This window comes from Bradyrhizobium sp. LCT2 (genome assembly GCF_009931255.1).
Classification (GTDB): Bacteria; Pseudomonadota; Alphaproteobacteria; order Rhizobiales; family Xanthobacteraceae; genus Bradyrhizobium; species Bradyrhizobium diazoefficiens.
The window spans coordinates 6,600,188-6,657,858 of the sequence record NZ_CP034432.1; the positions used below are offsets into that span (position 1 = coordinate 6,600,188).

At 66.6% G+C, this 57,671-nt stretch carries 39 protein-coding genes and 3 riboswitches (2 of these 42 running past the window's edge); of the genes, 14 read left to right on the top strand and 25 right to left on the bottom strand.

Annotation, left to right across the window (positions count from 1 at the left end):
• The 3 genes in view from EI171_RS31560 to EI171_RS31570 are tightly spaced (at most 19 nt apart) and all read left to right on the top strand, a layout consistent with a single transcriptional unit that may run on beyond the window.
• Positions 1-851: the 3' portion of an ABC transporter substrate-binding protein gene (locus EI171_RS31560; protein ID WP_011086070.1), read on the top strand. Its footprint begins 196 nt before the window's first position; only the last 851 of its 1,047 coding nucleotides appear in the window; its start codon lies beyond the left edge, outside the window; the stop codon is at positions 849-851.
• Between the two features lie 19 nt (positions 852-870).
• Positions 871-1,734, top strand: coding sequence for an ABC transporter permease (locus EI171_RS31565; protein ID WP_011086069.1), 864 nt, complete (start codon positions 871-873; stop codon positions 1,732-1,734).
• Positions 1,734-2,549 (top strand): ABC transporter permease, encoded by an 816-nt coding sequence (locus EI171_RS31570; protein WP_028172112.1) that lies wholly within the window; start codon positions 1,734-1,736, stop codon positions 2,547-2,549. The genes EI171_RS31565 and EI171_RS31570 overlap by 1 nt, the downstream gene beginning before the upstream one ends.
• On the opposite strand, the gene EI171_RS31575 is transcribed toward EI171_RS31570, so the two are convergent.
• The gene (locus EI171_RS31575; RefSeq protein ID WP_161535644.1) at positions 2,550-2,885 is read right to left on the bottom strand and encodes a hydroxyisourate hydrolase; all 336 of its coding nucleotides are present in this window, start codon (positions 2,883-2,885) and stop codon (positions 2,550-2,552) included. It lies immediately after the preceding gene.
• Between the two features lie 26 nt (positions 2,886-2,911).
• Between EI171_RS31575 and EI171_RS31580 the strand changes: the two genes are divergently transcribed.
• On the top strand, positions 2,912-4,108 hold the full coding sequence (locus EI171_RS31580) for an MFS transporter (protein WP_060911300.1): 1,197 nt from the start codon (positions 2,912-2,914) through the stop codon (positions 4,106-4,108).
• A complete protein-coding gene (locus tag EI171_RS31585; protein ID WP_161535645.1) occupies positions 4,089-5,456 on the top strand; it encodes an amidase in 1,368 nt (455 codons plus the stop codon). The genes EI171_RS31580 and EI171_RS31585 overlap by 20 nt, the downstream gene beginning before the upstream one ends.
• A 155-nt stretch (positions 5,457-5,611) precedes the next feature.
• Here EI171_RS31585 and EI171_RS31590 read toward each other — a convergent pair whose 3' ends face one another.
• Together EI171_RS31590 and EI171_RS31595 are read right to left on the bottom strand one after the other, a co-directional pair.
• Positions 5,612-7,033: a PepSY domain-containing protein gene (locus EI171_RS31590; RefSeq protein WP_161535646.1), complete on the bottom strand. Its 1,422-nt coding sequence runs from the start codon at positions 7,031-7,033 to the stop codon at positions 5,612-5,614.
• A 12-nt stretch (positions 7,034-7,045) separates the two neighbouring features.
• Positions 7,046-9,394 carry a TonB-dependent siderophore receptor gene (locus EI171_RS31595; RefSeq protein WP_161535647.1) on the bottom strand — a complete coding sequence of 783 codons (2,349 nt, stop codon included), beginning with the start codon at positions 9,392-9,394 and terminating at the stop codon, positions 7,046-7,048.
• Between the two features lie 112 nt (positions 9,395-9,506).
• Positions 9,507-9,709: riboswitch (cobalamin riboswitch) on the bottom strand.
• Positions 9,710-9,781: 72 nt separating this feature from the next.
• Between EI171_RS31595 and EI171_RS31600 the strand changes: the two genes are divergently transcribed.
• Positions 9,782-10,354 (top strand): histidine phosphatase family protein, encoded by a 573-nt coding sequence (locus tag EI171_RS31600; protein WP_161535648.1) that lies wholly within the window; start codon positions 9,782-9,784, stop codon positions 10,352-10,354.
• A gap of 6 nt (positions 10,355-10,360) precedes the next feature.
• Here the strand turns inward: EI171_RS31600 and cobT are convergent, their stop codons facing one another.
• The 8 genes from cobT to cbiE all read right to left on the bottom strand — a co-directional run bounded on the left by cobT (position 10,361) and on the right by cbiE (position 17,563).
• On the bottom strand, positions 10,361-11,413 hold the full coding sequence (gene cobT / locus EI171_RS31605) for a nicotinate-nucleotide--dimethylbenzimidazole phosphoribosyltransferase (RefSeq protein WP_161535649.1): 1,053 nt from the start codon (positions 11,411-11,413) through the stop codon (positions 10,361-10,363).
• Between the two features lie 10 nt (positions 11,414-11,423).
• A complete protein-coding gene (gene cobF, locus EI171_RS31610; RefSeq protein WP_161535650.1) occupies positions 11,424-12,173 on the bottom strand; it encodes a precorrin-6A synthase (deacetylating) in 750 nt (249 codons plus the stop codon).
• Positions 12,174-12,219: 46 nt separating this feature from the next.
• On the bottom strand, positions 12,220-12,897 hold the full coding sequence (locus EI171_RS31615) for an energy-coupling factor ABC transporter permease (protein WP_161535651.1): 678 nt from the start codon (positions 12,895-12,897) through the stop codon (positions 12,220-12,222).
• A gap of 36 nt (positions 12,898-12,933) precedes the next feature.
• Positions 12,934-13,145, bottom strand: a riboswitch (cobalamin riboswitch).
• Positions 13,146-13,199: 54 nt separating this feature from the next.
• Entirely contained in the window at positions 13,200-13,931 is a 732-nt protein-coding gene (gene cobA / locus EI171_RS31620; RefSeq protein WP_011086057.1) for a uroporphyrinogen-III C-methyltransferase, read from the bottom strand.
• Complete coding sequence (locus tag EI171_RS31625; RefSeq protein ID WP_161535652.1) at positions 13,928-15,238, bottom strand: cobyrinate a,c-diamide synthase; 1,311 nt, start codon at positions 15,236-15,238, stop codon at positions 13,928-13,930. The genes cobA and EI171_RS31625 overlap by 4 nt, the downstream gene beginning before the upstream one ends.
• On the bottom strand, positions 15,238-16,020 hold the full coding sequence (gene cobM, locus EI171_RS31630; RefSeq protein WP_161535653.1) for a precorrin-4 C(11)-methyltransferase: 783 nt from the start codon (positions 16,018-16,020) through the stop codon (positions 15,238-15,240). Before cobM ends, EI171_RS31625 begins: the two co-directional genes overlap by 1 nt.
• Positions 16,017-16,385 carry a cobalamin biosynthesis protein gene (locus tag EI171_RS31635; RefSeq protein WP_161535654.1) on the bottom strand — a complete coding sequence of 123 codons (369 nt, stop codon included), beginning with the start codon at positions 16,383-16,385 and terminating at the stop codon, positions 16,017-16,019. Before EI171_RS31635 ends, cobM begins: the two co-directional genes overlap by 4 nt.
• Positions 16,382-17,563: a precorrin-6y C5,15-methyltransferase (decarboxylating) subunit CbiE gene (gene cbiE / locus EI171_RS31640; protein WP_161535655.1), complete on the bottom strand. Its 1,182-nt coding sequence runs from the start codon at positions 17,561-17,563 to the stop codon at positions 16,382-16,384. Before cbiE ends, EI171_RS31635 begins: the two co-directional genes overlap by 4 nt.
• Between cbiE and EI171_RS31645 the strand changes: the two genes are divergently transcribed.
• Positions 17,562-18,308, top strand: coding sequence for a cobalt-precorrin-6A reductase (locus EI171_RS31645; RefSeq protein ID WP_161535656.1), 747 nt, complete (start codon positions 17,562-17,564; stop codon positions 18,306-18,308). The two genes, cbiE and EI171_RS31645, sit on opposite strands and share 2 nt — an antisense overlap.
• Here the strand turns inward: EI171_RS31645 and cobJ are convergent.
• Genes cobJ through EI171_RS31680 form a run of 7 tightly spaced genes read right to left on the bottom strand, consistent with a single transcriptional unit; the run spans position 18,284 to position 26,206 of the window.
• Positions 18,284-19,018 carry a precorrin-3B C(17)-methyltransferase gene (cobJ, locus tag EI171_RS31650; protein WP_161535657.1) on the bottom strand — a complete coding sequence of 245 codons (735 nt, stop codon included), beginning with the start codon at positions 19,016-19,018 and terminating at the stop codon, positions 18,284-18,286. The genes EI171_RS31645 and cobJ overlap by 25 nt on opposite strands.
• Positions 19,015-19,746, bottom strand: a complete 732-nt coding sequence (locus EI171_RS31655; protein WP_011086050.1) for a precorrin-2 C(20)-methyltransferase — start codon at positions 19,744-19,746, stop codon at positions 19,015-19,017. Before EI171_RS31655 ends, cobJ begins: the two co-directional genes overlap by 4 nt.
• A gap of 2 nt (positions 19,747-19,748) precedes the next feature.
• Positions 19,749-20,378 (bottom strand): precorrin-8X methylmutase, encoded by a 630-nt coding sequence (locus tag EI171_RS31660; protein WP_028172127.1) that lies wholly within the window; start codon positions 20,376-20,378, stop codon positions 19,749-19,751.
• Positions 20,378-21,541 (bottom strand): precorrin-3B synthase, encoded by a 1,164-nt coding sequence (cobG, locus tag EI171_RS31665; protein WP_161535658.1) that lies wholly within the window; start codon positions 21,539-21,541, stop codon positions 20,378-20,380. The genes EI171_RS31660 and cobG overlap by 1 nt, the downstream gene beginning before the upstream one ends.
• Positions 21,538-24,786 (bottom strand): cobaltochelatase subunit CobN, encoded by a 3,249-nt coding sequence (gene cobN, locus EI171_RS31670; RefSeq protein ID WP_161535659.1) that lies wholly within the window; start codon positions 24,784-24,786, stop codon positions 21,538-21,540. The genes cobG and cobN overlap by 4 nt, the downstream gene beginning before the upstream one ends.
• Complete coding sequence (gene cobW / locus EI171_RS31675) at positions 24,786-25,835, bottom strand: cobalamin biosynthesis protein CobW (protein ID WP_161535660.1); 1,050 nt, start codon at positions 25,833-25,835, stop codon at positions 24,786-24,788. The genes cobN and cobW overlap by 1 nt, the downstream gene beginning before the upstream one ends.
• The gene (locus tag EI171_RS31680) at positions 25,832-26,206 is read right to left on the bottom strand and encodes a DUF1636 domain-containing protein (RefSeq protein WP_161535661.1); all 375 of its coding nucleotides are present in this window, start codon (positions 26,204-26,206) and stop codon (positions 25,832-25,834) included. Before EI171_RS31680 ends, cobW begins: the two co-directional genes overlap by 4 nt.
• A 95-nt stretch (positions 26,207-26,301) precedes the next feature.
• Positions 26,302-26,522, bottom strand: a riboswitch (cobalamin riboswitch).
• Positions 26,523-26,562: 40 nt separating this feature from the next.
• Here EI171_RS31680 and cobO point away from each other — a divergent pair.
• A complete protein-coding gene (gene cobO, locus EI171_RS31685; protein ID WP_161535662.1) occupies positions 26,563-27,198 on the top strand; it encodes a cob(I)yrinic acid a,c-diamide adenosyltransferase in 636 nt (211 codons plus the stop codon).
• 11 nt (positions 27,199-27,209) lie between these two features.
• Entirely contained in the window at positions 27,210-28,658 is a 1,449-nt protein-coding gene (locus EI171_RS31690) for a cobyric acid synthase (protein ID WP_161535663.1), read from the top strand.
• On the opposite strand, the gene cobD is transcribed toward EI171_RS31690, so the two are convergent.
• Together cobD and cbiB are read right to left on the bottom strand one after the other, a co-directional pair.
• Positions 28,647-29,612: a threonine-phosphate decarboxylase CobD gene (gene cobD / locus EI171_RS31695; protein ID WP_060911284.1), complete on the bottom strand. Its 966-nt coding sequence runs from the start codon at positions 29,610-29,612 to the stop codon at positions 28,647-28,649. The two genes, EI171_RS31690 and cobD, sit on opposite strands and share 12 nt — an antisense overlap.
• A gap of 11 nt (positions 29,613-29,623) precedes the next feature.
• Complete coding sequence (gene cbiB, locus EI171_RS31700; RefSeq protein WP_161535664.1) at positions 29,624-30,565, bottom strand: adenosylcobinamide-phosphate synthase CbiB; 942 nt, start codon at positions 30,563-30,565, stop codon at positions 29,624-29,626.
• A 127-nt stretch (positions 30,566-30,692) separates the two neighbouring features.
• Between cbiB and cobU the strand changes: the two genes are divergently transcribed.
• The 3 genes from cobU to bluB are packed head-to-tail and all read left to right on the top strand — an operon-like array spanning position 30,693 to position 32,612.
• On the top strand, positions 30,693-31,196 hold the full coding sequence (cobU, locus tag EI171_RS31705) for a bifunctional adenosylcobinamide kinase/adenosylcobinamide-phosphate guanylyltransferase (protein WP_161535665.1): 504 nt from the start codon (positions 30,693-30,695) through the stop codon (positions 31,194-31,196).
• Complete coding sequence (gene cobS, locus EI171_RS31710; RefSeq protein ID WP_161535666.1) at positions 31,193-31,975, top strand: adenosylcobinamide-GDP ribazoletransferase; 783 nt, start codon at positions 31,193-31,195, stop codon at positions 31,973-31,975. The genes cobU and cobS overlap by 4 nt, the downstream gene beginning before the upstream one ends.
• Before the next feature lie 4 nt (positions 31,976-31,979).
• A complete protein-coding gene (bluB, locus tag EI171_RS31715; RefSeq protein WP_161535667.1) occupies positions 31,980-32,612 on the top strand; it encodes a 5,6-dimethylbenzimidazole synthase in 633 nt (210 codons plus the stop codon).
• Between the two features lie 53 nt (positions 32,613-32,665).
• On the opposite strand, the gene EI171_RS31720 is transcribed toward bluB, so the two are convergent.
• The 4 genes from EI171_RS31720 to EI171_RS31735 form a co-directional block, all read right to left on the bottom strand.
• Positions 32,666-33,823: an IS481 family transposase gene (locus EI171_RS31720; protein ID WP_161535668.1), complete on the bottom strand. Its 1,158-nt coding sequence runs from the start codon at positions 33,821-33,823 to the stop codon at positions 32,666-32,668.
• A 186-nt stretch (positions 33,824-34,009) separates the two neighbouring features.
• The gene (locus tag EI171_RS31725) at positions 34,010-35,695 is read right to left on the bottom strand and encodes a ShlB/FhaC/HecB family hemolysin secretion/activation protein (RefSeq protein ID WP_161535669.1); all 1,686 of its coding nucleotides are present in this window, start codon (positions 35,693-35,695) and stop codon (positions 34,010-34,012) included.
• Between the two features lie 4 nt (positions 35,696-35,699).
• On the bottom strand, positions 35,700-52,760 hold the full coding sequence (locus tag EI171_RS31730; protein ID WP_161535670.1) for a leukotoxin LktA family filamentous adhesin: 17,061 nt from the start codon (positions 52,758-52,760) through the stop codon (positions 35,700-35,702).
• 72 nt (positions 52,761-52,832) lie between these two features.
• Complete coding sequence (locus EI171_RS31735; protein ID WP_028172137.1) at positions 52,833-53,579, bottom strand: hypothetical protein; 747 nt, start codon at positions 53,577-53,579, stop codon at positions 52,833-52,835.
• Between the two features lie 294 nt (positions 53,580-53,873).
• On the opposite strand from EI171_RS31735, the gene EI171_RS31740 reads away from it, so the two are divergent.
• Complete coding sequence (locus tag EI171_RS31740; RefSeq protein WP_060913005.1) at positions 53,874-54,905, top strand: ABC transporter substrate-binding protein; 1,032 nt, start codon at positions 53,874-53,876, stop codon at positions 54,903-54,905.
• Positions 54,902-57,595, top strand: a complete 2,694-nt coding sequence (locus EI171_RS31745) for a hybrid sensor histidine kinase/response regulator (protein ID WP_161535671.1) — start codon at positions 54,902-54,904, stop codon at positions 57,593-57,595. Before EI171_RS31740 ends, EI171_RS31745 begins: the two co-directional genes overlap by 4 nt.
• Here the strand turns inward: EI171_RS31745 and EI171_RS31750 are convergent.
• Positions 57,588-57,671, bottom strand: the 3' end of a protein-coding gene (locus EI171_RS31750; RefSeq protein WP_161535672.1) for a LysR family transcriptional regulator. 840 nt of this gene lie beyond the right edge of the window; the window shows 84 of its 924 coding nt (coding positions 841-924); its start codon lies off the right edge, out of view; it ends in the stop codon at positions 57,588-57,590. The two genes, EI171_RS31745 and EI171_RS31750, sit on opposite strands and share 8 nt — an antisense overlap.

A 57,671-nucleotide genomic window follows, 5' to 3' on the forward strand; every position in this document is an offset into this window, starting at 1 on the left:
CCATGCTCTCGGTCGACCAGATCGCGAAGGTCAATGCCGCCAAGGCCAATCCGCCGATCGACGTCATGCTGCATGATCCCGGCCCCGCCCTCGTCGCGATCGGCCAGGACCTGGTCGAGCCCTATCCGGTCGAGAAGAGCGCCTACTACAAGGACCTGATCGCCGAGGCACAGGAGCCGATGGGCCCCGCCCCGTTCTTCCAGGTCGTCGGCCTCACCTACAATCCGGAAGCCGTCAAGACGCCGCCGACCTCCTGGGCCGATCTCTGGAAGCCGGAGTTCAAGGGCCGCGTCGGCATCACCAATCTCAACTCGACGCTCGGCACCGGATGGCTGGTCGAGATCGCCAAGATGCGCGGCGGCTCGGAAGCCAATGTCGATCCCGGCTTCAAGGCGCTGGAGGAGTTGAAGCCCAATCTCGCCGCGGTCGCCGCCAATCCCGGCGCGCTCGCCACCCTGTTCCAGCAAGGCCAGATCGACATCTCACCCGGCAATTTCAACGCCATCCAGATCCTGAAGGCGCGCGGCGTGCCGGTCGAGTTCGTGGCCCCGAAGGAAGGCGCCATCGCCTTCAAGACCACGATCCATATCGTCAAGAACTCGCCCAACCGCGAGCTCGCCTTCAAGCTGATCGAGGCCGCGCTGACGCCCGAGGTGCAGACCACGCTGATGAACCCGCCCTACCTGATCGTGCCCACCAACTCCAAGGTGACGATGGGCGGCGAGATCGCGCGCGTGCTCGCCAAGGACACCGCCGAGCTGAAGCAGAAGTTCGTGTTCCAGGACTGGAAGAAGATCAACGAGCAGCGCTCGGCCTGGATCGAGCGTTTCAACCGCGAGATCAAGATCTAAGAGCTCCAAGGACCTGACGATGGGCGCAGCACCGGCATCACGGGACGTGACCTCCTACGGGATGGGATTGGCAGTGCCGCTGGCGCTGTTCTTCCTGGTCTTCTTCGTGGCGCCGCTGCTGCAACTGCTCTGGCTCTCGCTGCACAACGACACGGCCGGGCTCCATTGGGGGCTCGGCCAGTACCTGCACTTCCTCACCGATCCCTTCAGCCTCGGGGTGCTCGGCTCGACGCTGCTGTTAGGCGCGGAGGTGACGGCCGTCTGCCTCGTGCTCGGCTTTCCCATCGCCTGGCTCTATCAGCGGGTCGGGCCAAAGCTCCAGACCATCATCATTCTGATCGTGCTGCTGCCGCTGCTGACCAGCGTCGTGGTCCGCACCTTCGCCTGGATTGTCATCCTCGGCCGCCAGGGCATCATCAACGCGACGCTGCAATCGCTCGGCATCATCAATACGCCCTTGAAGCTGCTCTACACCCAGTTCGGCGTCGTGATCGCGCTGGCGCAGGTGCAGATGCCGCTGATGACATTGCCGCTGATCACCGCGCTCGGCCGCATCGATCCCAATCTCGACGATGCCTCCTGCTCGCTCGGCGCCGGGAGCTGGCGCACCTTCTTCAGGATCGTGCTGCCGCTGTCCTTGCCGGGCGTCATCGCCGGCTGCACGCTGACCTATGCCGCCGCGATCACGGCGTTCATCACCCAGTCGCTGATCGGCGGCGGACAGATGCTGTTCATGCCGATGTATCTTTATCAGCAGGCTTCCACGCTGCAGAACTGGCCCTTTGCATCCGCGATCTCGATCATCTTCCTGCTTGCCGTGCTCGCGGTCGTCTCCGTCTTCACCACGCTCGGCCGCCTGTCGCGCGGCTACGGAGGCGCGTGATGAGCGGTCGCAAGCGCACCCTGGAGGCGATCAGCTTCGAGCTGGCCATGACCGTGATCGCTGTCATCGCGCTGATCATCATCATCGCGCCGTCGCTGGTGGTGCTGATCGTCTCCTTCACCAGCGGCTTCTCGCTGCGCTTCCCGCCGCCGGGTTACTCGCTGCGCTGGTACGCCGAACTGTGGGAGGCCTGGCAGCTTCACTTCGCGGCGAAGAACAGCCTCATCGTCGCGCTGTGGGCGACGGGCCTGTCCGTCGTCCTCGGCGTTGCCGCCGCGCTTGCGATCTCGCGCTCGCGGACGCTGTCGGCACGACTGCTCGATTCCCTGTTCATGTCGCCGCTGGTGCTGCCGGCGCTTGCCTTCGGGCTTGCCGCCCTGATGCTGTTCTCACTGGTCGGCCTGCCGGTCTCGCCGCTGACGCTGGTGATCGGCCACACCGTGGTGTGCGTGCCCTACGTCGTGCGCAATACGGTCGCAGCGCTCGCCCAGCTCGAGCCGACCTTGCTGGAGAGCTCGGCGGTGCTGGGGGCGAGCCGGCTCTACACGTTCCGCCGGATCGTGCTGCCGCTGATCCGGCCGGGCATCATCGCGGGTGCCTTCATCGCCTTCATGTCGTCGTTCGACAATGTGCCGGTGTCGCTGTTCCTGCGCGACGCCGCCACCGACATGCTGCCGATCCGGATGTGGCAGGACCTCGAGGGCAAGTTGGATGTCACCATCGCCGCCCTGTCGGGCGTGCTGATCATTGCGACCGTCGCGCTGGTCGCCGTCATGGAGCGCGTCACGGGCCTGTCGCGGCGGCTGACGAACTGATCAGGCGCCGCGGAACAGCGAATACCCCCAGCGCGTGAATTTCAGCGGCAGGTGAAAATGCTCGTCAACGTTCTTGATGCGGAAGCGGAACGGCGTCACCGTGAGAAAACCGTCGCTGTCCGCAAAGAACTCGCCGAGATGAAACAGGACCTCGTACTCGCCGGCCGTCACACCGGCGCCTTGCGCTATGGGGTGATCGAGCACGCCATTGGCGCCGAGCCGCCCGTTGGCGATGCGCGAGGAGTCGGGATCGATCCGCCAGATCTCGACGCGCAGCCCCTGCGCGGGCCGTCCGCTCGCCACATCGACCGCGTGAATGGAAATACCGCCTGCCACAATGTTCCTCCCATGAGCGCAGCGCCATGGTAGACGGAAACACCGCCATCCGGCCAGCACCCGCGTTGCTGCCGGCCCTGGGGGCGATGACCGCGCTTCAGGCCCTCGTCGCGCTCGCCTTGTTCGCGCCCGGCGTGGTCGCGCCCCGCGCCCATATCGAGGTCTGGCAGCTCTCGATGTTCTCCTGCGCGGTGTTCGCCGTCGGTATCCCCGCCTCGTTCTGGGGCGGCGGCTTCATCGCGCGGGTTGGTTCGCTGCGGATCGCGAGCCTCTGCGCGGCGGCCATCGTCGTCAGCATGGCACTGGCTTCGCTCGGATCGAGCGCCGCCCTGCTCGCCGCGGGCCTCTGCCTCGGCCTTGCCATGGGCCCCGAGACGCCGGCAAGCGCAGCGCTGCTGGCGCGGCTGGTGACCGCCGAGCGCCGCGCCTTCGTCTTCTCGGTGCGCCAGACCGGCAACCAGATCGGCGCGGTCTGCGGCTCGCTGGCCCTGCCCGCGATCGCCATCGCGTTCGGGCCGGCCTGGTGCTATGCGGCCGTTGCTGCCCTGGCGCTGTTCGCGATCGCGCTGTTCGAGTGGCTGCGGCCGGCCTACGCCGGCAAGCTCGTCCCGCCCCCAAAGCTCGATCTGCGCGCGCGGCTGGCACTGGTGACCGCGGACCGGCGGATCGCGATGCTGGCGCTGGCATCGATGCCGTTCAGCGCGATGCAGGTGTCGCTCAACACCGTCTTCGTCACGCTCGGCACCCGCGAGCTTGGTCTCAGCCATATCGAGGCCGGCATGGCGCTCGCCTGCGCGCAAGCCGGCGGCCTCGTCGGCCGGCTCGGCTGGGGCTACGTCGCCATGCGCCTCGACGCCCCCCGCGCCGTGCTCATCGTCATCGGCCTCGGCATGGCCTTCTGCGCCGCGCTGCTCGGCCTCGACGGCGGATCGCTCAGCCGCACCTGGCAGTTCGCAGTTGCGGCGCTGTTCGGCCTGACGGCGTCGGGCTGGAACGGCGTCTTCATCGCCGAGATCGCGCGCCTCGCCCCGCAGGACCGGATCGGCGAGACCACCGGCGCGGTGCTGACCGCGTCCTATGCGGGCCTACTGGCGGCGCCGGCCGTGGTGTCGATCCTGGACGGTGTGGCCGGCCTTGGCGCGGCGTTCTTCGCCTTGGCCTGTCTTGCCCTCTGCGGCACATTGGCGCTGATGTGGGGAGGCCATGACAAAACCGACGCATAGTGCGCGCGAGATCGCAGCCGCCGTCACCGCCGGGCGGATGACCGCCGTCGACACGGCGAAGGCCGCCCTTGGCCGCATAGACGCCGCCAAGGCCTTGAACGCAGTGGTCACGACCGATCCCGCACGCACGCTGGCCGACGCGGCGGCGGTCGACGATCGCCTGCGTGCCGGCGAGACAATGCCGCTGGCCGGCGTCCCCATCCTCGTCAAGGACAACATCTGGGCCAGCGGCTGGCGCATCACGCAGGGCTCGCGCCTGTTCGCCGATTTCATCGCGCCACAGGATGCAATTGCGATCGAGCGCCTGCGCAAGGCCGGCGCGGTCATCGTCGGCATTGGCGCAACCTCCGAATTCGCCAGCAAGGGCGTCACGACATCGCCGCTGTTCGGCCCGACGCGACATCCCCTCGATCCCGCGTTGACGCCGGGCGGCTCCTCTGGTGGACCCGCCACCGCCGTCGCAGCCGGCCTCGTGCCCCTCGCGATCGGCACCGATGCGGGCGGCTCGAGCCGCAGGCCGCCGGCCCATGTGGGCGTCGCCGGCTTCAAGCCGTCCTACGGCGCGATCCCTTATGGACCCGGCTTCGCCGAGCCGTTCTTCGGTCTGTCGGTCATCGCGCCGATCGCCGCCGACGTCGCCGACATCGCGCTGGCCTTCGAGGCCATGGCCGGTGTCGATGCGCGCGATCCGGATGCAGCCGGCATTGCGCAAGAAGCCGAGGACATCGCCGGCCTTCGCATCGCCTTCTCACCGCGGCTCGGGCTCGACGTTGCGGTCGATGACGTTGTCGCCAACGGGCTCGTTTCCGCAGTCGCGCGTCTCTCCGCCGCAGGCCTCAGCATCGCGCTGCGCGATCCCACCTGGCCGGCGGGTGCGACGGAAGAGGCCCTCATGCCGCTTCAGCACGCTGGCCTTGCCGCGCTCCATGGAGACGCTTTTCGCAAGGACCCGACTGTCTTCGACCCTGACATCGCCAGGCAGATCGAGCGAGGGCTGTCCTGGTCAGGCGCGGACGTCGCGGGTGCGCTGGTCGCGAGCGCCGCGATCGCCAATGCCTTCGCGGCCTTCTTCGCCGAGGTCGATCTGCTGCTGACGCCGACAGTCCCCTGCGTCGCCTGGCCGTTCACCCAGCTCGGACCCGACATGATCGGCGGCCGTGCAGCGAGCCCGCGCGCGCATGCGGTGTTCACGCCGTTCGTCAATCACGCCCGCCTGCCGGCGATCTCGCTTCCATGCGGCACCGACTCCCGCGGGCTTCCATTCGGCCTCCAGATCATCGCCCGGCGCGGCCAGGACCGCACGCTGCTGCGCGCCGCGCGGCATATCGAGGCGCAGTTGCAGGCGTAGCTTTGCGAGATCGCGACGATTTCGGAATAGTCGCAATATACCCCTGTTTTGCCCGACGGGTCAAATCGCGCCGATGCCTGCGTAAGCCGTTGATTCCACTATCACCGGCTACTGTGCATGGGGTTGTTTTCGCACTTTTTGTTTGATCGGGCGTCCTAGCTGGCGAAAGACAGACGCAACCGCCGCCAGCCGATGACAATGCCGGTGATGGAGAACACCAGTCCGAGCGCGCAGAGGCCGACGATCAGGACATCGCGCAAACGCGGATGCGCCTGCAGGACTGGAAAATCTAGCGTGTGCAGCGCGCCGTAGAACCAGCGATAGGCTCGCCGCGACGCATCCAGCCTTTGCAGCACGCGGCCATCGGCGCTGTCGATATCAAACCAGAGGCCGCCGCAGCGGGAACGGTAGACGGATGCACCGGGAACGACGGACTGCGCGGGATAATCGTCGCTATCCGCGAGAATAGACGGCGCATTGCAGGCCGTCGCAAGCCTCGTCACCATGCTCCCGATCACCCGCGCACTGACGACCGGCGCCTCCTCACTGTCGGGCCCAACCACAACCTGTTTCTCGAGACCAATCCGCTCGCGTCGATAGAGGCTGCCGTCAACGGCAAACCATTCGACCTCTCGGGCCGAGGGCGATATTCGCTTCCGTTCCGCCGATGGGGCGGTCGTCCAGTCCGGCGATGCATCGATCACGCCGGCTTCGGCCGGGGTCAGCAGCCCTCGCGAGAACAGCCGGCCGTGATCCATGGAGAGCCATCCACTGAAGATCCACGTCAGCACGAAGACGGTCGCCACGAGGCCGATGATATGATGAAGGGCGTGCCAGCCGCGATAAGGCGAGGAGATCCTGTATCCTCGCATCCTGGACCGCACGATTCCGAGCACTGCACCCAGCATGGCTGCAATCAGCGCCAACAGCGACAGCGTCCAGACCACGCTGTCCCACAGCGCCCAGTTGCTTCTCAGGACCGTCGGGTAGATCCAGTGCAGGACGCTTCCGACGAGATTCCAGCCGCGCTCGCTTCGCGTCGTATCCAGCACGACCTCGCTCGTGCGCGACGAGACGTAGACCTCCGTTCCGGCGGCATCGCCGAGGGCCACGCGAAACAAGGGCCGGTGACGATCAAAGCCGTTCGGCACGCTCCACTGGTCGTAGTCCGCCTGCGCAACGACAGCCGCATGCGCGGCATCGAGCCCGCGCTGGCGCGCATGAGCCCGCGCGATGGCGAGCGCGGCCTCGGGCGACCGCACCGATGCATCCTGCCCGTCTGTCGCGCGAACCGCGCGAAGGTGCGAGGACCCCGACACGACATAGACCGGCCCATCGCTCCGCTGAATCAGGCGCAGGCGCGTAGCATCGGCGATGCCGCTCGCGGCCACGGCATCGGCAACGCCGATCCTCACCTCCGTACGATCCACCGGCGCGAGACCGGCAATCCGCTCTGCTTCCGTCAGCGATGGAAACGGAACGAAGTGCATCACGATTCCCGTCGCGAACCACATCGCGAACAGCAGGCAGAACGCGATCCCGAGCCAGCGATGCAGCAGGACGATCGCGCCCATCATGTGGTCAGCGCCCTACCATTTGAATGCGGCCGAGAGTTCATAGGTTCGCGGCGCGCCCAGCAAGATCTGGTCGGGATAGAACGGATCGCCCCATATCGCGTAGCGCTTGTCGGCGATGTTGCGCACGCGGAAGGTCAGGCGAGCCTGATCGACCGCGTTGAATACCGTCTTGGGAATGTCGACGAAGGCATAGACGTCGGCGACGGTATACGCCTTCATCGTCACCGTGTTGGCATCGGTATTGTAGCGGTCGCCGACATGACGGCCGGTGATGCCGACTTCAACCGGCCACGGCGTGAAGAAGCGGTACGAGGCGCCAGCATTGGCAACGATGCGCGGCACGTTCGGCGGCGTGTTGCCCGAGAACGATCCGCCGACGAAATTGTAGTCGGCATAGCGCGCATCGACATAAGCGATGTTGCCCCACAGCCGAAGGGGCTCGATCGGCCGCACCGAGGCGGCGAGCTCGACGCCCTTCGACTCCTGCCGTCCCGCAATATTGAGCGCCTGCCCGCCGGCCGCCGCATAGACGTTCTTGCGCAGGATGTCGTAGGCCGAGAACGACCACTCCGCCCGGTTGTCCCAGAACAGGTGCTTGACGCCGGTCTCGTAGGTCCGCGCGGTCGTGAGGTCCAGCGGCTGGGTCGGCAGCAGCAGGAAGATGTTGTTGGCGGAGATATCAGCGCCGGTCGCGTACTGGCTGAAGAAGGTGAGGCCCGGAACGGCCTCCCAGGTGTAGCCGATGCGTCCCGTCACCGGCGCCCAGTCCTTGGTGAACGGAAAGCCCGCGTTCACCAGACCGTTCTCGTCGGTCGAGTTGCGGTCGAGCCCGATATGCTCGACGCGCAGCCCGCCGATCAGCGCGAAGGTCCGCGTCAGCTTCAGCCGGTCCTCGAACGACAGCGCCTCGTTGTCGATGCGCGCGGTCTGCTGCTTGGTCGCGAGCAGTCCGTAATAGCCACGATCGAAATCGACCAGCGGAACATAGTCGTTCGGGAATTTCGCCGCGCCTGGCCTGACGAAGTCGAGATAGCTCGACGACAGCGTCGTGACCAGCCGGTTGTCGAAGCCTGCGATGTTCGTGTCCCAGATCAGGTCGGTGATATTGCCGACAAGGCGCTGGCTGTGCGCGACATAGAAGCGCTCGCGATACACTTGGTTTTTCGTGGAATCGAACGCCTCGATCTCGTTGTTGAACCACGACCGCTCCGCGCCGTAACCATAGGCCTGACTCTTCAGCGTCAGGTCCGGCGCCAGTTTCAGCTCGAAGCCGCCGCGCAACCAGACCTCTTGCGCTACGTTTCGGTTGTCGAGAACGTTGTAGTTGGTGTTGAAGGTGCGGTCGTCGATCGTGACGGCCCCGAGGTCGGTCCTGTTGAAGTAGGTGCCGGAAACAATCCCCGTCGTCGCATGCGAGCCGCTGAAAGCGATCGGCACCAGCGGCGCGCCCCAATAGGCCTTCCCGCGATCCTCGCGGTACTCGATCGCACCCCAGACCTTGAGGCTGTCGGAGATGCGGTAGTTGAGCTGGCCGGACACGTCGAGCGTCTTGGTGTTGGTGTCGTCGACAAAGCCGTTGAGCGAGGAGCGGCTGATGTCGAAGCGGTAGTCGAGGCCCTGAACGTTGGTGCTGCCGCCCGAGCCGTAATGCGCGCGGAACGAGTTCAGGGAGTCGTACGAGAAGTCTGCCTCGTTGCGGATCGCTCCGGTGTGCGGCTGCTTGGTGACGAGGTTGATCGAGCCGCCGGCGGCGCCCTCGCCCGAGATCAGCGAGGCCGGGCCCTTCAGGAATTCGACGGCCTCCAGATTGGCGGTGTCCATGATCCGCGAGGTCATGTTCTGCGGGCCGATCTTGATGCCGTTGTAGAGCGTGTTGATCTGGCTGTTGGTGAAGCCGCGCATCGAGAAGCCCGCCGGCTCCCCCGGCGCGTCGCCGGAGGTGACGCCGACTGCGCCCTGCGCCACCTCGGACACGGTGCGATAGCCCTGCTCGCGCATGGTCTCGGCCGAGATCACCTCGACGGTCGCGGGCGTCTCGCGCACGGTGAGGCCGAGACGCGAGGCGCTCTCCGCCACCGCATTGCTGTTGAGCGGCGTTGGCGCCGCCGCGGCCGGTACGGCAGGCTTGGGCGCCGCCGATGCGGCCACTGGCCTGCGCGGCGTTGCGCGGCGCGCGCTCTGTGCGTCCCGGGCAGCCGGCTTGGCCGGCTTGCGGGACTGGGCGGGGGACACCTCGACAGGCGGCAGCGGTTCGCGGACCGGCTGCGCCAGCGCGGCGGGCAGATCGGCGACTGTAAACGACGTGAGAGCAGCAGAGGCGAGCAGGAATCGGCGCGATCGTACAATACGGATGGAAGACACAGCGGGACCTCGGTATGACGTCAGTGGCACGTCACAGCGAACGAGGTCTCACCCTGGGCTTGTCAGCCCTCCGATGAAGCCGAATGTCTGTACTCCCCGACCGACATCTTCGCGTGTGACCACGGCTGACGGCAGGTCTCCTGGCTCGCGGGTCGTCACCACTTCGTCGCCTTCCCGGGACCGAGGACCCAGTGGCTTCTGACGAAGGATTATCCGCTTACAGTTGCGGGGGCAGCCGCGGCATTGGGGAAACATCCCCGCACCGCATTCCCTTTTCATCCCCTCTCGGGGGAAACCGTCGCGAGCATCTAGGATTACGATCGAGACAGAGTCAATGTGGCAGTTGCGGCGTTATTGCCACAGCGACCAACTTCCTTGGAGATAGGCATGGAAGGCGAGACCTTCCTCTGGCTGATACGCCATGCACCCGTCGACGGCGTCGCGGGGACGATTCACGCGCAGGACGCGCCTGCCGATCTCGGCGATCGCGCGCAACTGGAAGCGTTGCGCCAGCGCCTGCCGTGGGACTCTGCGAGCTATGCCAGCCCGTCGCGGCGCACGGTCGAGACGGCGCGCGCATTGGGGCTCGAACCGGAGCTGATGGGCAACTTCAGCGAACAGGATTTCGGCGACTGGACCGGCCGGCGGCATGACGAACTCGCCGCAATGGGCGGCGAAGTCTACGCGCAATTCTGGAGCGACCCTGCGCACCTGAGACCACCGGGCGGCGAAAGCTTCGAAGATCAGGTCGCGCGCGTCCGCCTGGGCCTGTCGCGGATCGGAGCCGGCTCCGCAACGCTCGTCGTGCATTCCGGCACGATCCGCGCCGCACTGTGCATCGCGCTGGATCTTGCGCCGCAAGCTGCCCTGCGCTTCGTGATCGATCCGCTGTCACTCACCAGGATCGACCGGCTCGCGACCGGCTGGCGCGTCGTGTCGGTCAATCAGCGCGTGGTGTGAGCCCGATCAGGCCGGGCGATCCGGCACATTGGCCTGCGCGAACGTCGCCATGCCGTTGTGAAGCGCACAGGCCGATCGCACCAGCGGCAGCGCGATGGCGGCGCCCGATCCCTCGCCGAGCCTGAGATCGAGGCTGATCAGCGGCTGCACGTTCAGGGCGCGCAGCACCAGACGATGCCCCTGCTCCGCCGACTGGTGCGACGGCAAGAGGAACGGCTGGCACGACGGATTGAGGCGCACGGCCGCCAGCGCCGCGACCGACACGATGAAGCCATCGATCAATACGGGAATGCGGCGCTGCGCGGCCGCGATGATGGCGCCGCAGATGGCCGCGATCTCGAGGCCGCCGACGGCGCACAGGATTTTTTCGGGCGACGCAGCCGCAACGCCATGGCGCGCAACCGCGGCATCGATCACGCGCGCCTTGTGCGCACGGCCGGCGGCATCGACGCCGGTGCCGCTGCCCGCGATTTCCTCGGCGCTCACGCCGTGCAGACTCGCCGCGATCGCCGCCGAGGTCGTGGTGTTGCCGATGCCCATCTCGCCGAAGATCAGAAGATCGGGCTGGCTGGCTGCCGCGCGCGCAACCGCACGCTCGCCGGCCTCGAAGGCGAAGGCCAGCTCTGCGAGCGTGAGCGCAGCCTCGACGCTGAAATCGCGCGTGCCGCTGCGCGGCTTGTCGGTGACGACTCCCGGCATCGCCTCCTGCGCCAGCGTGCCGGCGTCAACGACTTCCAGGTGCGAACCCAACTCACGCGCCAGCACCGAGATCGCGGCGCCGCCCGAGGCGAAGTTCGCCATCATCGCGATGGTCACGGCTTGCGGATAGGCCGACACGCCTTGCGCAACGATGCCGTGGTCACCCGCGAAGATGATGATCGGTACGCGTGCCGCGCGTGGCTGCTCGGTCGCTTGCAGGCCCGCGAGCTCGATCGCGAGCTGCTCGAGCCGGCCGAGCGCGCCGGTCGGCTTCGTCAGTTGCGCCTGCCGCACGATCGCCGCGTCGCGATGGACCGCGGAGACTTCGGGGCACTTATGGTAGACCCATTCGGGGAGCATGCTGCCTCGCTTACGGCCTGCGCTTGAGGATGTAGCAGTCCATGATCCAGCCGTGCCGCTCGCGCGCCTCCTGCCGCAGCGCGGCGATGCGCGGGCCCACCTCGGCCAGCGCGCCGGACATGATGATCTGATCGGGCATGCCGAGATAGGCGCCCCACCAGATCTGGAGCCCGACCGGATCGAGCGACTGAAACGCCGTGCCGCCATCGAGCATCACGACCACGGTGTCTGCGCTTACCGGCCAGCCGCCTTCACGCAAGCGGCGGCCTGTCGTGACCAGAAAGGGCTCGCCGATGTCGTTCAGCGGCAGCGCATGCGCCGCGCACAACGCCTGGATCGACGTGATACCGGGGATGACCTCGATTGTCGGCAAGGGATCGAGCCGGCGCGCAATGCGCAGCGAGGAATCGTAGAGCGAAGGATCGCCCCAGATCAGCAGCGCGACCCTGCCGTTACCTCCGAGATGGCTCGAGATTGTCTGCGACCATTTCGCGGCAACCGCATCGTGCCAATCGTCCACGCCCTTGCGGTAGTCCGCCTCGCCTACGTCGCGCACGGGAAGATCGAACTCGGCGATACGCGTGTTGTCGCTGGTCAGCACATCCGCGCAGATCGTCCGCCTGAGATCGGCGAGATCGGACTTTGCGCTCCCCTTGCGCGGGATCAGGATGAGATCGGCCGCGTTGATGGCGCGGGTCGCGGCGTGCGTGAGCTGCTCGGGATCGCCGCAACCGATGCCTATCAGGGAGAGCGTGAGCATCATATTCGCGAAGGGCGGCCATGACGGCCGCCCTTTCGCTTGTCTCTCAGGCCGCGTTGTGCAGGCGCGGGGTGACGAGGCCGGGCGCGGTGACGCCGCGTAGCGACTTCGCCAGCGCCAGCACGGCGAGATCGGCCAGCGGCTCGATCACGATGACGAGCGCATAGGAGACCGCGAAGGTCGCGATGTTGACGAGGTTGGTCATAGCAAAACCGGAGCCATAGAGCGCCCAGAACGCCACCCAGCCGATGACGCCGGCCTGATAGGTCGTCGAAAGCGCCAGCGCCTGGCGATACCTGAGATCGACATAGGCGGTGTTGCGGGCAATGATCCGCGTGGCGATCGCCTGGATCGCGAACAGCGGCACCAGCAGCGTGGTGACGTTCATGCCGTATTGCGGCAGGTCGGCCGGCTCGAAGAAGACGCCCTGGAACAGCAGGCCGAGCGCGAGGCCGAAGGCCGCGGGGGCAGCACCGAACAGCAGGAACAAGGTCGAGCCGAGGATGAAGTGCACCTCGGACACGCCGACCGGGAAGTGCGGCAGGATCTCGAAGAAGGTAAAGACGAGGCCGGTGGTGGCGAGGGTCCGCGCCGCGAACGACGTGATGCCCTGTTCGCGCACGGTCTCGACCGCGAGCTTCAGCGCAACGCCGCCTGCGGCGATGCCGGTTGCGTAACTCAACACGAGCTTGGCGCCCGTCACGATCCCGGGTTCGATATGCATGGCTCAGTCCTTTCCTGCCGTCACACCCGACGGCCTTGGCCTCAAAACATGCACGGCCGGTCTCCTGGCTCGCGGTTCACTGGGGATCTCCGGCCTTCCCGGACCTTGCGATCCAGTGGCGGTTCGGAGCCCCTCACCGCTTACAGTCGCGGGGGCGGCTGGGGTTTTGGGCGCCGCAACTGGGTCCGCCCATCCCCATTCCCGATTATGCTCCGGCGCTTTGCGCCACCTCGAGCACCATGCTTGTCCTGTGTGCCCCTTTCGCGCAGCCTGCGTCAAGGGCCGAACGGCGGCGGTCGCCGTCATGACGGGTATTCTCCCGCCAGTGCGCCGAACAGGATCACGGCGGCCGTCGAGGCAGCCCCGCCCCGCGCAAGCTGCTCGGCAAGCTCGGCAATCGTGGTGCGGACCAGCCGCTCGTCGGGGCGGCCGAGGGATTCGGCGAACAGCGCCGGGGTGGTCGGCGCGAGGCCGTGCGCGATCAATTTTGCGGCCAGCGCCGGAAAGGTGCGGCGGCCCATATAGACTACGGTAGTCGCCTCCGGATCGGCCAGTGCCGCCCAGTTCAGGTTCTGCGGCAGCTCGCCGGTGACGTCGGCTCCGGTCACGAACTGCACCCGGCGCGAGGTGTGGCGCCGCGTCAGGGGGATGCCGGCTTGCGCAGCGGCCACGCAGGCCGAAGTGACGCCGGGAACGATCTCGTAGCCGATGCCGGCCTCGCGCAGCGTTTCGAGCTCCTCCTCGAGCCGGCCGAAGATGCCGGCATCACCGGACTTCAATCGCACCACGCGCGCGCCGGTCGCGGCATAGTCGACCAGCAGGCGGTTGACGTGATGCTGCTTGGTCGAGGGCCGCCCGGCGCGCTTCCCGACCGCAACGAGATTGGCGCCGGGACGGGCGAGATCGAGAATCGCGCCGGACGCGAGGTCGTCATAAAGCACGACATCGGCCTCGCGCAGCCGCGCGGCACCCTTGAGCGTGAGAAGCTCGGGGTCGCCGGGACCGGCGGAGATGAAGGAGACAAAACCGCTCACCGGTCCTCCGCGATCAGATGGAAGAACGTGCCGGTGGCATTGCCTCGGCGCGACCCGGTCTCGGCGATGACCGCACCGGTCGCGTCGTGCACGACCGCGAGCGGCGTGTCGGGCTGGGCGGCAATCGTCGAATAGTGGAATTCGTGGCCGCGCAGGCGCGCGCCGGGGCTATGTCCCGGCATCGGTGCGGCGAGTTCGGCGAGACGATATCCCAGATGCATGCGGCGTTTGGCAAAGCTCGTCTCCAGGCCGAGCAGGCCCGCCATCTCATGGCGGACACCGTCGGCGTCGGTCAAAGCGGTTCCGAGCACCATATAGCCTCCGCATTCACCGTGCACCGGTCGTGTCTCGGCGAAGGCGCGCAAGCCGCTGCGAAAGCGCGCGTTGGCGGCGATCTTCCCGGCATGAAGCTCGGGATAGCCGCCGGGCAGCCAGCAGACATCGGCGCTTGCGTCGGGCGCCTCATCGGCAAGCGGCGAGAAGTTCGAGATGTCGGCACCCGCCGCGCGCCAGGCTTCCAGCATATGCGGATAGACGAAGGAGAATGCCGCATCGCGGGCAAGCGCAATGCGCTGCCCGGGCGGCGTCACGTTCAACCCATTCGCAGCCGGTTGCGGCGCCCAGGCGGCCGCCGATTGCAGCACCGCATCGAGATCGACATGCTCGGCGACGAAACGCGCGGCCTCGTCGATCAGCTTTCCGATCTCCGCCTGCTCCTCGGCCTGCACCAGGCCGAGATGCCGCTTCGGCAGGCTGATCTCGGCATGGCGCGGCAGCGCGCCGAACACGGCGATACCGGCGTCGTCAAGCGCGCGCCGTACGAGGTCTTCATGGCGCGGGCTGGCGACGCGATTGAGCACGACGCCGGCAAGGCGCACGCCCGGGCGGTAGTCGCGAAGGCCCGCAGCGATCGCCGCCGCCGTCTGCGCCTGTCCCGAGGGATCTATCACCAGCAGCACCGGCCAACCCAGCATCTCCGCAATGTCGGCGGTGGCGCCTGTGCCGGAGACGCCACGCGCGGCGACGCCGTCGAACAGACCCATCGAGCCCTCGGCAAGCACGACATCGGCGTCGGCGCCGCGGCCGACGAGATGCGCGATTCCCCCGCGATCCATCGCCCAGCTATCGACGTTGACGGAAGCGCGGCCCGTCGCAGCGGCATGGAAGGCGGGATCAATATAGTCGGGCCCGCTCTTGAAGCACTGCACGTTCAGTCCGCGATTGCGCCAGGCGCGCGCGAGCGCCAGCGTCAGCGTCGTCTTGCCGACACCGGAGGCGGGCGCGGAGATGACGAGCCCCGCCGGCATCAGGAGGCCTCCGGAAAGCGCGGCTCGGCGCCGACCGGCCGATAGCGGCGGTCGTAGTCGGCGGCATAGAGGCGGCTCTCGTCGAAATCCGCGGCGCCAAGCGTCTTGCCGACCAGAATGAGCGCGGTGCGTTCCATCTCGGTGCCGACGGCGGCATCGAGCGTCGCAAGCGTGGCGCGGACGATGCACTGGTCCGGCCAGCTCGCGCGCCAGACGATGGCGACCGGGCAATCCGCGCCGTAGTGAGGCAGCAGCTCCGCAATCACCTGGTCGAGCAGATGGATCGACAGATGGATGGCGAGTGTCGCACCGGTCGCAGCGAAGGCGGCGAGCTTCTCCCCTTCGGGCATCGCACTGGCGCGGCCCGGCGTGCGCGTCAGCACCACGGTCTGAGCGAGCCCCGGCAAAGTCAGCTCCACCTCGAGTGCCGCGGCGGCGGCCGAGAAAGACGGAACGCCGGGCGTCACGGTGAAGGGAATGTCGAGCGCACGGAGACGGCGGAGCTGCTCGCCCATCGCCGACCAGATCGAGAGATCTCCGGAATGCAGGCGCGCGACGTCCTTGCCGTCCGCATGCGCGGCGGCGATCTCGGCGATGATCTCGTCAAGCGACAACGGCGCGGTGTTGACGATCCGCGCATCCGGCGGGCAATGCGCCAGCACGCCCTCAGGCACCAGCGAGCCGGCATAGAGGCAGACCGGACAGGCGGCGATCAGGTCGCGTCCGCGCAACGTCAGCAGATCGGGAGCACCCGGCCCGGCGCCGATGAAATGCACCGTCATGCACCGTCTCCTTCCGCGATCGCGGCCGTCGCGGTACGGTCCTGCGAGACCACCCGCGTCGCAATCAATCGCGCGCGAGGGCCGGCCGCGGCGAGCGCCGCGGCTTCGGCGACCGATCCGGTCCCGAACTTTTCCGCGATGAGCCTGGACTGCGTCGGCGTGTCGATGCCGGCCAGCACCTCGGGCGACACCGCCCTGATCGGCACACCGCATTCGCGCGCGAGCTGCTGCAGCGCTTCTGCATCGGCCTTGTCGCTGACGGTCGCCACCGCCGCAAGGCCTTCAGCGCCGCCCGCTGCCAGCAGCGCCTCACGCAACGAGGCCAGCGTGACGTCCTGCCTGAATCCGAGCCCGGCGACCTTCATCGGACCGCACTCCACTGCACCACGGGACGCGCCGCCTCCCAGGATCGGTAGCGGCCGAGCGGGCCGGCATGGGCGATCTCGACCCGCATCAACTCGCCGCCGTGGCGCTGGTGCAGTTCGCCAAGCAGCGCTTCCGTTTCCAGCGTCACCGCATGCGCAACGAGCCGTGTGCCTGCCCCGATGCGCGACCAGATGGCATCGAACATCGCGCTATCGAGACCGCCGCCGAAGAAGACCGCATCCGGCGCGTCCAGCCCGGCGAGAGCTTCGGGCGCACGGCCCGTGACAACAGCGATCCGATGCGCCAATCCGAACGCCGCCGCATTGCTGCGGATATTCGCGGCGCGATCTTCGCGCATCTCGATTGCCGTCGCCGTCCCGCCGCAAAGCGCCCACTCGACCGAGATCGAACCCGATCCGGCGCCGATATCCCACAACCGTTCGCCCGGGCGCGGTGCCAGCGCCGAAATCGCGAGCGCACGCACCGGCCGCTTGGTGATCTGGCCGTCATGAGCGAAGAGATCGTCGGGAAGTCCTGCGCTGCGAGGAATGCCCCGAGCTCCCTTCGCCTCCACGGCCACCGCGACCAGGTTTCCGGCGAGATCGCCAGTAAAACCATCGGCACGATGTTCCGCAATGCTTTCGCGTGGCCCGCCGAGCGCGGCGAGAGTCCAGAATGCCGAGGCGCCCCATCCGCGCTCGCTCAGCCATTTTGCAAGGTCGCCTGCGGCCTTGCCGTCACGCACGAGGCAAATGATGCGCGCGCCAGGCGCAAGGTGTGGCACGAGGCGCTCGAAGGGCGCGGCGTGGAGACCGAGGCAGACGACGGATTCAAGACGCCAGCCGAGCCGCGCAGCGGCGAGCGAGAATGTCGACGGCGCCGAATGTGCGACCCACTCACCCGCCTCAAGCTTGTCGGCAAGGCTTGCGCCGGCGCCGTGCCAGAACGGATCGCCGGAGGCCAGCACCGCGGTCGGCCGGCCGCGGCGGCTGAGCACGACCTCCGCATCGAACGGCACCGGCCACGGATGGCCGCGCCCGGTCACACCGGCAAGCGCGAGATGACGCTCACCACCGAAGACGGTTTCGGCCTCACGCAGCGCCTTTCGGCTTGCGTCCGACAGCCCGGCAAGGCCATCTTCGCCGATACCGATGATGGTCAGCCAGGGATCAGCCATGACACGCGCCCTCATTCTGGGCGGAACGAGCGATGCGAGCCAGCTTGCGGCGGAGATCGCGCGCGCCGGCATGGATGCCGTCTATTCCTATGGCGGCCGCACCCGTGCGCCTGCCGACCAGCCGCTGCCGACCCGCATCGGCGGCTTCGGCGGCGTGAGCGGGCTCGCCGATTACATTCGCCGTGAAGGCATCACGCATGTGATCGACGCGACGCATCCTTTCGCTGCGGAGATGAGCCGCAACGCCGTCGCGGCATGCGCGGAAACCGGCACGCCGTTGATCGCGCTCGAACGCACCCCCTGGGCTAAAACACCCGGTGACAACTGGATCGAGGTCGGCGACGTCGATGCAGCGGTCGCCGCTCTGCCCGAGTCGCCGGCAAACGTGTTCCTCGCCATCGGCCGCCAGCACATCGCGCCGTTCGGGAATAAACCGCAGCACGCCTACACACTGCGCTTCGTCGATCCGCCCGAAGCGCCGCTGCCCTTCCCGGCTGACGTGATCGTGTCGCGCGGACCGTTCACGCTTGATGGCGAGCTGGAGATGCTGCGTACGCGCGGCGTCATATGGATCGTCGCCCGCAATTCCGGCGGCGATGGCGCGCGCGCCAAGATCGACGCGGCCCGCACGCTCGGCCTGCCCGTGATCATGATCGCGCGGCCGGAGTTGCCCGAGCGCCAGCGGGTCGAGAGCGTGGCCGAGATCATGCAGTGGCTTGGTCATCGCACCTGCCTCGGCGCATAGATCCAGCGGCCGACACGGCGCGTCTGCGAGTTGCCGACGATCACCAGCGTTCGCATGTCGGCCATCTCGGGCCGCGCCGCGTTGAGCGTGACGGTCTCGAGCGTCTCGTCGGATGCGCTGATCGCGCGCGCGAAGATCACGAGCCGCTCGCCGCAGCCGGCGTCCTTCAGCACGGCCAGCGCGCGGCCAAATCCTTCCGGCCGGCTCGCCGAACGCGGATTGTACAGAGCGATCGCGAAATCCGCTTCCGCGGCCAGCCGCAGGCGCTTCTCGATCAGCGCCCATGGCTTGAGATTGTCGGAGAGATTGATCGCGCAGAAATCATGGCCGAGCGGCGCGCCGGCACGCGCGGCCGCCGCCAGCATCGCAGTGATGCCGGGCAGCACGCGGATCGGGAGCTCGCGATATTGCGGCGCCTGCTCGAGCGCCTCGAACACGGCCGATGCCATCGCGAAGACGCCAGGATCGCCGGAGGAGACGACGACGACCTGCCCGCCTTCGGCGGCCAGGCGCAGCGCCTCGCTCGCTCGCGCGAGCTCCTCGCGGTTGTCGGATGGATGCAGCGTGAGCCCCGGTCGCGGCGGCACGCGCGCGACATAGGGCGCATAGCCCAGAATATCGGTGGCGGAGCCCAGCGCGGCGGAGACCTCGGGCGTCACCAGCGCGTCACTGCCCGGGCCGAGGCCCGCGATGGTCAGCGTGCCCGTCATTCGGCGGCGTCCAGATGCCGGCCCTTGCCGTGCACGAGCACGATCGCAAAATAGGGACAGTCGGCGGCATCGATCTCGGCGAGCCGCGCGACGCGCTCGCCCGGCATGGTGCCGCGCTCGACCAGCCAGGCATCGTCCAGCCTTCCGGCGGCGGCAAGCGCGCGGCGCACTTTCGCAAGATTGCGGCCGGTCTTCATGACGACCAGCGCATCGGAGTCCCGCATGCGGCGCTCGAGCTCGTCCTCCGCGAGCGTGCCCATCAGCACCGTCGTCACGTCGTCGCCGAGCGCGATCGGCTGGCCGACGGCATTCCAGCAGCCGACCATGCCGGGAATGCCCGCGATCACCTCGATCTCGACGCGTCCCTGCAAGCGCGTGTGCAGATGCATGAAAGAGCCGTAGAAATAGGGGTCGCCCTCGCAGAGCACGACCACGTCGACCGCGCGCGCCAGCCGCGCCAGGCGTTCGGCCCATTCGTCGTAGAAGCCGGCGAGCAACTGGACGTATTCCGCGCTGTCGAAAGCGATCTCGGTCGTAACAGGGTATTCCATGGGATATTCGGTCACATCGCCGGCGAGCATGCCCTCGACGATGCGGCGCGCCTGACCCGGCCTGCCCTTCTTGCGGAAATAGGCCACGTGCTGTGCGCCGCGCACGGTACGATCGGCGCGCACGCTCATCATGTCAGGATCACCCGGGCCGAGACCGCAGCAGATGATGCGTCCCATGACTATTCGCTCCGGCTCGCCAGCGCATTCACGGCCGCAACGGTGATCGCGGAACCGCCAAGGCGGCCCTCGACCGTCAACGCCGGCACCGGCGGATCGGCCATCAGCGCGGCCTTGGATTCAGCCGCGCCGACGAAGCCGACCGGACAACCGATGATCGCCGCCGGCCGCGGGCAGTCGCGGTCCTCCAGCATGTTGAGGAGATGAAACAGCGCGGTCGGCGCGTTGCCGATCGCGACGATCGCGCCGGCGAGATGCGGCCGCCACAGCTCCAGCGCCGCGGCCGAGCGGGTGTTGCGCATGGATTGCGCCAGCGCCGGGACCGCGGCATCGCCGAGGGTGCAGATGACGGCATTGGCCGCCGGAAGTCTAGCGCGCGTAATGCCCTCGGAGACCATGCGCGCATCGCACAGGATCGGCGCCCCCTTCTGCAACGCTGCACGCGCGGCGGTCGCCATGCCTGATGTGAAACGGATATGCGCTTCCAGGCCCACCATGCCGGCGGCATGGATCATCCGCACGACGACCTGTTCCTCATCCGGCGTGAAGCGGGCAAGATCGGCCTCGGCCCGGATGGTCGCAAAGGATTGCCGGTAGATCGCCGCGCCGTCGGTCTCGTAGACATGCGGCATCAGTGCCCTCCCATCAGGATGGAGGGATTGCCGACGATGTCATCGCGGTTCAAGCCGCGCAGGATGGGCTCGTCGCGCGTCGAACCCCCGCGCACGAGATCGAAGCCGGCGCCGGTCGCGACCAGCGTGATCGCGGCCGCACCAGAATGAGCGCAGCCCTTGGCGCAGCCGGAGACGTGAAGTCGTGCGGCCGCGCCGATGTTCGGCGCGAGCGCTGCCGCCAGCGCGCGGGTATCGGCATGCGCCTCGCGGCAACGCGGCGCGCCGCTGCAGGCGATGACACGCAGCGCCGGATCGTAGGCCTCGGTGATGAGACCGGGCGTGGACGGCATGGTCCGCTTGCCCTCGCTCAGAACCATCCGCCACGGCGTCATGCGCAGGGCATGTCCGCAGCCGGCGAACTGGCTGAGCGTCGCATGCGGCATTTGCCCGAAGGCGACGCCGACCATCGCGCCCTGCGGATAAAGGCCGGGGCGCGCCGCAGCCATGATCGGCGCCGGCTCGGCCTCGCCGCGCAACGCGCCAGGCAGGGCTGCGCCAGCGGCAAGATGCGCCGCCATCCGCCCTCGCCCGTCCCGGGCACCGCCTGATGTCACGAACCAGGTTGCGAGCGCTAGGGCGGCGGTCACAGCCTCGCCGCGTCCGACGGAACGGCCGAGGCTGGCGCCATTGGCCCGCACCAGCAGTCCGCCGGCGCCATCACGCTCGATCCGCACATCCGCGGAATCGCCGGCGAGCACGCGCGAAGTGCCGTCATCGATGGCAAAGCCGAATTTCGTCGGAAGCGCGAGCACGCTATTCTCGAGCGCCTCCTCGAGCTCGGCGGCAAGCGCCTGGGTCTCGTCGCCCGTGCGCCAGAACGGCGTCACCAGGATGTTGCGCCGGGATTCGGTGTCGGCGTCGGGATCGAGCAGCGCCAGTTGCGAAAGACCGTCGAGCAGCAGCCGGTGGCTGCCTTCGCTGACGCCTCTGATCTGGAGATTGGCGCGGCTGGTGACATCGATCAGGCCGTTGCCATGGCGTTCGGCCAGACGCGCCAGTCCGGAGATCTGCGCCGCATCGAGCCGGCCGCCGAACGGGCGCACGCGGACCACGAGCCCGTCGCCCGATTGCATCGGCCGCAGCGCGCCGGGGCACCAGCCCTTGACCCTGGCCGCGCTCATGACGCCTCCCGCAACGCTGCCGCGATCGAATTGCGACGCGTTCGCCAGAGTGAGGCCTCATGCAGACGGGTGAAGCACGTCTCCATCGCGGCGAGCGCCGCGGAATTCTCGCGGGCCATGAAGGCGCGGACGTCGTCGTTGCCGAGCGTCGCATCGTAGTAGAGATCGAACAGATGCGGCGGCACGGCGCCGGCCAGATGGGCGAAGGCGGCCATATGCTCGAGTGTCGCGGTGATCTCGGCGGCGCCGCGAAAACCATGGCGCATCATGCCGGCGATCCAGGCCGGATTGGCCGCGCGCGCGCGGACCACGCGTGAGATCTCCTCCGTCAGCGTGCGCGCATGCGGCTGGTCGGGACGCGTCGCGTCGAGATGATAGAGCGATGGTCCCGCCGCGCCGAGATGTGCTGCGGCCGCGGCAACGCCGGCTTCATGCGCGGCATAGTCGGCGGCGAGCAGAAGATCGGTTTCCGGCAAGTCCTGGACGTGAACGAAGGCATCGGCCGACGCGAGCCGTTTCTCGATGCCGGCGCGATCGGGCTTGATCTCGCCGTCGGCGGAGAACGCCCAGGACGACGCCGACAGCCAGGCTTCGCCGGCCGCATCGCGCGTCTCCGCCGTGAAGGCATCAGGGATCGCCGAGAGGCCGACGCCGTATTGCCCGGGACGCGGCGCGAACACGCGGGACGCACGGTGTCGGTACGGATTCTCGTCGCCCTCCTCCTCGCGCGCGGCGAGCGCCTCGGCCGCCGCCTCGAACAACTGGGCGAGGCCGGAGAAGACATCGCGGAACAGGCCCGACAGCCGCAGCGTGACGTCGATGCGGGGACGGCCGAGCTCGGCCGGCGCGATGATGTCATAGCCGGTGACGCGGCCGGAGGCGTGATCCCAGCGCGGCGCAAGTCCCGCCAGATGCAGCGCCATCGCGAATTCCTCGCCGGCGGTGCGCATCGTCGCCGAGCCCCAGAGATCAACCACGAGGCCTTTCGGCCAGTCGCCGTGATCCTGCAAATGGCGGCGAAGCAGCTCTTCCGCGAGCTTGATGCCTTGCGCATGCGCCGACGGCGTCGGCACGGCGCGCGGATCGACGGCAAACAGATTGCGTCCCGTCGGCAGAACGTCCTGGCGCCCGCGATAGGGCGAGCCCGACGGCCCCGGCGCGATGCGCCGGCCCGCAAGTGCGGCACGCAGCGCGTCCCGCTCCGCTTCGCCGCAGGCGCCGCGGCCGAACACGTGCAGGCCGTCGCCGAACTGGCTTTCCTTGAGATCGCAGACGAAGCGGTCGATCCGCGGGATCGCTTCGGCTGGCGCTGCCGATGCATCGAGGCCGAGATCGTCCTCCAGTCCGGCCACGCGGGCTTCGTCCCGGATCGCGGCGATCAGCCGCTGGCGGCGGGCGGGATCGAGACCATCGGCCGTCGAATATTCGTCGAGGAGCTGTTCGAGCCTGCGCAGGCCATCCGGCACGGCGGACTTTTCGAGCGGCGGCGGCAGGTGGCCGATGGTGACGGCACCGATGCGCCGCTTGGCCTGCGCGGCCTCGCCGGGATCGTTGACGATGAAGGGATAGATGACAGGCAGATCACCGATCAGGGCTTCCGGCCAGCAGCTCGATGACAGCGCCACGGATTTTCCCGGCAGCCATTCCAGCGTGCCATGCGCGCCCATGTGCACGACAGCATCGCAGCCCTGCTCGCGGAGCCAGAGATAGAACGCGACATAGGCATGCCGCGGCGTGCGGGCGAGATCGTGATAGTCGGCGTCGCGCGTGGTTGCATCGCCGCGTTCCGGCTGAACCGCGATGATCGACTTGCCGCATTGGATCGCGGCGAAGTGGAACGCGCCGTCGCGGCAGCTCGGGTCGCTCTCCGGCGCGCCCCAGGCTTGCGCGAGATCATCCTGCAAGGATTGCGGAAGACGCGAGAGCGCCGCGCTGTATTCGGCGACGCTCCAGGAGAGTTGCCGCCTCAGCAGCGTCTCACCGAGAGCCTGGACCGGCACGACATCGAGGCCGGTCCCCGCAAGATCGGACATCAAGGCTTCGACCGAGGCCAACGCGTCAAGACCCACTGCGTGCGCGATCTGGTGCGGGCGGCCCGGATAGTTCGACAGCACGACCGCCAGCCGCTTCTCGCCGGCCGGCTTCACCGCGAGCTTCTGCCAGGCCGCGACGCGCGCGGCGATGGCCTTCACGCGCTCCGGATCCGGGCGATGGGCAAGATGCGAGAATTGCAGGTCGGGATCACGTTCCGCAGCCGACTTGAAACTCACCACCCCCGCAAACAGGCGGCCGTCGACTTCGGGCAGCACCACATGCATCGCGAGGTCGCCGGGCGACAGGCCGCGCAGCGATTCCGCCCAGTCCTCGAGCCGCGCGGTGGAAAGCGCGACCTGGAACACGGGACACGATGCCGCATCGAACGGTGTCGTGCCGTCGTCGCCGATCGCGGAGAACGCGGTCGCATTGACGATCGCGGCCGGAGGATTTTCCACGAGCTGGAGCCGCAGCCAGTCCGCGACGCCCGCGGCCTTCAGCGAGGTGACGAACACGCCATAGGCGTCAAATCCCTTCTCGCGCAGCGTCGCAATCAGCGCATCGACCGGACCGGTGTCCGCGGCGGTCAGGTACGAGCGATAAAACGTCACCAGCGCGCGAGGCTTGCCCTCGCCGGCGGTCGGCACGGCGATGACACCGCGCGCGGGCTCGTAAAAGCCCATCTCGGGCACGGTCGTCTCGCCGACGACCGGACCGGCATAGAGGCCCGAGGCCAGCGCAAGTTGTGCGATCGCGGCCTGCGCTGCGACCGGACCGCCGGTGTCGCAGAGCACCTTGAGCCGGCGCAGCGTCGAGACCGGCAGAGTTGAGTATGCATCGAGCAGCGTGTCGTCGCGGCCGTCGGCCGGCAGCACGGCGAGCACGATACCGCGCGCCTGCGCGAGTTGCTGGAGAGCCGCGAGACCGTAGGGCCAATAGGACTCGCCGCCGATCAGGCGGACCAGAATGCCGCGTGCCTGGGCCAGCGTGCGCTCGATGTAGGTGTCGATCGAAAGCGGATGACGCAGTTCGGCGAGATTGGCGAGCCGCAGCGACGGCAGGCTGTCGCGGCCACGCCGCCAGCCGGCCGCGAACGCGGCAAGATCGGAATCCGAATACGAGAGCACCACGAGATCGGCCGGGTCCTGGCCGATGTCCCTTGGCGTCGCGGTCTCCTCGAGACCGCGGCTCTCGCGGAAGACGACGTGCATCAGATGCCAGATCCTGAAAGACCAAGTCCCGCTCTTATCGCGGCCTCGTCGATATCGCCGTGCTCGCCGATCACGACGAGCTTTGACTGCCGCGCGAGCGCGCCCCAGGGCTTGTCGAACTGGTGACGCACGCGCTCGCCGACGGCCTGGAGCAGCAGGCGCATCGGCTTGCCCGCGACCGCGATGTAACCCTTGGCACGCAGCACGTTCTGCTCGCGCGCCAGGCGCTGAACCGAGGCGACCAGCGCATCGACGTCGCCGACTTCCGGAAGATCGATCACGACGGACGCAAAATCGTCGTGCTCATGCTCCTCCTCGCCGTCGTGATGCGACGGGCGCGCGGCAAGATCATTCTCGGCGGCGGCACCGAGACCGAGGATGACGCGCGCATCGATCGCGCCGTCGGTAACGGCAAGCATCGGCACGCGGCGCGGCATCTCGGCGGTGATGGCAGCCTTGGCCGCTTCGAGTCCCGCCGGGCCGGCAAGATCGGCCTTGGTCAGCAGCACGATGTCGGCGCAGGCGATCTGGTCCTCGAACACTTCCGACAGCGGCGTCTCGTGATCGAGATTTTCGTCCGCCGCCCGCTGCACTTCCACTGCGGCCGGGTCCGGCGCGAAACGGCCGGCGGCGACGGCCTCGGCATCGGCCAGCGCGATCACACCGTCAACGGTGATGCGCGAACGGATCTCCGGCCAGTCGAACGCCCTAAGCAAGGGCTTGGGCAGCGCCAGGCCCGAGGTCTCGATCAGGATGTGATCGGGCCTCACCGGCCGCGCCAGCAACAGCTCCATGGTCGGGATGAAATCGTCGGCAACGGTGCAGCAGATGCAGCCATTGGCGAGCTCGACGATGTTTTCCTCCGGGCAATTGGCATCGGCGCAGGACTTCAGAATCTGGCCGTCGACGCCCTCGCTGCCGAACTCGTTGACGAGCACCGCGAGCTTCTTGCCGTTGGGGTTGGCGAGCAAATGCTGGATCAGCGTCGTCTTGCCGGAGCCGAGAAAGCCGGTGACCACCGTGACCGGGACTTTTGCGAGCGAGTTCATTCGGCGGCCTCCGGCACGACGGCAATGGGGGGAATGCGCGCAAGTGACTGCTTGCGGAAGATCTCGGGACGGCTGCGCCAGGGCACGAGGCCGTCGGGCGCGGCCGCATAGGCGGCGGCGCCTGCGATCACGTCGCGCGCGTTGGCATCCGACAGGCGGCCATAGACATAGGACCAGCGGCCGGGCGCACTGAGCGCGACCGAGCAGCCCTGGCTGCATGCGGACAGGCATTCAACGGGAACCACATTGACGCCATCGGGCACGCCGGCGTCGACGATCGCACCGTGAAGGCGCTTGCCCAGCGTGACTTCGCCCTCGCCAAGCGTCTCGCCGGCACGGCAGGTAATGCAGACGTGAAGTGTGACGGTCATCGCCTCTTCCAGAATAAACAGCGGGAGGCGAAGAGGCCCACGAACCGGTCTTGCGAGGGTCCGTTTCCCCGTCGCGGAACACCCCGTCCGCCGGTCCAAAAATCGTCCGCGCTGGCAGGTCTCCCGGCTTGCGGAGCAGGGTTTTGCCCTTCGATCCCCGCCTTCCCGATCCCGTTAGGGATCAGTGGCCTCGGGCATCTCTCCGGTCACGGTCGCGGGGGCGGCTGCATTTTGGACCCAAATCTTGCCGATTCGGACCCTATCGCATTCCCTCTTCGCCTGTCATAGGACAGGAACCAACGCCGGGCCACCATTTGCCCCTGGCCGCCTCTTGTCAAGCCGAAGGACCCCGTCCGATGACGCCTGAACCGGATACCCAAACGGCCGAGGAAACCGACGCCCGCCACGCCGCGAAAATGGCGAAGAAGAAGGCCGCCCGCGACAAGATCATGGCGGCCAAGAGCGGCGAGAAGGGCCTCATCATCGTCCATACCGGCGCCGGCAAGGGCAAGTCCTCCTCCGCCTTCGGCATGATCGTGCGCTGCGTCGCCCATGGCTTCCCCTGCGCCGTCGTGCAGTTCATCAAGGGTGCCTGGGATACAGGCGAGCGGCGCCTGCTCACCGGCCATTTCGGCGATCTCTGCCAGTTCCATGCGATGGGCGAAGGTTTCACCTGGGAGACGCAGGACCGCGCCCGCGACATCGCGGCCGCGCGCGCCGGCTGGGAGAAGGCGAAGGAGCTGATCCTCGATTCGAACCTGCGCATGGTCGTGCTCGACGAGATTAACATCGCGCTGCGCTACGACTATCTCGATATCGCTGAGGTCGTCGAGTTCCTGACGACGCAAAAGCCTGCGATGACACATGTCGTGCTCACCGGGCGCAATGCCAAGGACGAGCTGATCGAGATCGCCGACCTCGTCACCGAGATGACGCTGGTGAAACATCCGTTCCGCTCCGGCATCAAGGCGCAAGCCGGCGTCGAGTTCTGAAGACACACGCGATGGCGCGCGCATTGATGATCCAGGGGGCCGGCTCGGACGTGGGCAAGTCGCTCATCGTCGCCGGCCTTGCGCGCGCCTTCACGCGGCGTGGGCTGCGCGTGCTTCCCTTCAAGCCGCAGAACATGTCGAACAATGCCGCCGTGACCGTCGACGGCGGCGAGATCGGCCGCGCCCAAGCACTGCAAGCCCTCGCCGCCGGCGTCGAGCCGCACACCGACATGAACCCGGTGCTCCTGAAGCCCGAGACCGATGTCGGCGCGCAGGTCGTTGTCCACGGCAAACGCATCGCGACCGCGCGGGCGCGCGAATACGCGGCGATGAAACCGTCATTGATGGGCGCGGTGCTGGAGAGCTTTGAGCGGCTGAAGGCGCGCGCCGATCTCGTGCTGGTCGAAGGCGCCGGCAGCCCCGCCGAGGTCAATTTGCGCAAGGCCGACATCGCCAACATGGGTTTTGCGCGCAAGGCCGACGTGCCCGTCGTGCTGATCGGCGATATCGACCGTGGCGGCGTCATCGCCCAGCTCGTCGGCATCAAGACGGTGATCGACCCCGACGATGCCGCGATGATCCAGGGTTTTGTCATCAACAAATTTCGCGGCGATCCCACGCTGTTCGATGACGGCTACAAGCTGATCGAAGCAAAGACCGCCTGGCGCGGTTTTGGCGTGCTGCCCTGGTTTGCGCGCGCCGGCGAGCTGCCCGCCGAGGACGCGCTGGGCCTGAGTGATGCGCGAAAGCCGGGCCAATGCAAGATCGCTTGCCTTGCGCTGTCGCGGATCGCCAATTTCGACGATCTCGATCCGCTCAAGCTCGAGGCGGGCGTCGATCTCGTCATGGTGCGGCCGGGTGAAGCGATCCCTGGCGATGTGCGTCTCGTCATCATCCCCGGCTCCAAATCCACCCGCGGCGACCTCGCCTTCCTGCGCGCGCAGGGCTGGGACATTGATCTCCTGGCGCATTATCGCCGCGGCGGCCACGTGCTCGGCCTCTGCGGCGGCTATCAGATGCTCGGACGCAGCGTTGCCGATCCCGACGGGATCGAAGGCCCTGCCGGCGACACGCCGGGCCTCGGACTCCTGGATGTCGAAACGGTGATGAGTCCGCAGAAGACGCTGACGCGGGTTGCGGCCGTGCATGCGGCGACCGACCAGCCGATCGAGGCCTACGAAATCCACATCGGCCGCACCGACGGGCCCGATCGCGCCCGTCCGTTCGCCAAACTGAATGGCGAGCCTGAAGGCGCAATCTCCAGCGATGGCCGCGTACAGGGTAGCTATTTGCACGGCCTGTTCACGTCGGATGATTTCCGGAAAGCGTTTTTGACCAAGCTCGACATCCCGGCAGGCGACGAGCCCTATCACAGCAGGGTCGAGAGCGCGCTCGATGCGCTCGCCGATCAAATCGAAAAGCATCTCGACGTCGAAGGCCTGCTTTCGCTAGCGCGCTAGGACCTCGGCGAGGCGCGTCCATTCGGGCTCGCTGCCCGGAAGTCCGAGCCGCAGCCATGTCGGCTTCTGCACGAAGACGCGCGACCAGATCTGGCCGCGCGCGAGCTTCTCCTGCGCGGCCAGCGCATCCGGCGTCTCGTAGAGACGAAACAGCGGCGTGCCGCCAACGAACCGCCAGCCCTGCGCTCGCGCCATGTCGTCGAGACGGGCACAGTCGCGCACAAGCCGCGCTGACGTGGACTCCGCCCAGGCATCATCACGCAATGCGCGGCAGCCGATCGCGATCGCCGCCCCCGAGACCGGCCATGGCCCCGACATCGCCGCAATCCTGGCGATGTCCGCCGCGCTACCGAGTGCAAACCCAAGCCGCAGGCCGGCCAGACCATAAAACTTCCCGAAGGAGCGCAGGATCAGCAGCCCCGGATGATCCGCTTCCGGCGCAAGCGACAGCTGCGGAACGGCGTCGACAAAGCTCTCGTCGATGACGAGACGGCCGACGCGCGGCAGCAGTGCCAGCAAATCCTGCGGCGTATGGCACCGGCCATCGGGGTTGTTGGGGTTGACGACGATGGCGAGATCCGCGCCCACCAGTGCGTCAAGATCGCCGACCTCCAGGACATCCCAGCCCGCAGCCGACAGGACTCCGGCATATTCGTTATAGGTCGGCGCGAGGATGCGGGCGCGGCCGCGCGGCCCAAACTGCGGCAGCAATTGAATTGCGGCTTGCGCGCCGCCCATCGCGACGAGCGCCGCGCTCGTGCGGTAGGCGTGCTGCGCCGCCTGATGCAAGGCATCGATCTCGGCACGCGACGGCAGCGCGCTCCACGCGCGCATGCTCACCTCGCCCGCCGGATAAGGCAGCCGGTTGATCCCCGTCGAGAGATCGATCCAGTCCTCCGCGCGTCCGCCAAAACGCTGCTGGGCCAGATCGAGATTTCCGCCGTGCTCACGCATGTCCCGTTCTTTCACGCGAAGCTGAGGATCGCAAGGAGGCCGGCGAGCAGCAGCATGGCGCGGCGGTAGACCGTCAGTCCCTCGCTGATGTCAGCGGCGAGCGGATCGCGCGCACCTTCGTTCAGCCAGGGCTCGTTCGTGATGCTGCCGTGGTAGATCCGGGGACCGCTGAGCCGCACGCCGAGCGCGCCGGCCAGCGCCGCTTCCGGCCAGCCGGCATTGGGCGAGCGATGCCGGCGCGCATCGCGCGTCGTGCACGACAATGCTTCCGCCCTGTGCGGCGCCAGCAGCACGAACAGAAACCCGGTCAGCCGCGCCGGAATGAAATTGGCGACGTCGTCGATCCGCGCCGCCGCCCAGCCAAAGGCTTCGTGTCGCTCGCTGCGATGGCCGATCATGGAGTCCAGCGTGTTGATGGCCTTGTAACCCAAAATGCCGGGCAGACCGAACAGCGCGCCCCAGAACACGGGCGCCACGATGCCGTCGGAGGCGTTCTCCGCAAGACTCTCGATCGCCGCGCGCGCGATGCCGGCTTCATCGAGCGCCGCAGGATCGCGGCCGACGATGCGCGAGACCGCGTCGCGCGCGCCGGCGATGTCGCCGGCCTGCAAAGGTGCGGCAACGGCGGCAACATGATCATGCAGCGAGCGCAGCGCGACCAGCGGCCAGGCCAGGACACCCGCCAGCACGATCTGGATCCAGCCTGAGGGAAGCAAGGACTGAAGCGCCCAACCGAGTGCGGCCGAGACCGCGATCACGAGGAGCGCTCCGGCAATGCCCGCGGCACGGCGCAGCGCCGGCGGATCGGAACCGCGATTCCAGGCGGTGTCGATGGCCGCGATCAGCCGGCCGAGCCAGGTCACGGGATGGCCGATCCGTGCGAACAGCGGGGCCGGCCAGCCCAACAGGGCATCCACCGCCATCGCCACCGCCATCGCACCCGCAAAGCCCACACAAATCTCCCGTCTCGCTCCGCCCCTGTTGCGCAAGACGGCGGCCGAGCGCAAGCCCCTGGCCGCCTGATTTCGGCTTTGTCTTTGGCCCCATTTGGTGATTAGTGCTGGCCGACAGGAGACTTTTATGGCCGTCATCTTGATCACGGGCGGAGCGCGATCGGGCAAGAGCCGGCGTGCGGAGACGCGCACGCAGGCCTTTCCCGGGCGGCCTGTGTACATTGCCACAGCCGAGGCGCTCGACGCCGAAATGGCGGACCGCATCGCAAAGCACCGCGCGCGACGCGGAGCCGACTGGATCGAGTGCGAGGTGCCGCTCGACCTGGTGCAGGCCCTGGTCGAGACCGAGGGCGGCGGCGCGAGACTGGTTGATTGCCTGACGCTCTGGCTGTCCAACCTGCTGCATTCCGAGCGCGACTGGTCGCGCGAGGTGACGCATCTCGCTGAGGTTCTCCCTCGCTTGCGCAGTCCCGTCATCATGGTCACCAATGAGGTCGGCCTCGGTATCGTGCCCGACAACGCGCTGGCGCGTGCCTATCGCGATGCCGCCGGAATCATGAACCAGACATTCGCCGGCGTTGCCGACGAGGTCGAGTTCGTGGTCGCCGGACTGCCGATGAAGCTGAAATGATCCCTCGGACCGAAACGATCCGGGACGTCATCGCCGATCTCAGGATCGCGGCGTCGTTCGTCACGCTCCTGCCGGTCGGATCGTCAAAGCCTGCGGCCGAAGGCGCCATCGCGCGCGCGACCTGGGCGCTGCCCGTCGCCGGCCTCCTTGTCGGACTTGCCGGCGCCTTGGTCTACAAGATCTCCAGCCGGCTCGGACTGACGCCAAACCTTGCCGCCCTGCTCGCACTGGCCACGACCGCCCTCATCACCGGCGCGCTGCACGAGGACGGGCTTGCCGATACCGCCGACGGGCTCGGCGGCGGCCGCACGCGCGAGCGCAAGCTCGAGATCATGCGCGACAGCCGCATCGGGACCTATGGCGTCTGCGCACTGATCCTGTCGTTCGGCCTGCGCTGGAGCGCGCTCGCGGCTATCGCCAATCCGTGGCTGGTGACGCTGGCGCTGTGCGCTGCGCATTGCGCAGCCCGCGCGGGCGTGCCGGCGTTCATGTCGCTGGTACCGCCGGCGCGGCCTGACGGCCTGTCGGCAAGCGCCGGAGCGCCGCCGGGCCGCAGCGTCGCCATCGCCTTTGCCGTTGGAACTCTCGCGCTCACCCTCGCACTTGGACCGGGCAAGGCGCTGGTCGGCCTGATCCTGCTGTCGCTCGCAGGCCTGATCCTGGCACGGATTGCCATCCGCCAGATCGGCGGGCAGACCGGCGACATTCTCGGCGCCTTCGAGCAGACCGGCGAAATCGTGATCCTGCTCGTTGCCGCGGCCTTCCAGATGGGACGATGACCTCATGGTCGAGTTCGACGACACCTTCCGCCAACATCTGCGCGAGCTGTTCGTATGGCGTCGTGACGTGCGCCGCTTTCGCACCGATCCCTTGCCGGACGGCGCGGTGGAACGCCTGATTGAGACGGCCTGTCTTTCCCCGTCGGTCGGCCTCAGCCAACCCTGGCGCTTCGTCATCGTCGACGATGCCGCACGGCGCACTGCCGTGATCGACGATTTCAGGACTTGCAACGGCGACGCGCTGAATGCGTATGCCGGTGAACGCGCCGCGCGCTATGCCACCCTAAAGCTGTCGGGCCTCGAACAGGCCCCCGGCCACCTCGCCGTGTTCGCGGACAAGGCCAGCGACACCGGGCACGGCCTCGGCCGCGCGACCATGCCGGAGACGACCGAGTATTCAGTCGTCGCGGCGATCACCGCAATGTGGCTCGCCGCACGTGCGGAAGGCATTGGCCTCGGCTGGGTGTCGATCCTGCATCCCGATCGCATCCACACCATTCTCGACGTGCCTGATACCTGGAAATTCATCGCCTATCTCTGCATCGGCTATCCGGAAGTCGAATGCGACCAGCCCGAGCTGGAGCAGGCGAAATGGGAGCACCGGCGCAGCACGGACGAATTCACGCTGCGGCGCTAGGGCCGCGCCCTCCTCCGTCATTGCGAGCGTAGTGTTCAGCCCGGGCACATAGCTTACACCTGTTCGGGGAGATGGTTGACACTTTTGGGGTTACGTAGATCGATCGTTTCGATCTGGTGAGCGGCAAAGAATATTCCAAACTTTCCCTCAGCACTGAGCTGACGAATGGCGAGTTTCTCACCACGGAAGGCTTGCGGGACTTTCCAGAGCCGTCCCTTGAAGCTGACATAGGCCTTCGTGGTGGAGACGGAACGGACGATCTCGCCCTCGTCGTACTCCACCGTTGGAAGGCGATCCGGCATGAGGCGCTGGCTTGGTCGATAACGGCTTGCGGGCACATCGAAGCCCAATGCCTCGTGCGGCCGATCTAGATTGTAGACGGCTCGCCATTGGTCAAATGCCCGCTGGACATCGGCAAGGTCCCGGTAGCGCTTGAAGGCGAGAACCTCGGCCTTCAGGCTGCGATGGAACCGTTCGTTCTTGCCTCGGCTCTGGGGATGATAGGGCCGGCTGTGGATCGTGCGGACGCCGAGCTTGAGAAGCCACACCGTCAGCGTGGTCCAGGGGTCTTCAAGGGTGAAGCCCCAGGGGCCGCCATTGTCGACGAACATCGCATCCGGCAGTCCGTAGCGATGGAACGTCGCCTCAAGATGTCCTCGTACCGTCGAGCCTCGTTCGTTGTCACAGGCTGCCAGGCATAAGGAAAAGCGCGAGTGATCGTCTAGCGTCGTCAGTGGATGACAAGACACGCCGTTCTCCAGCGCACTGTGCCCCTTGAAGTCCATTTGCCAAAGCTGGTTGGGCGCATCCTTCTCAAAGCGAGTATAGGGCTGTCCAGGCGTGCCCGCGGGCTCCTTCACACGATCGTAACGGCGTAAAATTTCGTGCACGGTCGATATCGCGGGAGTGGCTTGCCGATTGCGCTTCAGGCGATGCGCGAGCTTGCGCGCACCCCAGGCCGGGTGCGCATCTCGCAGCTCGACAATCTGCTGCTCGGTCGCAGCAGCTGTACGCTCCGGACTGTGATGAGGTCGTCGCGACCGGTCTGCCAACGTCGCATCGCCCGCTTCATACCGCTGGATCCACTTGTAGCCGGTCTGGGCGCTGATGCCGAACTGCCGGCACAGCTTCCGCCGGTTCACTCCCTCCTGCTTGGCAAGCATCACCAACTCTCGCCGTTGATCCATGACAGACACCTCGCGCCACGGCATCGCTCGCCCCCTTGTTTGACGAATCGAGCCGATTTTGACGTGTCAACCATGTCCCCGAACACCCGTCAGTCATGTCTCCGGGCTAAACAGTAGCGAAGCAATCCAGAATCTTGCCGCCGAGGTAGTCTGGATTGCTTCGTCGCAAGAGCTCCTCGCAATGACGACTGAGAGAGAGGCAACCTGCCGCTACGACTTGCTGCCGGCAACCGCCGCCACGGGCGCGGCGCTTTCCTGTTTCTGGAACATCAACAGCGGCCGGAAGATGATGCGGCCATAGGCTTCGTAGTGGTTCTGGGTCGAGACCGCCATCTTCAGCGGCGTCGCGTAGTTTGCCTCAAAGGTCATGAACGGCGCGTAGGTCCAGGAGAAGCCGACGCCGACCGAGCCCAGTTCGGTGACGCCGGGGAATGTCGAATATACCGCACCCCAGTCGGTGAAGACGTAGGTGTCAAAGCCCTTGAGCCATGACGACCAATTGTAGTGCAGCTCGGCGTTGAAATAATAGCCGCTGTCGCCGGACGCCGAGTTGGAGGGATAACCACGCACGGTGGTCGGACCGCCGATCGAGAAGATCTGGTCGCCCGGCAGCAGCTTCTCCTGCGTGTACTGCCAGCTCGCAAGCACGTTGGCGCTGAAATTCGCCGGACCGGCCGCGCTGGTCGCGATCAACGAGCCGGTATAGGTGTTGAACGCGCGGTTGTTGCCGAGCACGTGGTCCTGCCACGCGATGTAGTTCACCGCCGGCGAGACCGTGATCGAATAGCTGTTGCCGGAATTGGTTACCGAAAATCCGGCCGTAGCCTTGTCGTAATGATCGTCGGTGACGGCGACCGTGGCGAAGCGGCTCACCGTCTTGCCCTCGGTCTCGGCGGCGTTGAACAGCACCAGCCAGTTCTGTGTCACCCAGATCGGCTGGCTGAAATTGATCGCGGCCTGGCTGGAGCGTCCGGTGACGTCGAGCGCGACGAACGGTCCCTGGATGATCTTGATCTTGCCTTCGGTGTAGCTGACGCCGACGCGGCCGCCCCAGGGATTGACCGGAATGCTGTAGGCGGCGTTGCCGTTGAGATTGCCGTCGGAGCGTACGCCATAGAAGGTCAGGCGGTCGTCGACGCCGAACAGGCCGTGGCGCTTGTAGAACGCCCCGCCCTCCCAGCGCCCGGTGTTCTCGACGCCTTGGTTGTCGGTGAAGAGCTGCAAGGTGTCGATCGGCGGCTCGATCACCGCGAATTGGAGGTCGGTCAGACCAAAACTCGTGCCGGGCTGGAGCAGCGCCTTGATCTGCACATCGTTGGTGCGGTTGAACCAGATCACGTCGCGATTGAGCTTTGGAACGTCGAGGACCTCGCCTTCCGGCTCCTTGACGCGCTGAAGGATGTAGTCGGTGCGCGTCTGCTTGTTGCCCTCGATGGTCGTCTTCTTGAGCCGGCCTTCGGTCAGCTTGATCTTGACCACCCCGCCCTTGGCATCCTGATCGGGCAGCGTCGCGATGCCGGTGACGATGCCGCGCGCGGTGTAGATGGCATTGATGTCGGCGACGAGCTGCAACAGCGAGGCGATGTCGACATCCTTGCCGACATATTTCTTCGCGATCTCGTCGAGCTCCGCGGGCGTGATGAACTTCGACGCGTCAAACTCCACCTTGCGCAGGCGGAATTTCGGCCCGCCCGGTTTCAACAGCTGGGACTTCTCCCGCTCGCCGCCAATCACCGCCGGCCCGTTGAGTTTGGGCGGCGCGCTCTGCTGTTCGAGCTGCCGGCGCTGCCGGTCGACGTCGTTCTGGATCACGCCGGGATTGATCGACTGGGAGCGCGCGGAGACAATGCAGCAAGCTGCCAGCCCGACCCCCAATGCTGCCCCCAGAATCCGCATCCCGCTACCACGCTTCCGCGAGGCGACCAATGGCCGGCTTCGCTGTTTCAATCGCGGCGTCCTTCCAGCCCTGACGTCCCGTACGCTGCCCCTGGCGGCGCAGCTTGCGCATGTCGCTCAGCCCCTCGATATTGACGGCGGGACCGGAACCGATGGTTTCGACCGGTCGCGGCGTCAGTAGCGCATCGAGACGCGCCTGGCCGGAGAGGCCGAGCAGGTAGAACGTTCCTCCGTCCTTCTTCGCGAGCCAGGTCTCGATGCTCTCGCTACCCTCGCCGTCGACGGAAATGTTGCGCACCATGCTGGCGCCGGTGAAGTTGCTGCAGCAGATGTGGTTCGGACCGTAATTGGTGACGGTTGCCGAGATGTCGCCGGTGTAGAACACCACATAGGCATTGCTGACATTGGCGTTGCCGACCTGGCTCATCGTGAACACGCCGTCCGGCTGGTACAGCTGGATCGTCGGCCCGTTGGACGGCGCCAGCGTGCGGTTGTTGAGCAACACCTGCTGCGTGGCGGTGGTGAGCAGGAGCTGGCCCGGGACATAGCCGTTCAGGATCGTCACGGCGTGCGCATCGGTGAAGAAGTTCGCGTCCACCACCTTGAACTGGTTGACGATGATGCTGTCCGGATCGATCGAGATGTTGGCGGACTTCGCAACGCCGCCGTTGTAGCCGGTGATGTTCATGATCAGCGGGACCGCTGGGTTCGAGCGGATCTGCTCGCCCCTGACGTTGATCGTGTCTGCCGCAAGATCGAGCTCCCTGACGACGCTGACCCAGCCGATCGTCAGGTCACCCGACGAGGTCATCTTGACGGTGTCGCCGCTGATCCGGTCGAACGAGACCGATCCGGCCACCTCGAAATGTGTATCGCCGTGCGCTGAGATTGATCCGCCGCGGAGCGAGCCCGTGTCGGACTTGACGTCGAGGTCACCGGCATCGCCCGGGATACCCGTCGTGGTAAGCTGGCTGAAGACAATGTCGTTCACGGCATGCAGGGTCTGCGTGCCGCCGCTGATGGCGGTGCCAACCGTGATCCCTCCGGCGGTCGCGGTGATGCCGAGCGTGCCGCCCACGTTGAGATTATCCCAATGAACGACCGTTCCGCCCAGGACCGCGTTGCCGGTCGAGGCCGTGAGGTTATGACCGGTGTTGGTGCCCGCCGCGATCAGCCGCGCCGAGCCGTTGGCCGTGACCGAGCCCAGCGTCGGCATGCCACCGGCCATCACCGTCTGCGCCAGGATGAAGCCGTTGTCGGCGGTAACGTTGATGCTGCCGGCATCGCCGTTGATGCCCGTCGCCGTCAGCGCGTTAAACGTCACGCTGTCGTGGGCGCGGATGGTTTGCGTGCCGCCGCTCTGCGCGGTCTGGAGCGCAATGCTGCCCTGGCCTGCGGTCATGCCCAGCGTTGTGCCGACATTGAGGACGTTCCAGTTGATCGGGCCGCCGCCGGCCGTCAGCAGCCCCGCGCCGGTCGTTGCGGCGAGCGTGTTGCCGGTGATGGTCGTGGCGGCAACCAGGCTCGCCGAGCCGTTGGCGGAGACCGAGCCCTGCGTTGTCACACCGCCCGAGGTCACCGTCTGGGCCAGGATGAAGCCGTTGTCGGCGGTGACATTGATATTGCCGGCATCGCCATTGATGCCCGTCGTGGTCAGCGCGTTAAAGGTCGCGTTATCGCGGGCATGGATGGTCTGGGTGCCGCCGCTCTGCGCGGTCTGGAGCGTGATGCTGCCCTGGCTCGCGGTCGCGCCCAGCGTCGTGCCGACATTGAGGGCGTTCCAGTTGATCGGGCCGCCGGTGGCCGTCAGCAGGCCCGATCCGGTCGTCGCAGCGAGCGTGTTGCCGGTGATGGTTGTGGCGGCAACCAGACTCGCCGAGCCGTGGGCGGAGACCGAGCCCAGCGTTGTCACACCGCCCGAGGTCACCGTCTGGGCCAGGATGAAGCCGTTGTCGGCGGTGACATTGATGTTGCCGGCGTCGCTGCTATTCCCGGTGGCAGCCAGCGACTTGAACGTCACGTTCTGGCTGGCATGGACCGTCTGCGAGCCGCTGCTGTCGGCGGTGCCGATGACGATGCTGCCGTTGTTGGCGACCGCGCTGAAGCTGCCGCTCGCGCCGGTCGCGGTGCCCGCCAGCACTTGGTCGAGCGTTAGCCCACCGGTGCCGATGATGTCCACGTTGCCTTTCACCGCGGAGAGCAGGCTCGCCTCGGTGTCGGTCAGCGCCTTCAGGTAGATGCCCCCGGCGCTCGCGCTCGCCGACAGCCGTACCGCGTTGAGCGTGAACCGACTCGTCGCGTTGCCGATGCCGTTCGACGCGTTCAGCGACACCCCGGCGCCCGCGCCGGATGCCACAAACTTGGTCTGGCCGTCGCCGTTGTCGATGATCGCTCCGAGCGAGGCGACGCCGCCTGCGGTAACGATGATCGAGGGCGCGTTCGAGGCCGCCGCGTAAGACAGCAACGAATTCAGCTGGCCGATCGTCGCATCCCCCGTGGTGGTCACCGAGATCACACCAGCCGCGTTGATGGCCGAATAGGCGCCCATCGACAGCGTCGCGGCGACCAGCGTCACGCCGCCCGAGCTGCTGGTCGCAACCACCGGCGCCGCGCTGGTGCCGGCCGCGAAGGTCATGCCGCGGTTGGCGAGCAGTTGCATCAGGCCAGCGCTGGTGATGCTGGTATTGATGGTGAGCGCGCCGCGCGGCACGTTCAGCGTCAGTGCGCCGCCGGCCGTCAGCGCCCCATAGGCGCCGCTCGTGCCGACCATCAGATCGCCGGCGACCGCGAGGATGCTGAGGTCGCCGACCGCCGAGCCGGTCACCGCGCCCGAGATGTTCACCTGCAGCGGCTGGAAGGTCGAACCGTTGAAGCCAATGTTGCCGCCGGCGCGCAGATCGAGGTCGGTGCCAAGGATGTGGATCGCCGTGCGATCCGTGAAGTCGGATTCGGCGTAGATGCTGCCCGTCGCGGCGAGCTGGATCGCATTGCCGGCGGCGATATTGCCGAGGACGAGATCGCCGGTGGTCTGCTTCACGTAGATGCCCTGCGCCGACGAAACCTGGTCGAGCTGGTCGTTGCTCGGATCGGCGAACGCGATCTGAAGCGCGTTCGTGTTGGTCGCGGGATTGCTTCCGGCGGCCCCGGCTGCACCGACATTGCCGCGCTCCGCGATCAGGGTCAGGTTGCCGATATCACCTGATATGACCGGCCCGCTCACATTGGCGAAGATGCTGGTCACGGCGTCGAGCTTGACGTCGCCGCGGCCGGTCACCTGGATGCCGCCAGCCTGCGCGGCCGCGATCGGGCCGTAATTCGCGGTGACGCCGCCGAGCGCGAGGCTGTTCTTGCTGCCGAGGTAGATGTTGGTCAGCGCCTTGGCCGAGATCGCGATCGGGTTGTCGACCACGACGAGGTTCTGCTGCGACAGGCTGACCGTATAGGTCGTGACATGGGTCGTGGGATCGGTGACCGCACCGACGGTGAGCTGGCCCGGACCGGCGGTGGCCAGCAATCCCCTCTGCTCCGGCGTCAGCGAGGAGCCATCGACGCTGGTGAAGGTGAACGTCTGGGGCGCCGCCGAATTGCCGACCGAGCCGCGCGGCGCGTAGAGCATGATCTGGTTCGCACTGACATTGGCGACCACGTTGTCGTCGATCGGCGGCGGCGCCGCGCCGACGGCCGACGACGACACCGTGTAGGCGAGCTGGCTCTGCGTCCACTGCGAGCCCGCCGTGATGATGCCGTAGACCCGCTCGGTCGAGGCCAGCGTGTAGCTGTAGGTCGCATTATAGGCGTTCAGCGCCGTCTGCAGCGCCGTATTGGTCGGCATGCGCTGATTGGCCGTCGAGACGCCGTCGAACAACTTGGTGAACAGGGTCGACGACAGCGAGCTGCCGAACAGCGTTCCGAGCGGATCCGAAGGAGCGCTGCCGAGCAGGCTGGTCAGCGAGGTCTTGAGCTCGTCGGTGGTGATCTTGCCGAGCAGGAACTGATCCCGCAGGAACCGCGTCGTGGCCTCGGTCTTCATCTGCGTCGTGGTGACGTCGGCCGGGTCGATGCCGAGTTTGGCCGCCACCTGCGCCCGCAGCACCGTCTGCCCCACTGAGGTCGGATTGTAGGTGCTGCCGTTCGGGAAGGCGATGTTCCTGAGCTGGAAGTAGTCGTTATAGGCCGACGTCACCATCGACTGGTAGCTGTTGACGGCGTTGGTGGCGGCGTTGCCGCTGAGCAGGTCGAGGCTGGCCCAGACATCCTGCAGATGCTGGCTCTGCGCCTGGGTGAGGCCGACCGCCGCCCGGCCGTTCAGGATGCTGGCCTGGTTGCCGTCGGAGCCGGCAGCCTCAAGGAACACCGGACCGCCGGTCGACTGGATCGTGCCGAGGCGAAGGTCGCCCTTGGACTGGATGATGTAGGTGCCCGTGGCCGAAGAGCTGTCGAGCACGCCGCCATCGACGGCGCCGCTCGCCTGAACCGTCCCCGTCGCCTGGATCACCAGCGGATTGATATTGGTCAGGGTGGAGGCGTTGTTGACGACGGCGCTCGTCGCGCCGATCGCACCGGACGTGGAGTTGATCTCGATATTCTTGCCGATCACGACCGGGTTGGCGACGTTGTAGGCGGAAGCCGAGTTGATGTCGCCGGTCGCCGACAGGAAGACGTTGCCCTGCGGCGTGGCGCCCGCGGCATTCACCTTCACCTGGTTGATCGACAGCGCCCCGATGGCCGAGATCGCGATGTCGCGGTCGATCGAGCTCGCGGTCAGGCTGCCGCCATAGAGCTGCACCTGGACGGGCGCCTTGGTGGTGCCGAGCGTGCCGATACCGCCGTCACCCCGAAGCGTCACGCTCGTCCCCGAGATCACCGGGTTGTTGGCATTGGCGCCGACGGTGATCGACGAGTTGGTGCCGGTGGCGGCAAGCGTCGTCGTGCCCTGCTGGTTGTTGATCGACCCGTTGATGACGATGCCGGAGGTCGAATTGACCACGACGTCGCTGCTACTGCCGCCGATGAACTTGATGTTGATCGGGTTCGACGCCTTGACCGTGTTGGTCAGCGTGAGCGTCAGGTGATCATAGATCGCCTGGTACCAGTTGTACTGGGCGTCCGCGCCGCAGCACGCGTTGGAATGGGTGTTGAGTCCAACGGGGCTCCCATCCGGATTCACGCCTCCCGCCCAGTGATAGCTGCCTGTGGCGGTGGTGACTTTCTGATAGTTGCTGCTCTGCGTGCCTGAAACCAGGTTGGTCGAGCGGGTCCAGTTCTCGCCGGTGACCTGATTGGGCGTGAAGCTCCAGCCATAGTCGAACTGCGTGCTGGTGGGTAGACGATCCAGCGTCGCGGTGTCGACCCATTGATAGAGCATGTTCTCCTGCGTCGCGTACTGGACGCCCGCCGTACCGGTCCTGGCCGTAAGCATCGACGGGTCGATCGCGGCCGCAGTGACACTGTTGGTCTCGTACCGCGACACCTGCTGGCTGCTTGCAGCCTTGGGATCGTAAACCCACCACGTCGTCTTCCCCTTGAGCTGGTCGACGATCTCGACCACGCTCTGGGCAGTGACGCTGGTATTGATGGTGTTGGTGACGAGCTGGAGCCCGCTGGTGTTGTTGACGGTGACCGTGCCGGCGCCGCCTTTGATCTCGATGTTACCCTGGGTCTGGGTGTTGTCGGTCGAGGTCGAGATGATCTTGCCGTTGAGGTAGACGTAGCCGCCGGCGCCCTGCGCCACGCCATTCAGGATGAGCTGGTCGGTGAGAGCGTTGTACCTGACCCCGATCTTGGCGTCGCCGCTGGCCGACGCCGTCACGGAGCCCGAGATGTCGTAATAGACGCCGTTCCGCGCATTGGCCTGGGCCGCGGCAAAATCCGCGCCGCCGTTGCGATTCTTGAGGCCGTTGCTGCCATAGATGGCATCGTACGCAGCGGCGCCGATGTTGACCGAGTAGTTGCTGCTCGAGCCGGCGTGGATGATGCCGTTGATGTTGATCACCGACGCCGAGATGATGACCGCCTGGCCGCTGATGGTCCGGGTGGCTGTCGCGGTGGCCGGCGAATCCGCGGTCTTCGGCGTGATCGCATCCGGCTGGATGTTGATCACCTGGAAGAAGCCCGAGCTGTCGCAGGCTGACGCACAGTTGAACGGCGTCTTGTACGGACCGCTATCGGTGTAGACGTTGCGGCCGTCATACGTCGTTTTCTTCCACTGCGCGAGCACGACATTGGCCGAGTCCTGCGACTGCCCCTCGATGATCTTGAGGGTCGCGATGTCAGGCACGCTGCCGGCATCGGGAGTGCTGGTGTTCCCAGGCGTACCCCTGCCCACCGGCAGGAAGATCGATGAATAGAGCGAGGTGCCGTCGTAATACGTCATCAGCATGCGCGCGGTGAAGATCGTGCTGGCGTCGGCGTTGCCGACGGGTTGATACACTCCGTGGCTGCCGTCGGTGCAGCAGTAATAGAAATAGGGGTGATCGGTTCCCGAAGCGATATGCGGAGCGGTATAGTAGTCGCCGTAGGCGCCGAGATAGGTCGCCGCCGTCATCACCGCGGTCAGCGTGTCTTCCGGCCTGTTTTCAGTGGTGGCCCATTGCGAGGTGACCGCGCTGCCGCTGTCGTAGAAGCTCCCGATACCGCCGAGGAAGGTGAAGGTGCCTTTGGGCACCACGATCTGGACGGTCGCGGCGCTGAGCGACTGCGATGCGACGACGCTGCCGAGATTGTTGATGATCTTGAGCAGGCCGTTCGCGTTGTTGACGGCGCCATTGAAATAGATGTCGGGCGTGCGGGTCAGCACGTTGCCGTTCTGGTCAATGCCCTGACCGGAGTCGGGATCCAGGCGGTTGTAGGTGGCGGAGACGTCGATGACCGGCGTCGCGCTCGGCATCGCGGTGAAGGTCACATTGGAATGCGAATCCGGGTCGACATGGTCGATCTGGCGATAGGTGATGTTACCTCCGGTCACATCGGTGACCGTGAGGTTGCCCAGGCTCATGAAGTCGAGGCCCTTGTTCTCGATCTTGATCAATGGCGAGCTGCGCGCGATGACCGCGGGCGCGGCAGGATTCGTGCCGCTGTTTCCGGTGAGCTTCTGCGCCAGGATCGAGACGTTGCCGGCGGACACCAGGATGTCGCCGAACGCAAAGGCGTTGCCGGGCGCGTCGGAGGTGAACGGCGCCTGCTTGATCAGCGTGTCGATCTGCCGCTGGATGTCGCCGGTCGGATCGGTGCCGGACGGCGACATGATGGCGGGCGCCGTCGGAGTCGCCGCCGCGAGCTGCGCGCGGACCTGCGTCGCGGTCAGGCCGGTCAGCGTCGCCAGCTGGCTGACGACCAGATCGTAAGGATTGAAGTTGCCGACGATAGTGTACTGAACCGTCTGGTGGTTCCAGCTCATCACCGGACTGAAGTGGTTGACGTCGGAGACGGACTCGAGGACCGACGAGGAGCCGTTGGTCAGCGTCGAGTCCGGACTGGTCGTGCTCAATGTCGGCGTGGATGCGCCCAGATTGATCGTGATCGTCAAATCGTTGTTGACGCCAGCAACCACCCGGCCGTTGAGCGCGACGTCGCCGGTTCCACTGGTGTGGCTGTGGTTTTCGCTGTTCTTGGCGCTGAAGATGTCGAGATACGGGTTGTAATTGCTGCCGTTGCCGGTGGCCGTGACCTGCCCCTGCGTGGCGCCGAGATAGATGTCGCGCGCGCCGAGAATGCTCGAGGTCGGAGCGAGCGTCAGGCTCGTGGTGTCGTCGGCATTGGCCGTGCCGCGATAGAGCGCCGAGATCGGAATGGCGGTGTTGTTGTAGACCACCGTCGTCGCCGTCGCCTGCACGCTGCTGAAGACGGTGCCATCGCCGGACAGGCCGGCATACATGGTGATGTCACGCCAGGCCACGATCTTCGCGTTGTCGCCGACATTGACGGACTGGTTGGCATGGACCCAACTGTTGGTGCTGGCGCCGACGCCCGCGATCGCGCCGTAGAGGCTGGCATTGGCGTTGTTCGCCGCCGCCATCTTCGCGGCCGTGCCGACATAGATCTTGCCGGCGCTGAACAGCTCGCGGGCGTTGATGTTGACCGCGAGCGTGGCATTCGCCGTCATGTTGGATTCGGCGCCGCCGCCGGCGAAGAAGCTGGCGGTGGCGAGGCTCGCGGTATCGTTGGTGCTCAGCGTGTTGTAGGCCTCGATGTTGATCACCGCGGTCGAGGTCCTGGGATCGTCGTTGAGGCTCAGCACCGTGCCGGCGCCGATATTGGTATTGACGCGCTGGGTCACGAAGGACTCGCTCAGCGCCGCCGCTCCCGAGAATGAGCCGCCCGAGCCCGATCGCGCGCCGCCGCCGGCTTGGTTGACGATGTCGTTGGCGATGACGACCATGTCGCCGGCCGCCGAGTTGATGATCAGATGCGTCCCGATCTCGGCTGTCGTGGTGGAGTCGACGTCGTTCCTGGTCTTGCCGGCGGACACGCCCGCCGTGGACGCCTGATAGGCGTCGCCGCTCGCGGCGTAATTCGTGGTGTGCGTCGCCTTGATCGTGAGGCCGCCGAGATAGAGCGTGTCGTCCGTCGAGCCGCCGTCGAACCGCGCATTGGTTACGGCGGTCGAGCTGGTGGTGGCGACCGCCGCCGCACCGGCATAGGTACCGCCCGCGCCGACTATCGCGTTGGAGAAATTCGTGTCCCTGCCGTCCGCCTGGATCGTGAGCTTGCCGGTGTAGGCGGCGCGGTTCAGGGCGTCCATATCTGCGGGCGCGCCCAGATAGGCGTAGGTTTTCGCGTCCGACGACGTTTGGGCCACGGTGGCGCCGAGGGCCAGGAAGCCGCTCGAAAGACCGGTCCCCTCGGCATATTGCGAGCTGTCGTTTTCAGCCGTGATGGACACGTCGGCATTGGGGAGCCGGATTCCCGCCCCGCCATAGGCCTTGACCGTCGCGTTTTCGGAGGCCCTTGCGAAACTGCCCTGCGCGCCGATCAGCGAGCCGCCGCCGCCGGCGAGCGCCTTGGCCCAGGTCGTCGTGCCATAGATCGGCGTGGTCGTGGTTCCGTTCGTTTGCGTGCCGATGATGGGGACGAGCGCCATGGCGGTCACGGCGAGCTTGCCACCCGAGAAGCTGGTGTTGTCACCGACATCGGCCGTGACCGTGGCTCCGACGGTCGATTGGGCGATGGCGACGCCGACCGCGCCGCCGCCGACCGACACGCCGATCGCCTCGCTCAACAGATTCGGCTTGATCGCGGCTCCTACCAGCGTGCCGTCGCCGGTCGCAGACGTGGTGATGACTGCGCCGGATCCGATCTCGGCGAGCACGCCCGAGTTTTCGTGGGCCTCTGCATCCGCGCCGGCGCCGGCGACGATACCGCCCGAGAGCGCCGTTGCCGTCGTCGTCAAGGTGCCAGCGCCCGAGGCCCCGACACCCAATGTCGAAGTGTTGACGGTAGCGTCGTCCAGGACCCGCGCTGTGACGGAGCTGTTTCGGCTTGCCGTTGCGACCGAAGCGCCGGCGGCCACGGCGCCGGCACTTGCGCCGCCGGTGAAGACGACCTGGCTCGTTGAATCCTGCGCCAGGACGGCGACGCCGTTGCCCCCCGTGCCGGTGATCTGGCCGCCAAGCAAGGCCACCACGGTGTTGCTGACATTGCCGACCGCCACCGAGGCCTGAGCGCCGAAGTAAAGCGCCGCACCGCCGGCGATCGCCTCGGTATCGATGGTCTTGCCGGCATAAGGTCCGTCGGTCGCATCCTTGACGACCGCCAGGACGTTGACGGCGGGCGCCGCGACGGCCAAAGGCGTATCCGCGGCCACCAGCACGCCGGCGCCGTTGCGTCCGTAGTCGCTGAGGTTGGCGACCACGGTGCTGTTGACGCTGGTGTAGCCGATGCCGGCGCCAATGCCGAGATTCTTGGCAAAGCCCGCGCCGAGCAGATACATCTTGGCCGCGTTGGCGCTGGTGGCCGAGACGTTGACTTGCGTGCCCGTGACGTTGCCGCCCGCGATCTGGGCGATGACCGCGTCATTGCCGCCGCTCAGGATATTGCTGACGTCGTAGGTCGAGCTGACATTGGCACTGTTCGGATTGCCGGCCGTGCCGCTCGCGACGGCACCACTGCCATGCGTGTTGCTGGTGCCGCTGTTGACGGACGCGATGGTGCCGTTGCCACCTTGGTTGAGCTGGCCGGTCTGCTGGCCCTGCGTGTCGGCGTCCGCGGTGTTGGTGCCGATGATGATGACGCCGACGGTCGCGCCGATGCCGGCGCTGCCGCCGATGCCGGCGGTGACCGCGTAGGACAGCACCTCCTTGGTGCTGAGCGCGTTGACGTTGATCGCGCCTGACGAGTTCAGATTGCTGTTCCAGCTCTCGGCAACGGTCCGGCTCTTGAACACGATGACGTTGGCCGCAGCGCCGACGCCGACCCCTCCTCCGCTGGCGCCGACCGCGAGCGCGCCCGCGATCTCCTTGATCGCGACGTCCTCGTTGGCGTTGACCGTGACCGCGCCGGCCGCACCGCCCGTCACCCCCTGCAGCGTGGTGTCGTAGACGCCGGCGATGGTGTTGTTGTTGGCGACCTCGATGTTCGCCATGCCGGCGATCGCGGCGGTGCCCGTCGAGAGCGCACCACCGATTGCATAGGCCTCGAAGCGGTTCTTGGTCTTGGCTTCGACGTCGAGCGCACCGCTCAAATTGAGCGCGGTGGTGTGCGCGGCGCCATTGCCCTGATAGCGGAACTCATCGCCGACATAGGCCAGCGTCCGGTTCGAGGAGACCTGGACCAGGAACGCCGCGCCGATCGCGGCCTGGCTGCCATAGGCACCAGAGCCGTTCGCGGAGAAGATGCCGGTGTTGTTGTTGGCGTTGACCGTCAGCGACGAAGCGGTCAGCGCGCCGCCGTCGACATAGGCTTCCGTGGTCGCCTGGAAGACGTTCAGGCCGACCGAGCCGCTGTTGAAGCCGATCGCAATCGAGGACGCATCCTGCTCCGCATTGGCCTTCACGGTCACGGCGCCCAACGTCGCGCTCGACGACTGGACGCCGCCGACCGTGGCATTGGTGATATAGGCGAAGGTCTCGCGCGACATCGTCGTCGAGACAATCGTCGCGCCACCGCCGCCGCTGCTGCCGTAGGCGATGCCTGCGCCGAATGCGCCGGAATAGGAGAAGCTCGATGCGGCCACCTCGATCTGCGGCTTGAGCGTCGACGAGGTCAGGCGCGTGTCGATGGACGCGCTGTCGATATAGGCTCGTGTCGCCCCGCTCATCACGTTAGTGATCGGGTTGATCATGATCGAGATGCCGCCACTCGCGGCGACCGACGCGACGTTGGTCACGACAGCCTGGTGCGAGCTCGCGACCACGGCGAGGCCGCGCAGGACGTCCTGGTTCTCGGTGAGGTCGGGCGTGGTGTCGGTCGGCGCGTGGGCCGTGCCGAGATCGAAGGCATGGACGAGGGTGCCGTTGTTGACCGACAGCGTATCGGTGGTGCTGGTTCCCAGCGCGTCGACCTTGGTGTTCACCCCGCTGATATAGGCCGCAGTGGTTCCCGTGATCTGGTTGGTGACCAGCGAGCCCGCGCCGCCCGCCGCCCCCTTGCTGATCGACACGGCGCCGCCGAACACGCCAACCTTGTCGTTGTTGCCGGCGATCACGGCGACGTTGTTGGTGGCGATGACGTCGGCGCCATTGATACCGTTGGTACCTGCCGCCGTGATACTGGCGGTGACGTTGGTCCCCATCAGATTGGTGGCGACCGAGCCGGCCAGCCCGACCTGCGAGGACATCGCGATACCGACGGCGACCGTCGAGATGCTGGCGTTCGAGTTCGCACCGACCGCGACATTGCCCGAGGCGGTCAGCTTGGAGCCGGTGACGCCGGCGCTGACATTGTTGGCGATGCTGCTGTAGACAAGCGCCAGACCCGCGGCGCTTCCTTGCGTCGAGGCGCCCGCAACGGCGGCGGTTCCGGTAATGCTGGAATTGTCGGTCGCGCTGACGGAAATGTTCTTGGCCGTGACGGACGATTGCGTCGTGCTGGACTGGTTGTTGCCGATGGCCGCCGAAACGGTATTGGCGATGCTGCTGATCGTGGTGCCACCGACGCCGGCAAATTGTCCGGTCGCAAGACCGAAGCCAATCGTGACCGACTGGATCTTCGAGGAATCGACCGCGCTCACGCTGACATTGCCGTTGCTGCCGGCCGTCAACAGGACGTTGGCGATATAGGCCGAATGCGTCGTTGCGATGGTGTCGTAGACGATCGAGGCGCCGACATTGTTCTTGCCGGCCTGGACGAGGCCGGCAACGGAGACGATGCTGGCGCCCGGACCGTTACCCGTGCCCCCGTTGAGCGCTGCCGCGCCGAAGTCGATGCAGTTCTGCCCGCCCGTGCCGCCGGCGACCGTGCAGGTGTCCTCGGCGAGATGATTATTGTTCGACTTCTTGACGAGGTTTCCGAGAGCCGTATCCAGCGCCGACACTGCGCCGCTGTCCGCCAGCACCGTTACGCGGCCAACGTCGATGTTCACTGTGGCGCCGCTGCTGATATAGGCCGTCGTGGTCGGCGAGATCTCGCTGACGACGATCGCGCCGGCAAGCCCGTTGGACCCTGCCCCGCCCGAGGCCGCACCGGCCGCGATCACGCTGGCGCTGTCGGCCATCACCAGCAGGGTGTCGTAGTTCGAGATCGAGGTGCTGCGGATATGCGCGTCGGTCGCGTTCCCACCCGTGGGATCGGCGATCGACGCGTAGGTCAGCCCGATGCCGACGCCGGCCTGGCCACCGGTTATATAGAGCGACCCGCCGCCGATCGCGATGTTCGTGGTCTGGTAGGCGTCCACCTCGAGCGCGCGGTTGACGCCGGTCGCCTGCCCCGTGATCGTCGAGCTCTCGATATAGGCGTTAGCGCTGTCCGTGATGATGCCGACGGAGGCCGACAGCGACGCAGCATTGGATTTCGATCCCGCCACGCCAATGGCGACGACGGTCTCCGAGCCGCCATTGAGCGCCTGCACCGTCACCGAACTCTGGTTGTTCATGGTGGTGCCGTAGATATAGGCGAGTGTCGCGTTGTTCGACATCGCCGCCGCGATCGCGCCGCCGATCGCAGCTCCCTGGGCGGACCCTCCGGCCAGATTGAGCGCCGCGGAACCGGAACCATTGTTGAGCATGGTGTCGTTCAGCGCCTGAACGATCGTGTTGGTCAGCACGGCGCCGGTCGTGGTGTACTTGTTGACCGTCGTGTTTTTGATATAGGCGCTGGTGCCGAGCGAGACGTCGCTCACCGACGAGCTGCCGGCGAGGTCGAGGCTGAAGCCGCTGGTGCTCGATCCCGAAGTCGAACCGATCTTGCCCGCCGCCGTCGTCACGCCGGCGGTGCCTCCGGTCGAGGCGGCGCCGGCAGCGCCTGCCTTGTCGGAGAAATTCGACGACGCCGGGTCGGAGACGGCTGCCGCCACGGCGGCCGCGGTGATTCGCCCCGACGTGGTCGCGCTGAGTGTCAGATTGTCGACATTGACCGCCCCGCTTCCGCCGCTGGTGCCTGCGAACGGATCGTTGGCGCTGAACACGCCGGGCCGGATGTCGGAATGGTTGTCGCCGATATAGGCGGAGGTGTCGGTATTTGCGCCGAGATAGGCGACCGACAAGCCGACCGCCGAACCGCCGCTCCCGTTATAGCTCATCGCGCCGGACAGCGTCACGACCGACAGATCCTGCTGCGCCAGGATGCCGACCGTCGGTGCATAGACGGTGGCCTGGCTCGATATCGACGCGTGCGTCGTGTTGTTCAGGAAACCGAGCGAAGTGATGCCATTCAGCGCCAGCGTGCCGGCAGCCTTGCCGGACGACGGTGCGACAGCGACGAACCGGTCTGAAGTGATCGCGTTGACGGCGATGTCGTCCGCCGCACGCAGCGTCGCGCGATCCGAAACGCCGGCGATGGTATTGGTGTTGAACTGAACGAGATTGAGCGCGCCGCCGACGGAGGAGCCGCCCGAGGTGTTGCCGAAGAGGAAGCCGAGCGTGCCGACATTGCCGGCGGCGTCGATCGACGCCGTGGTCGTGGTGGCCGCGATTTGGATGCTGGCGTTGTAGGTATGGACGTCGCCATTGTCCATCCCGACCGACCAGCCGGTGCCACTGCCGCAGGCCGCGGTCGCGCAGGTCGCCGTCAGGCTCGCGCTTCCGGCCACCCACGCCGTCGTGTTGTTGTTCACGACGAAATGATTCAGCGAACCGGCGATGCCGATCGTGTCGCCGGCGTCCGCGGTGGCATTGGCGTAGCTGGTCAGGATGTTGCCGCCGACGCCGAGATTGCCGTTGAGGTGGCTCAGCACCGCGCCCAAACCATCCCACTTCAGCCAGGAATTGGTGATCGGCAGTTCGGTGGTGGCATCGACGGCGATGTTCGCTGCGTTGATCAGTGTGCCATTGCCGACATAGGCGTTCGAATTATGCGTGAAATTGCCCCAGGCGACGGCCGCGCTGATCGCGGTGCTCTCGCCGGACACCGGATCCTTCGTGATCGCGCTGGACGTCGCATTGCTGCGAACGCCGCGATCGATGACATTGCTGGCAACGGCAACGTTGCCGCTGGCATAGATGCTCGGCGCGCCGCCGCTCGGATTTTGCGCGATCGCAGCGGTCGCGCTCTGGCTGCTGTTGGCCAGCGACAACGCGCCTGCGACCTTGAAATCGAAGCTCAACGGCATCAGCGAGCCCATATGGTCCCTGATGATCGACGTCGGCGAGGTGACGGCGCGCAGTCCTCGTTCGATCGCCGCGATCAGCGCCGGCAGGCCGGCGATGGACGAGGCCATCGTGGAATTGCTCGTCGTGTCCGACGTCGCTTCAACGAGAACGGAGCCGTTCATCCGGTTGGCGGTATCGGTTCCGAGCGATGCGCCGAGCGTCGCGGTCGCGGACGTCGTGATGTCGCTGATGGCGAACGCCCCGCCGACGGCGCCGCTCGCCCCCGTCCCGGGTGCCGCGACCGACGTTGCGCTGGTCGAGAAGGAATTGTTGTTGATCGCGCGCACCTTCAGGGTGCTGCCGGTCGTGTTCACCAGGCCCGCCGCAATATGCGCGCCGGTCGCGACGTTGGCGGTCGTCGACACTGATCCCTTGGAATAGGCCACCGTCGGGACGATCTGCGCGCTCGTCGATGCCGCGAGGGCAGAGACGGCGATGGTCGCATCGTTGAGCGCCTTGACCTCGAGGTTGCCGCCGGCGTTGACCGTCGCGCCCGAGGCCACGTTGGTCGTGGCAGTGCCGTCGATCTTGCCGACGACCACGCCGGCCGCGACCGGCGTCAGGCTGCCAAGCAAGGTGGAGGCGACCGCCGGATCCGACGCGGTCTCCGTGGCATGTGCGGAAATGGTGACATCGCCGCGGCCGTTGATGTCGGCATGGCTGTTGATGTTGATGGTCGCAGTGGCGCTTGCCGCGACATAGCCGCCATTGAGCCCGAGCAGCGAGGCGGCCAGCGTCGAGCCGACAAGCGCGAAATCACCGGCCACAGAACCGTTCAGGAAACTTGACACGGCGGTCGAGGTTGCGGTGATCGAGATGATGCCGCCGGTGATCTTGCCGTCGACCGTGATCGCCGTCGCGGCGGTGGCCTGGCCGGACAGCTTGATGTCGCTCGCCGTCGCCCTCAGCGTCACGTTACCGTCGGCGTAGGTGGTCCCGCCGAAATTGACCGACTGGGCCAGGATCTGCGCGCCATTCATGATCTCGATGTTGGGCGCGTCGATGATGACGTTGTTGGCGTTGCCGGTCGAATGACCCGAAGAGGCATCGAGACGGCGGGCATCGATCATCGCATGCGCGGCGAGCGTGATGGAATGATCCGCCTGGATGAGGTAGTCGGCACCCGCGCTGAGCCCGGCGAGCGCATTAGCGATGGAGCTGTTCGACAGCGTCACGCCGGAGTCGCCCTGGGCGGCATCGCCCACGACCACGTCGGTGGGGTCGATCAGCAGCGTGCCGGCCTTGCCGTTGTCCGCACTGAGATCGACCTTGATGCCTTTCCCGATGTCGATGATCCCGTTCGCGCTGAAGTCGACGAGACCGGCATTGCCCGTCTTCGCGCTGGCATCGAACCTGGCGCCGCCCGCGACGGTCAGGTTCTGCGCCGCCTTCAGGCGGATCTCTCCGGCATTGCCGTTTGCGCTTGCGATGTTGAGATTGGCTTTCTTGCCGATATCGATGTTGTTGCCGGCCTGGACGGTGATGTTGCTCGGCGTCGAGGTCTTGCTCTGCGCGGTCAGACGCCCGTTGACCCTGGCGTTGTTGACCGCGCCGATATGGATCGAGCCGTTGCTGACGGTGATCGCGCTGGCGCTGCGCAGGCCCTTGGAGTTGACGGAGGCCGCAAATTTCGCGGCGTGATCGAGATTGGCGATGTCGCGCTGGGTGGCGCCGCCGACATAGACGTTCTGCCCGGTCAACCGCACGCCATCCTGCGCATTGACCCGGCCGTAGATGCGGATGTTGCCGTCGGGCGAGACCGGGAACGAGCCGGCCATCAGATTGCCGACGGCCGACTGGTTGATCGCCCCGCCCGCGCCGATCAGGCTGTCGGTGAACTCGCGCGTCGGCGTCGAGACGTTGAGGCTGCCGACATTCACCGTGCCGGAACGGCCGACCACGAACCCCTTGGGATCGGCGAAGTAGACGTTACCGCCGATCGCACCGTTCATGTAGGAGTTCAGCGTGCCATTGACGTAGACCGGCGCGTCGCGAACGATGTTGACGAGGTTTTGCGTGCCGGTCGGCAGTTGCAGGTTGACGGTGTTGCCCTGCCCGACGCTGAACTGCGAGAACGAGTTGAAGGCGTTGTTGCCGGAGACAGTCGACGTCGTGACGTTGGTGACGCCGCCGGAGGTCTGCAAGGACGTCCCGGTGCGTCCGTCCGGAACGATGACGTTCGCCGTCTGCGCCTGAACGCGGACGCTGAACACCGGCAGGAAGACCATCTGCATCGCGCAGAGCAGCGACATCGAGCGGAAGCGCGCAAGCCCCCGCAGCGTCGTCAGCTCATCGTTGTTTCGCGTCGCAGATGGTCCGCGCATTTCATATCCTCTTCATCGGCATCGGCGCCGATCCACAACCGGGTGGGAGAATGTCGTCGAAGGCGTCCGGCATCAGAACTGGCCGGGCGGCAGCTTGAAGATGTCGGGGCTCTTGGCGTCGGCCACATAGAACAGCAGCAGGCTGGTCGGGGTCAGCACACGCTGGTTGTTCTCCTTGTTCTCGAACGTGCCCTGGAGCAGCAGGATCACCGAGCGGTCCTTGGCGTCGCTGCCGCGGAACATCACGATGCCGCCGGCAACCGGCATGTTGACCGCGATGGAATCAGGCTTGAAGCCTTCGCCCATGAAATGGGCGCGCAGGATGTTGGCGTTGGAGAACAGCTTTTCCGGCGTTATCGCCGCGTCGGTCCCCTTCGACCAGACGGCGCCGACCTGGATCAGCGACTTGGACTTGTAGCCGAACACGTAGGAGAGCTCGGCGGTACCGCCGTTCGGCAGCAGCTCGGGAACCGACATGAGGATGCTATGCGTCAGCTCGGACGCGTTGTCCTGCGCCTTGATGGCGTCGGGCTTGGCGTTGAAGTCCTTGATCATCGCCGCGCGCACGTCGGCTTCGCCCATGCCGAACTTGGCGGAGCGGAAGCCGTCGATCGACTTTGCCTTGTCATCCGCGCCGGCGCTCGGCGCCTCGGTCGTGGCCGCCGCCGGGGCGCCGGCCGCCGGAGCAGCCCCAGCCGCAGCAGCCTTCGGGGCTTGCGCCGCCTTCTGCTTTGGAACGGCGCCCTGAGCCGCCACCGGACCTGTAGCCACAAAGGTGAGAAGGCCGACGAGGGCCGGAACGAGATAGATTTTGCGCATCGAGAACCTTCGAAACAACTTGAAAGAACGCTTCAAAAATCGGCAGTCACGAAATCGGCTTCTTCGAACCGCCGTCGCAACCGAGACGGAAAATGTTGCAATGCCATAAGGCGCTACAAAACATCACGGAGCAGACAAGGCTCGAAACAGCGACTCCTCAGCGGCGTAGGAATACGGTATCGGGTTGCCAAACGCTGCGAATGAACATTCACAAGCGCATTTTTTCATCAATTGTGGATGCCGGCGGTTCGCGCTAAGCATCCGCCTTGGGGCAATCATCATGCAAAGAATTTCATGACCGAACGGCCTTCCGCTTTCGCGGTCGATCGCCGCGGGTTCATTCGCCTTGCGGGGACAAGCGCTGCGGGATGGCTCGCGCTCGGCGCAACATCTGATCGCATGCGGATCGTCGCCTCGCTGACGGGATTACCGCTCGACGACGAATTGACCAGAAGGAGCATGACCGACAGCCCGACCTCCCGCCTCGGCGGCCTCATCGTGGGTTTGAGGCAGCGAGGCTGGGTCGAAGGCGTCAACTTCCGCCTCGAACTCCGTTCGACTTTCGGCAGCTCCGATAGACTGAAGACCGCGGTCCAGGAATTGCTGGAGCTGAAGCCGGACGTGATCCTGACCGGCTCGACGATCGAAACCGCGGCAGTCCTGGCAGCCACCAAAACCATCCCGATCGTCTTCGCGACGGCCAACGATCCCGTCGGCAATGGCTTCGTCGAGAGCCTCGCGCATCCCGGCGGCAACGTCACCGGCTTCACCAACAGCTCCGCCGAGATGGGCGGCAAATGGCTTCAGCTCATCCGGGAGGCCGTGCCTGACGTTGCGCGCGTCGGTGTGCTGTTCAACCCGGCGACCACGCCGCGCGGCGGGCGCTTCTTCCTCGACTCCATCGAGCAAGAGGCCGCAGCATGCGGCGTCTCCGTGGTCCCCGCCCCCGTCAACGCGCCAACGGAAATTGACGAGGTCATCAGGCGCCTCTCCGAACCGCCCAAAGCGGCGATGGTTGCGCTGGTCGACAGCTTCCTCGTGATCCACCGGCAGGCGGTCGTGGCGGCAGCGGCCAAATATCGCGTCCCCACGATCTATCCGTTCCATTATTTCATGGATGCGGGCGGGCTGATGAGCTACGGGCCGACGCTCGAAGTGCGCTCGGCCGACTATGTCGATCTGATCCTGCGCGGCACCAAGGCCGGCGATCTCCCGGTGCAATCGCCACGCAAATACGAGCTGCTGATCAACCGCACGGTCGCCCGTACGCTGGATTTGACCATACCGTTCACGCTGCTCGCACGCGCCGACGAGATCCGCGAGTGAACGAGCAGGTCGACCAGGGGCATTTGCGGACGCCTCCCGGCCGGCTGTTCCGCAAATATCTCTACTCGATCGTCGCCCTCGCCTTTGCCGCGCTCGCCATCAACACCGGCTTCGACGTCTGGTTCTCTTATCGCGAGCAGAAGCAGCTCCTCGCGGCAACCCAGCGCGAGCAGGCAGCGTCCGCGGCCATTCAGATCGGCCAGTTCATCGGCCAGATCGAAAACCAGATCAGATGGCTTTCCCGCCTGCCTCCGGAGCTGTCGACGAACGAGGACGAGCGCTTGAACGCGATCCGCCTCCTGCGCCTCTCGCCCGCGATCGCGGAGATTGCCGAGCTCGACGCGCAAGGCCGCGAGCAGGTGCGCGTGTCGCGCCGCGTCGCGGACAGGATCGGCAGCAAGATCGACCTGTCCGCTTCGCCCGCCTTCCGCGGCGCCAACGAAAGCCGGACCTATTACGGGCCGGTATACTTCATCGGCGACACCGAGCCGTTCATGACCCTCGCCACGCGCGGGGCCGGCCGCGGTCCCAATGTGATCGTCGCCGAGGTCAATCTGAGCTTCATCTGGGACCTCGTCGCGGGGATCAGGGTCGGCAACACCGGCAAGGCCTATGTGGTCGACCGCATGGGGCTGTTGATCGCACATCCCGATTTGTGGCCGGCGCTACGCCGCAGCGATCTTTCGGGACATGCCGACGTTCGAGCCGCACTCGATGGCGTCGGGCCGCCGTCAGGCGGCCTGGTCAAGGAAGATCTGTCCGGTCAACGCGTGCTGTCGACCTATGCGACGGTGCCCTCGCTCGGCTGGTTGGTATTCGTCGAGCTTCCGCTCACCGAAGCCTATGCGCCGATCTACGCGTCGATCGGCCGCTCGACGTTTCTCCTGGTCGCTCTGCTCGCCTGCGCGGTGCTGGTCTCGCTCTTTCTCAGCCGGCGCATGACCGTGCCGATCCAGATCCTGACACAGGGTGCGCGCCGGATCGGCAGCGGCGATCTCGGCCTGCGGCTCGCGATCAAGACCGGCGACGAGCTGGAGGCGCTCGGCGACCAGTTCAACCGGATGGCCGCGCACTTGCGCGAATCCTACGCGACGCTCGAGCGCAAGGTCATCGAGCGGACCTCCGAGCTCGAGAAGGCGCGCGACCACGCCCTCGCCGAGCATGACGCGGCCGAACGTGCGCGCAGCATTGCCGTGCAGGCCAACGAGACCAAGTCGCGCTTCCTCGCCGTCGTCAGCCACGAGCTGCGCACGCCGCTGAACGGCGTCATGGGCGTGCTGCAACTGCTGGACGACGGCAGCCTCGGCGAAGCGCAGCGACGCCATCTCGCCACCGCCGCCGCATCGGGCGAGACGCTGATCGCGCTGGTCGATGCCATCCTGGAATATGCGCGTCTGGAGGCCAGCGCCGAAACGCTGGAGACGCGCGACTTCCGTCTCGATCAGCTCATCGAGGCCACCGCCGATCTGATGCGCCCACAGGCCTTCGGCAAGGGACTGACCTTCGATCTCGCCAGCGACGTGACGGTCAACACGTCCGTGCACGGCGATCCTGTCAGGCTCAATCGCATCCTGCTCAATTTGATCGGCAATGCCATCAAATTCACTCCGCGCGGCGGGATCGGCCTGAAGGCGTCAGCGGAGCAGCACGAGGATCACATCCTGCTGAGCATTACGGTTCGCGATACCGGCATCGGCATCGCGCCGGACATGCACGAGCGGATCTTCGAGGATTTCGTGCAGGCGGACGATAGCATCGCACGGCGGTTCGGCGGCACCGGCCTTGGCCTTGCGATCGCGCGGCGGCTGACGCGCCTGATGCGCGGCGAGCTGACGGTGGAGAGCACGCCGGGCGCAGGCAGCACGTTCGCGCTTGAAGTACCGCTCGGCCTTGCCGCGAGCGGCATCGCGCAAGGTGCGCTTCCGCCGCCGTCGCGGCGGCTTCGCGTGCTGCTGGTCGACGACGATCCCGTCAATTGCCAGGTCGGCGAAGCCATCCTGAACCGGCTCGGCCATCATCCCACCATCGCCAGAAACGGCGCGTCGGCCGTCGCACTCGCCCGCGATCAGGCGTTCGACATCATCCTGATGGATCTGCACATGCCCGACATGGACGGCGTGGAAGCGGCCTCGCAGATCGGCAAGCTCGGTCTGCCGAGGATGCCGCGCATCATCGCCGTGACCGCCGACGTCTCGCGCAGCGCACGCGAGCGGCTCGCCAGTGCAGGGATCGCCAAGGTTGTCAGCAAGCCGATCCTGATCAATGCCCTGCGCGAGGCGATCGAGGACGATCCGCCGGACCAGCCGGCAGAAGTGCGGCTCGCCGCAGGCGCGTTGATCGACCGGCATTTCCTCGACGACCAGAAAGAACTGCTGGGCGCCACGCAGATCGCCAAGCTCCACCAGCTTTTGCGGCAAACGAGCCAACAACTGATCGAGGACATCGCCGAGGCTGCGGCGATCGGCGATCACCTGCAGCTGGCGCGATCCGCACACCAGCTTGGCAGCGCGGCGAGCGCGCTCGGCCTCGTTCGCCTGTTCGAACGCTGCCGCGAGGTTGAGCTGGCGGTAGCCACGATGTCCGCATCCGAATGCCACGGTGCCGCCCGCGAACTTGCCGCCCTTCAGAAAGCTTCGATGAGCGCGCTGGACGAATTGCTTCTGCCCGTCGAACAGCGTTCGGTCAGCTAGCCGCGGCGCGGCTGCGTACGCCCGCCTCATCCTCCCGTCCAAACCGCTCGACCAGAAAATCAATGAACAGCCGTAC

Coding starts and splice junctions, on each gene's coding strand:
- bluB (WP_161535667.1), top strand. CDS start 31,980: ATGGTCGAGTTCGACGACACCTTCCGCCAACATCTGCGCGAGCTGTTC.
- EI171_RS31580 (WP_060911300.1), top strand. CDS start 2,912: ATGGTAGACGGAAACACCGCCATCCGGCCAGCACCCGCGTTGCTGCCG.
- EI171_RS31625 (WP_161535652.1), bottom strand. CDS start 15,238: ATGCCGGCGGGGCTCGTCATCTCCGCGCCCGCCTCCGGTGTCGGCAAG.
- EI171_RS31600 (WP_161535648.1), top strand. CDS start 9,782: ATGGAAGGCGAGACCTTCCTCTGGCTGATACGCCATGCACCCGTCGAC.
- EI171_RS31570 (WP_028172112.1), top strand. CDS start 1,734: ATGAGCGGTCGCAAGCGCACCCTGGAGGCGATCAGCTTCGAGCTGGCC.
- EI171_RS31635 (WP_161535654.1), bottom strand. CDS start 16,385: ATGAAGGTCGCCGGGCTCGGATTCAGGCAGGACGTCACGCTGGCCTCG.
- EI171_RS31740 (WP_060913005.1), top strand. CDS start 53,874: ATGACCGAACGGCCTTCCGCTTTCGCGGTCGATCGCCGCGGGTTCATT.
- cobO (WP_161535662.1), top strand. CDS start 26,563: ATGACGCCTGAACCGGATACCCAAACGGCCGAGGAAACCGACGCCCGC.
- EI171_RS31720 (WP_161535668.1), bottom strand. CDS start 33,823: ATGCCGTGGCGCGAGGTGTCTGTCATGGATCAACGGCGAGAGTTGGTG.
- cobG (WP_161535658.1), bottom strand. CDS start 21,541: ATGAGCGCGGCCAGGGTCAAGGGCTGGTGCCCCGGCGCGCTGCGGCCG.
- cobS (WP_161535666.1), top strand. CDS start 31,193: ATGATCCCTCGGACCGAAACGATCCGGGACGTCATCGCCGATCTCAGG.
- EI171_RS31615 (WP_161535651.1), bottom strand. CDS start 12,897: ATGCATATCGAACCCGGGATCGTGACGGGCGCCAAGCTCGTGTTGAGT.
- EI171_RS31680 (WP_161535661.1), bottom strand. CDS start 26,206: ATGACCGTCACACTTCACGTCTGCATTACCTGCCGTGCCGGCGAGACG.
- cobD (WP_060911284.1), bottom strand. CDS start 29,612: ATGCGTGAGCACGGCGGAAATCTCGATCTGGCCCAGCAGCGTTTTGGC.
- cobJ (WP_161535657.1), bottom strand. CDS start 19,018: ATGACGGGCACGCTGACCATCGCGGGCCTCGGCCCGGGCAGTGACGCG.
- cobM (WP_161535653.1), bottom strand. CDS start 16,020: ATGACGGTGCATTTCATCGGCGCCGGGCCGGGTGCTCCCGATCTGCTG.
- EI171_RS31565 (WP_011086069.1), top strand. CDS start 871: ATGGGCGCAGCACCGGCATCACGGGACGTGACCTCCTACGGGATGGGA.
- cobF (WP_161535650.1), bottom strand. CDS start 12,173: ATGCTCACGCTCTCCCTGATAGGCATCGGTTGCGGCGATCCCGAGCAG.
- cobW (WP_161535660.1), bottom strand. CDS start 25,835: ATGAACTCGCTCGCAAAAGTCCCGGTCACGGTGGTCACCGGCTTTCTC.
- EI171_RS31645 (WP_161535656.1), top strand. CDS start 17,562: ATGACACGCGCCCTCATTCTGGGCGGAACGAGCGATGCGAGCCAGCTT.
- EI171_RS31735 (WP_028172137.1), bottom strand. CDS start 53,579: ATGCGCAAAATCTATCTCGTTCCGGCCCTCGTCGGCCTTCTCACCTTT.
- EI171_RS31660 (WP_028172127.1), bottom strand. CDS start 20,378: ATGCCGCATGTCTACGAGACCGACGGCGCGGCGATCTACCGGCAATCC.
- cobU (WP_161535665.1), top strand. CDS start 30,693: ATGGCCGTCATCTTGATCACGGGCGGAGCGCGATCGGGCAAGAGCCGG.
- EI171_RS31585 (WP_161535645.1), top strand. CDS start 4,089: ATGACAAAACCGACGCATAGTGCGCGCGAGATCGCAGCCGCCGTCACC.
- EI171_RS31730 (WP_161535670.1), bottom strand. CDS start 52,760: ATGCGCGGACCATCTGCGACGCGAAACAACGATGAGCTGACGACGCTG.
- EI171_RS31590 (WP_161535646.1), bottom strand. CDS start 7,033: ATGATGGGCGCGATCGTCCTGCTGCATCGCTGGCTCGGGATCGCGTTC.
- EI171_RS31690 (WP_161535663.1), top strand. CDS start 27,210: ATGGCGCGCGCATTGATGATCCAGGGGGCCGGCTCGGACGTGGGCAAG.
- cobN (WP_161535659.1), bottom strand. CDS start 24,786: ATGCACGTCGTCTTCCGCGAGAGCCGCGGTCTCGAGGAGACCGCGACG.
- cbiE (WP_161535655.1), bottom strand. CDS start 17,563: ATGGCTGATCCCTGGCTGACCATCATCGGTATCGGCGAAGATGGCCTT.
- cobT (WP_161535649.1), bottom strand. CDS start 11,413: ATGCTCCCCGAATGGGTCTACCATAAGTGCCCCGAAGTCTCCGCGGTC.
- EI171_RS31655 (WP_011086050.1), bottom strand. CDS start 19,746: ATGGGACGCATCATCTGCTGCGGTCTCGGCCCGGGTGATCCTGACATG.
- EI171_RS31725 (WP_161535669.1), bottom strand. CDS start 35,695: ATGCGGATTCTGGGGGCAGCATTGGGGGTCGGGCTGGCAGCTTGCTGC.